The organism is Salegentibacter sp. UBA1130 (assembly GCF_002311535.1).
GTDB classification, from domain to species: domain Bacteria; phylum Bacteroidota; class Bacteroidia; order Flavobacteriales; family Flavobacteriaceae; genus Salegentibacter; species Salegentibacter agarivorans.
In genome coordinates this window covers 64,972-122,642 of sequence record NZ_DCAP01000027.1, presented here as the reverse complement: position 1 = coordinate 122,642, position 57,671 = coordinate 64,972, and the positions used below count along the sequence as shown (strand labels likewise).

Sequence of the window (57,671 nt, the reverse complement as noted above, 5' to 3'; positions counted from 1 at the left end):
CTTATTCTCTCCAGATCTCTAAAATTTCAAATTTCATCTTACCGCTGGGTACATCTATTTCCGCTGTATCCCCCACTTCTTTACCGAGTAATCCCTTTCCTATAGGAGAATCTACCGAGATCTTACCCGTTTTTAAATCGGCTTCACTCTGTGCTACCAGCTTATATTTTACTTCGGCCCCACTTGTTTGGTTTTTTATTTTCACGTGGGAATGTACCAACACTTTAGAAGTATCTAATTGAGATTCATCTATAACTCTTGCATTGGCCACCACTTCTTCTAATTTTGAGATCTTCATTTCTAAGAGACCCTGAGCCTCTTTGGCAGCATCATATTCTGCATTCTCACTTAAATCTCCTTTATCACGGGCTTCGGCAATAGCTTCTGAAGCTTTAGGCCGTTCTACATCACGTAGCTGATTAAGTTCATCCCTCAACTTTTTTAATCCCTCTTCAGTATAATAAGATACTTTGCTCATAACTTCATCGTTTATATAAATAGAAAAAATCCCATAGCACGACGGGATTTGTTTAACAAATATAATAAATTTACGCCTTGAAAACAATAATAATATTTAGCGAAAAAATTGCCGATATCATGAAAAAACCTCTTTTTTTCCTTCTATTTTCAGTAATTTTTAGCGCTTGCTCCACCAATGATGACAATGACTTTAATAACCCGAACCTAATAGATTTGAATTTTAGACTTCAACTAAACCTGGATTTTCCTGAATATAATGATCTTCAATTTCCTGGGAATAGCTTTACTACCTACAACGAAGGCATAAAGGGTGTGGTGGTTTATAATATAAATAATTCACAATACACTGCTTTTGAATTAAGCGACCCCAATCATCCGCCGAATAATTGTTCTGCAATGACGGTTGAAGGGATTATTGCTACCTGTAACTGTGAAGATGCAAATTCTTATAATATAATTACTGGTGAATTAATGGAAGGCGAAGGAGAATACTCTATGAAACCTTACCGAATTGAGCGCCGTAGTAATACTATTGAGGTTTATAATTAAAAACCTCCCCCCTCCTGGGAATAGGACGAGAGAGGCGACAAACAAATTAAAATTTCAAAGTAATTCCGGCTAAAAAGTTTGTGGTGGCCTGCGGATAATAGCCCGCACCATCTAAGGTTTGTAAACCTGTAGTAGTATCTGGATTTTCTACATTAAAAGTGTAATAGTAACCGTTGGATACATATTCTTCTCCCAAGATATTATTTACCAAACCTGTAAAAACAACTTCTTTAAAGAAAGGTGCATTTCGCCAGGTATACTGAATATTAAAATCGTTCACAAAATAAGCGTCCAGCTTAGAGTTTTCGGCTTCAATATTACTCATATATTGCTCTCCTACATATTTTGAAAGCATGCTCAATTCTAATCCTTCTGCGGGTAAGTAAGTAATTCGGTTTCCTCCTACTATAGAAGGAGAGAAGGAAATTTCTGTATTTCCAAAATCAACTAATTCTCCATTCCAGGTAGAAACAAAATCTATATTTTTATTTCGGCTTAAAGCCAGGTTGGGTCTAATAAATATTTTATCTGAAAGCCTAATAACGGCATCTATTTCCAAACCTAAACGATAACTATTTCCGCTATTTTCACGAATAAAAGCGCCAACATCATCAATACCACCAGTAAGTACTAATTGGTTTTGATAATCCATATAATAAAGGTTGGTGTTTAGTTGAACCGATGGTGTATTATGGCGCCACCCTAATTCAAAATCGTTTAATTCTTCGTGTTCAGGTTCGCCGTTTTCGTAGTCGCTGCGGCGTGGTTCCCTATTAGCACGGGCATAAGAAAAATAGAACTGATTTTGATCATTTAAAGCATAGGTTAATCCGGCTTTAGGATTAAAGAAGTTAAATGAATCATCTACCAGAAATTCAGTTCCTTCAGATAACATTCCTACGGTTTCATAATCTATCGTTCTTACCTGAAGGTCTAAATAAGCCGCCAGTTTTTCTGAAACTGCATAAGTTGCTTTTCCGTAGAGATTAAAATCGGTTTTAGTTCCTGTATTTTCGTAATAAGGCTCATAGGGATCGTTATTCCTGGCAAATCGCGTGTAAATCACATCTCCAAAATGATCTCCAATATATCGGTTCCAGCCACCTCCAACAATCACATCCCAATCCTGATCCTGATAATTCAAGCTGAAAACGCTTCCGTAGAAATGATTATCCAGCCATTTGGTTCCAACAAGATCTGAGGTGGTTACTTCTTCACCATCAGCCTGGAAATTCTCCAGCCCAAATTCATTTAAAGTAGCGTCTTCTTTATATTCTTCATAATAACCGCGCCCGTAAGTATAATGAAAAGCAAGGTTAGAAGACCAGTTCTTGTTATACTCCTGATTCCACAATAACTGATAATGATCCTGCTTGTAATTATCGGTTTGATTATCGTAAAATTTAGTATTTCCTTCATCATCGGTATAAACCCCGGCGGGATTGTATGTTCTATCATTTTCGAGAGTTTCAGCATCAATTCCGTACCAAGCCTGGTAAGTTCTTTCACTTCCGCCAAAAGTAATGGCTTTTACTAAGGTGTTTTCGTCTACATAAGTTCCTTGCAGAAAATAAGACTTTAAATCACTACTGGCGCGATCTATATAGCCGTCACTTTTTATTTGAGAAGCTCGACCTGCAAATTCCCAATGATCGTCTATAAGCCCTGTACTGAATTTCACGGTGTGCTTGTGCGTATTAAAAGAACCGTAACTATTGGCAATTTCTGCATTTGCTTCTTCGCTATAACCATCGGTTAAAATATTAAGGCTGGCACCAAAAGCTCCTGCGCCATTTGTAGAAGTACCTACACCACGTTGCAGTTGCAGATTTTCTACAGAAGAGGCAAAGTCTCCAAGGTTTACCCAAAAAGTTCCAAGACTTTCGGCATCATTATAGGGAATTCCATTTATAGTAACATTTGTACTGGTGGGGCCGCTACCTCTAACCCTAATCCCGGTATAACCAACGCCTGCTCCCGCATCACTAGTAGTAACCACGTTTGGCATATAATTCATTAACACCGGAATATCCTGACCCAGGTTTCTATCTTCAATTTCTTCGTTAGTAAGATTACTGTAGGTAATTGGCGATTTCGCACTTACCCGCACCGAAGAAAGAAAAACTTCGTCCAAAACTTCCTGTACATCGCTAAGATCTACATCCAGGGTTTTATCCTGATCCAGTTTTACTTTTAAGGTTTTTTGGTTTCCATAGGAAAATACCAGGTTATACTCACCTTCTTCAAGCTCAAGGCTGTACCTGCCATTCTCATCGGTAGTGGTGCCATCGCCTGGTTCTACGGCATAAACTGCGACTCCTTCAACCGGAGTTTCGCCACGGGTAACTGTTCCCTGTAAAGTGTGAGTTTGAGCAACGGCTTGCAATGAAATTAAGCAGAGGCCGGTAAAAAATAATAAAGATTTCATTCGTAATAAATTATTTACGAATAAAAGGGGCTATTATTCTTTGGTTAAAATTAGATAAAAAAAAATCCTGAAATTGCCCACCGGTGTTATGGCATTTTCAGGAGTAACATACGTTTGCGCTACTTGCGCGTATCCCTTGGCAGCATTACCTGCCCAGGTTCTTTGGGTATGATCTCAGCCACACTTAAGTGGCACCCCTTTGAGATTTGCGGCAAATGTATAAAGCTTTTATGGAATTCCCATAATTTTGGAGCCAATAATTCAGCCCTATAAACCATTAGCTTAGCAAAGGACTTCAAATTTAAACAGGTACGAAAATTATAAGATCCAGGATTATGCTATTTTCATTTCGTTTAAATGGTGTAATTTTGGTTGTAACAGTTCTATGCGAAACACAAAGCAGTCAATAACTTATAAAGTGATTGGCGGATATCTTTTGATAGCCGCACTGGCAGCCCTTGCCGTATGGTTTGTATGGAAACAGGTGGTTGCTTTTAGTGAAGTTTCAGAAAATAACAGCAACAATAATGAGCAATTATTTCTGCTAAGTGATATTACTACCAGTCTTTTTGAAACCGAAAATTTAAGCAGGCAGCTTATTCAAACCGGAAATGAAGCCGATTTGGAAAAGTATCAACTTCAAATAGACAGTATTCAACTTGATATCCAAAATTTAAAAAACAGCTATGCTGATAATTCTATGAAAAATGAATTAGACAGTATTGCTGAATTGCTTTCAGACAAAACCTCCAACCTCCAGGAACTTTACAAATTAAGGGAGCAGCAACGTAACCAAAATTATTATTCGCAGGTTTTAAATGAACTTAGAAAAGTAGACCCTTCTTTTAACGATTACAATTACAGGCAACGTTTCTCCAACCTGGAACCGCACCAACGCAGGTTATTAATTAGGTTGCTGGAATATTCCCGAGAAGATAACGCTGAACAACTCACCAACCGCACCGCCGATTCTATTATTGGTTCGGTTAGAAATGTACTAAGCCAACTGGAGATTGCCAATAGGAGGTTTCAAAACACGGTAGACGAAAAGGAACAGCAATTCCTTGAAAACGATATGATTATTAACCAGCAGCTAAGACGTTTGCTGGGAAAAATTGAGCAGGAAGAACGGGAAGCATCTATACAACGCGCCAAAATCTCTCAAAATATGATTGAAGAAAGTTCGCAAATCTTCCTTATAGCAGGAATTGTGAGTTTCTTAATTATTTTACTGTCACTTATTTTTATAATTCAGGATATTACTAAAAGTCAGCAATACCGAAGAGAATTAGAAGAAGCCAAAGATTTTGCTGAAAGTTTGCTAAAGAAACGTGAGCAATTTATGGCTGCAATTACCCACGATTTACGCTCTCCACTAAACACACTTATTGGCTACACAGATCTAATTGAAAAATCTTCGCTAAATAGCAAGCAGTCGCATTATATGGATCAGGTGAAGAAATCCTCTAATTTTATTCTGCATTTAGTAAACGATTTATTGGATCTTTCTAAGCTGGAAGCAGGTAAAATGACTGTGGAAAAACTTCCTTTTAACCCCGCAAAACTTATAAGAGACACCGTTTATAACTCTTTACCGGCCACAAAGAATGAAAAGGTGGAGGTGATTTTTGAAGCTTCAGAAGAAACCGATACACAGGTGCTTAGTGATCCCTTTAGAATAAAACAAATTATCGCCAACCTCATCACTAATGCCTGTAAATTTACCCACGAAGGAGAAATAAGAGTAGGTATTCATCTTAAAAAAGAAATTGAAGATAGCTATTGTCTGATTATTTCGGTAAAAGACACCGGGATAGGAATTTCCAAAGAAAAACAGGATGAGATTTTTGAAGAATTTTCACAGGAAAATACGAAAATTGAAAAAGCATATGGCGGTACCGGCCTGGGACTTACTATCACAAAAAGTCTTACCGAATTACTAAAAGGCGATCTAAAGCTTGAAAGTGAGCAGGGACAAGGTAGTGAATTTACAGTTTTTATTCCGGTTAGAAAACTTCCTGGCGAGGCAACAACAACCGCAGAAGTATCAACAATTGTAGAAATGCCAGACCTGAGCGGTAAAACTGCCCTTATTGTTGATGATGAACCATCGCAGCTTTCTTTAACGCGGGAATTGCTAAAATCTATGGGAATGCAATGCGACAGTGCCCTAAACGGAAATGACGCACTGAAAAAACTGGAAAATAAAAACTATTCTTTGGTTTTAACCGATATTCAAATGCCAGAAATGGATGGTTTTGATCTTATTAAAAATATCAGGAAAAAATATAAAGTAAGTGAATTACCGGTGATAGCTTTATCTGGCAGGACCGATATTGATGCTGAAACTTATAAACTTGCCGGATTTAATAAAAGCCTTTTAAAACCTTATAAACCCGGAAAATTACAACAAAGTATTGCCGAAATTTTTAAACTTAACCTGAAGCAAAAAGTAAATAATAACCTCCAGAATTCTACGAAAAATACTTATGATTTGCAGGATATTTATGATTTTTCGGCTGGAGATCAAAAAGCAGTACAAACCATTTTAGAAGCTTTCATAGAAAGTTCCAGATCGCAAATTGAACTTATTGCCATTGCCAGGAAGAAAAATGATGCTAAAGAGGTAGCGCGCCTGGCGCATAAAATGGTGCCTATGTTAAAACAAATAAATGCCAGGCAGCAGGCAGGGCAATTTGAAAGACTGGAACAACAAGAAGTTTTTTCTGATGAAGAATTTCTACAGCTAAAAGCTAACATTTTAAATTTAATGGAAGAACTGGAGCAGGAGATTAAAGTTTAATATCGTATTGCTTTAGCTTATTATAAAGGGTTTTACGATCTATAGAAAGCAATCTTGCCGCCTTACTTTTATTACCACCAGCTTTCTCCAAAGCGTCTAAAATAAGCTGTTCTTCGTTCTTATTTTTAAATAAACCGTATTCAGTTTCTGTATTAGATTGGGAAGCAGTGGCTATTTCATGAGGCAATACTTTAAGAGGAATCATATCATCTTGCGTTAGCAGTACCGCACGTTTTACCATATTCTTTAACTCCCTTAGGTTTCCCGGCCAGTTATAGTTTTTAAAAGCTTCAATAGCACTTTCGGTAAAACCAATCACATTTTTTTCCAATTCAGCATTTGCTTCTTCCAAAAAATATTCAGCAAAAAGCATTAAATCTTCTTTGCGCTCTTTTAAAGCAGGAACTTTAATAGAGAATTCATTAAGACGGTGATAAAGATCTTCCCTAAACTCCCCTTCTTTCACCGCTTGCGCAAGATCTTCGTTAGTGGCCGTGATTACCCTTATATCTACCTGAATTTCATTATTACTTCCTACCGGTTTTATTTTTCTTTCCTGTAAAGCTCGTAGTAATTGCACCTGGAGTTCATAACTTAGGTTTCCAATTTCATCAAGAAAAAGAGTACCACCGTTTGCCGCTTCAAAATGCCCGGTTTTATCGTTTATAGCACCGGTAAAAGATCCTTTTAAATGACCAAAAAATTCACTGGACGCCAGTTCTCTAGGAATAGCACCACAATCTACAGCGATAAAAGGAGCATCAGCACGTTTACTTTGTTTATGGATACTTTTTGCAACCTGTTCTTTTCCGGTTCCACTTTCTCCCATAATTAAAACCGACATATTGGTTGGAGCAACTAATTCTATATAATCACTTAGTTTTAAAGCAGCTTCACTAACACCTTTCACAAAACTCGTCCCTTGCAAAGAATCTGTTCTTTGTGTTTTCTCAGGTCTTTTTTCAACAGTGGGTTGTACTTCTGTATGGGTTAAAGCATTTTTAATTGTTTGTAAAATAGATTCTGGTCTAAATGGTTTGGAAACATAATCGAAAGCACCATTTTTCATAGCTTCTACAGCCATGCTAATTTCAGCATAACTGGTCATAATAATAACCTGCGTACCGGCATTTTCTAACTTTACCTGTTTTAAGATATCAAGACCACTAGTGTCTGGCAATCTTACATCTGAAAGGATAAGGTTAAAAAAATTAGCTTTAAGTTTCTTAAAAGCTTCTAAGCCAGAAAAAACCAATTCAACCTCATAGTCGCGCTTGATTAAAAATGTTTTCAACATAGTCCCAAAAGGAACATCATCTTCAACTATAAGGATTTTTGTCATTGATCTCAATTTAAATCGTCTTGCAAATTTAACAATCTAAAATTCATTGGGTTTAAAATAAGCATAAAAAAAGAGACCTCGTTAAAGGTCTCTATCAATGACAATCTAAATTTTTATTAAAAAGTGTCATTGGGTGGTATCCATTTTCCAGACTACATTAAGTAAATCGTCATAAATCTTTCAGCTTAACTTAAACGGCTAAAAGTGTTAGTTAGCAGGTCCCAATGGTCCTAAAACCGTTCAAGTTTACATTCTACCCTAAATATACAGAATTTTCTACTTACTTTATGTTATTTTCTGGTGCCGAAGGAGTTGGTTTCTCTTAAATTCCAGCTAAAATTTCTTAAAAAAATTTCCGTTGGAAGTTTGTAGGGTAAATATATCCAACGGAAATTTAAGGTTAGTTAGCAAGTAGTTAATCTATTTCTCTTCTTTTTCGATCCAATTTCCCTCAGCATCGATGTAAGCTTTTTTCTTTTCACCATCTACATTAAGTGATAGTTTATATACTTTCTTACCCTCTTTTTCTTTTACCCAGGCTTCTTCAGCTACGGCTCCATTCATATCGGTCATTACCGCATCTTTAATTGCTTGCGGAAGAGCCAATACATCAACTTCTTTATAATCGTCTTTTGTTTCCTGAGCTTCTTCTACGCTCTCAATTTGTTCCATTTCTTCTGGCTCTTCTACCTGCGCTTGTGCATTTTGACTGAATAAGAACATTCCGGCTGCAGCCATTAAAGTTAATACTAGCTTTTTCATAATAATAAGGTTTTAAGTTTGTGGTTTAAATATGATAGGTATAAAGGAAGAATTATACCAAAGTCTTATAATATTAACTAACTATCTAACAATAAGCTTTTTACAAAATACGCAATAAATTAATTGGGAATTTGTTATGTAGAAAGCTGGGGTTTTTAAGAGAACATTATGTAGAAATGTAGAATTACTAATTTTATGAAACAAAAAAAGAGACCCTAAGGCCTCTTTTTCTCCGAAAATCTAAATTATACAACAGTATCTTAAGCTGCTATATTTAATATTAATTTAGCAATAATTACATATAAAAAATTGTACCAGTAAAATCCTACAATTTTAATCTATTGAAAATTAACATTTTAAAATTTTATTGTTTTTAGGTTTTCACAAAACCAGGGATATTCTTGTAGATTTTTTCTACACTTATGTAGAAAAAGGCCTCACTTATTTTAAAGGATCGTTTCTTCTAGCTTTCTTTTCAGCATTAATCTTTTTCGCTTTTAGGCGTTTTAACTTTGCAGCTTTGCTGGGTTTAGTTTTCTTTCTTGGTTTTGGTTTTTTAATATTCTCCCGAAGTAATTCAAAGAATTTTGCAATTACCAGCTCTTTGTTTTTATGCTGACTTCTACTTTCTTCACTATTGAGAATTAAAAGGTTCTCTTTGGTTAATCGAGTAGCCAGTTTTTTAATTAATCGCGCTTTCTCTTCTTCTAAAAGTCCTTCTGAAGCTTCTAAATCAAAATAAAGTTCAACTTTAGAAGAAGTTTTATTAACGTGCTGCCCGCCGGCACCAGAACTGCGCACGGCTTTAAAACTAAGTTCCCGTATTATTTGTTGCTCGTCCAAAACAAATTATTTGGCCTGATGAGAGGGTTTTAAAAGATCGGCTACTGTTTTTACCGGGTTAAAGGTCTCTACCGGAACTTCTACAAAAACCGTATTCCAGTAAGCCATACCGCCATTCCATAAGCCAGGGCGCTCCAGGGCTTTTAGAGGTTTGCCATCTTTGGTTTTATCTGCAATAAAACTCATATTTTCATCTACATAATTATTAAGATCAAAACTTTCTCCTTTATGGTTTTTAAGGCTACACGCTATATCTACCGGATTAAAATGTGTAGAATTATTTAGAATCTCTAATTGCTCTGAATTATTTTTATCTATTTGCGCACCTTCAATAATTTGAAGCGAGATCTCTCCATCTTCATTTTTAACTAAGAAAGGTCCGCCGCCGGGTTCACCTTCGTTTTTCACCATTCCGCAAACTCTTAATGGACGGTCTAATTTTTTACACAAATATTGCGTTTTTTCTTCCCCCGTAAATTTGTTAAAAGATGAAGTTACCTTTACAAACAGTTCATTCTCCAAAAATTCAGCAATCTCGTCTAATTTAGCTTCAGAATTATTCCCACCGTCAAGGTTTTGCATATATTCAAAAACCTGGTTTTGCAGCGCTATTAATTTACCACCCAGCATTTTTTTCATTTCTACCACTTTTGGCAAATTGGTATTAACGACCACGTTATCTATATTTTTAACAAAAATAAGATCGGCTTCTTGTTTATTCAGATTTTCTATTAATGCACCATGCCCGCCGGGTCTAAAGAAAATCCTGTTATCTTCATCTCTAAAGGGATTATTTTCTTTATCCACCGCAATCGTATCCGTTTTTGGATCCTGGTTAGAATAAGAAATTTCAAATTTAGTGTGATTAGCCTCTTCTACTCTTTCTTTAATGTTTTCAAATTTTTCTTCAAACTTCTCTTTATCACCTTCAGCTACAGTAAAATGTAGTTTTGTCACGCCGTTTACTGAAAGATATTTCGCTGCACTATGCAAATGCTCTTCAAAAGCCGTAGCGGTATAATCGTTATATTGGTGGAAAGGAACCAAACCTTTTGGCAAGTCGCTTAACCCAAGTCCATTTTCATACAACATGGTTTTCACCAAAATCAGATGTCGTTTGTCATTAGATTTTTCTGAAAAATCTGGGTGATTTTCTTTGGCTTTTTTGGAAGCGACTTTATAAAATGGAAGTTTATCCATTTTCTCAAAAAACAACTGAAGGTTTTTATCATCTTTACTGTCTAAATAATCTCGTAAGCTTGTTTTTTCAGGATCAAATTCATCTGCAAAATTGTGAAATGCCTTAAACATTCGTGTTGCCGCACCAGAAGCGGGTACAAATTTTAAAAGGTCTAAATGCTCCTTTTTATCTTCAAATGTTTGAATATATTTTTTTTGATCTTCTACTGAATAGACAAAAATGCCATTTCCTACGGTCGCCGCCTGTTGAATATCTACTTTTATATTTCCTCTTTCAAATATCTGGATTTGTCTTTCAACCTCCTGGGTTGATAATCCTTTTTCCTCAATTTGCAAAATGTCTATTTCGCTAAACTCCACGTCTATTTATTTTTTAAAAGTTCGTCTATTTTCTTTACCGCAGTTTTAAAACGTTCCTCTAAATCTCCTTTTAGAATCACGTAAGGTTTTTTACTGTTTTTAAGAGCAGCTTCAAACCTTTTAAACATCCCAATACGGTCTTCTGGTTTATCCCGAAGGTCATCGGGCGTCCACGGTACGTCAATATACGTTAAAAAGTAGAGATCGTAAATGTTGTTTAACGCATGTTTAAGAAGTTGAGGATCGCAAAACCCTTCGTAATAGGCTTCAGAATAAACCTTTAGCTCTAAAAGATCGGTATCGCTAATTAGGAGTTTATTAGCCTTTTTAGTGAGTGTATTTTCACGATTCATTTGGCCTTCAGCAATGGGAATCATATCTTTTGGTTCGCAAACTCTTTGCTCATTATCCCATTTTTCCTGAAGATAATCCCGCATAAATTCTTCTACCCAAAGCGTGTTATAATGTTTTGCCAGCATCTCTGCCAGGGTGGTTTTTCCCGTAGATTCTGGTCCAAAAAGAACCACTTTTAAGACGGACGAAGGTCGTTGCGCAAGTTTTTCTGCCATGCTTTATAGCCGTATATAGCGATTATAGTAAAAACAAAATATTGAAGTGCCGTTAAAGTAAAACCTTTATAAAAATAGAGTGGTACAGAAATAACATCACCAATAATCCAGAAAATCCAGTTTTCAATCTTTCTATTGGCCATTTGCCACATTCCCACGAAAAAAATAGCGGTTGTAAACGTGTCTACATAGGCCGTCCAGTTGTTCCATTTATCAAAATACTCGTAAACAGCGAATACAAAAAGCAAGGTCGCAATAAAAATAAACAGACTTTGCCAATTCTCCTTTCTGGTAGTATTGGTTATGGGTGTATAATGTTCTTTATCTACTTTTCTTGTCCAAATATACCAACCATAAATGCTCATAGAAAAATAATAGGCGTTAATCATCATATCTCCCAGCAATTCCCATTGCCAGAGCAAATAAACAAATATCATGGTACTTATAATCCCAGTGGGATAAACCAGAATGTTATTTTGCTTGGAATAAATGACCGAAAGAAAGCCGAAAATTACCGCAATTACTTCCAGGATAATAAATAAAGTAGAATACCCGTAATACTGGTCAAAGAAAAAATCAAAAATCGGCTGCATAGTCGCTAAGATCAGATTTTACAATTTTTATATAGATAAGTCCGTTATCAATGGTTTCAAAAACATTTTTGATTTCTGAATTCAATAAATTCATCACCTCATCATACTCTCCATAAACCTGGGTACTTAATGGGTTTTCTTTTATTGCTAATCCTGAAGCCCTTAATTTTTTAATAAAAGCAATGATTTTTGGTTCAAAATCGTCCTGCAACGGACTTAAGGTTAATTCTACTGAAATTTTCATGATTGAAATTTTACCCACGAATATTTTACTGGACTTTCTGTGGAAGCCAAATTTAAAGATTTGAAATTAGTATTGTTGTGCCTTAAACTAACAATTTGTGAAGCTTTATTTTTTTGGACTACCACAAATTAGATTCTGAATAAATTCAGACTGACGTCTACTAATTTTCAAATTGTGTTCCCATAACGATCATATCAGCTCCAGCTTTATAGGCCTTTTTCTGTTGTTCTAAACTTCGAATTCCGCCACCTACTATCAAAGGAATATTTATTGCTTTATTTACTTCAGTAATAATTTCTTCGGAAACCGGAAAATCGGCACCACTTCCTGCTTCCAGGTAAATAAGATTTTTTCCTAGAAATTGACCGGCAAGTGCGGTATTTACAACTGAAGTAACTTCAGATTGCGGAATAGGCTTTGTACAGCTTACTCGCTGCACAGCGCATTCTTTCCCACCCTCAATTAGAATATAAGCCGTCGGAATAATTTCCAGTTTGCTATTCTTTAATTTTTCTACAGATTTTACCTGTTGCTCTATTAAGTACTCAGGGTTTCTTCCGGAAAGAAGGCTTAAAAAAAGCAATGCATCTGCTGTTTCTGTAATTTGTGAATAATCTCCTGGAAACAGAATAACCGGAAAATCGGTTTCAGCTTTAATCGCTTTTACGGTTTTTTCGGTTTTAAAATTTTCCACCGTACTACCGCCTACAAAAATATGTGTAGTTTGTTTTGGTAATTTTTCCAGGTATAATTTTGTTTCCGCTTCTATAAATTTATCGGGATCTATTAAAATGGCGAGTAGTTTTTTTCCATTAGTCGCAGCCTGGAAAATTTCAGCATAAAAATTCCGCATTAACTTTGGACTTTTTTCGAGCCTTCCCAACCATACACACAGGTAAAACCTTCAAATTCCAAAAAATTCATCTCGTAAAAAGACTCTTTTCCTTTAAAGTTCACTTTCGCGGTTGTTTCGGCGTCATCAAAATCAAAATCGGTCACATTTATGTGCTGTAAAAACCCTAGACCCGGTTCGGCATACATTTTATAAATAGATTCTTTAGCACCCCAAACAATAGTGAGTTTTCTTATTAAAGCCTCTTCGTTTGCAACGGTATGATATTCACTAAGCGGGGTGAATTTATTGGCAATTTTGAGAATTTTATCGCGGCGTTTTTCAATATCTATTCCCACCTTTTCATCACTTAAAATAATAGCCGTAAAATTAAAAGAATGGGTAATGGAGATATTCTTACCATTTTTTAAATGGGGTTTCCCTAAATCGTCATAAAATAAATCGTGATCTACATAGCCCGCTTCGGCCATTAAATGGCGAATACTCATAAAACCACGACGGTGAATTTCAGATTTCATTCCCTTTACGCGATTTTGGCAATGTTCGGTTAATTCTATCCCTTCGCTAAGTTCTTCAAAAGGTTCTTCTACCTTCCAAATGAAGACTTTAGTATGCGGGTTTACTGTTATTGTTTTGTAAAGTGGCATGTAGGTTTGTTATAGATTCCTTATTTTTGCGAGACAAAAAATTGCTAATATTCAAATATAATAATATGTCGACTAAAACAGTGCCGTATACCGCTTATAAAGTTAAGGATATTTCCCTGGCGGATTGGGGAAGAAAAGAGATAGAACTCGCCGAAGCTGAAATGCCGGGATTAATGTCCCTGCGTGAAGAATATAAAAATGAACAACCATTAAAGGGAGCCAGAATTGCCGGATGTCTTCACATGACCGTGCAAACTGCAGTACTTATTGAAACACTTATTTCTTTAGGGGCCGATGTAACCTGGAGCTCTTGTAATATTTTTTCTACACAAGATCACGCTGCAGCTGCAATTGCTGCCGCAGGAATTCCCGTTTACGCCTGGAAAGGAATGACCGAGGAAGAATTTAACTGGTGTATAGAACAAACCCTGTTTTTTGGTGAAGAGCGCGAGCCGTTGAATATGATCCTTGATGATGGTGGCGATCTTACCAATATGGTTTTTGATAAGTACCCGGAGCTTGCTGAGGGAATCCGCGGACTTTCAGAAGAAACCACTACAGGAGTTCACAGACTTTACGAAAGAATGAAAAACGGAACTTTGGTAATGCCGGCTATTAACGTGAACGATTCGGTTACCAAATCTAAGTTTGACAATAAATATGGATGTCGCGAAAGTGCTGTTGATGCTATTCGCCGGGCTACTGATGTAATGCTTGCCGGAAAACGCGTTGTAGTTTGTGGTTATGGAGATGTTGGTAAAGGTACTGCCGCTTCGTTTAAAGGTGCGGGATCCATTGTTACCGTTACGGAAATTGACCCAATTTGTGCGCTACAAGCTGCGATGGACGGGTTTGAAGTGAAAAAACTGGAAACTGTACTTCCTAAGGCTGATATTGTAATTACAACTACAGGAAATAAAGATATAGTTCGCGGAGAGCATTTTGAAGCGATGAAAGACAAAACCATCGTTTGTAACATCGGGCATTTTGATAATGAAATCGATGTTGCCTGGTTGAATAACAATCACGGGGATTCAAAAGACACTATAAAGCCTCAGGTAGATAAATATACTATCGCCGGGAAAGACATTATTCTTTTAGCGGAAGGGCGATTAGTGAATCTTGGTTGTGCTACAGGCCACCCAAGCTTTGTGATGAGTAACTCATTTACCAACCAAACTTTGGCACAAATTGAACTTTGGAAAAATTCTGATAAATACGAAAATGAAGTTTATATGCTACCTAAGCATTTAGACGAAAAGGTTGCCAAACTTCACCTTGAAAAAATTGGAGTAGAATTAACCGAACTTAAAGATTACCAGGCTAAATATATTGGCGTGGAAGTGCAAGGCCCATATAAGCCCGAGTATTATAGATATTAATTTAGTCATTTCCGCAAAGGCGGAAATCTATTTAAATTTATTTGAAAATTTTAGACCTCACAGATTTCCAAAATCTGTGAGGTCTTTTTATTTATTATACGTCATCCTGAACATGTTTCAGGATCTAAAAAATCATTTCTAATTACCACTCATAAACCATACAAAGAAAATAATAGCAATAAGCACCACAAGTGCAGCTAGCAAGACAAATACCCATTTCCCTACTTGAGGTTTTGTTCTTTTGGGTTTTGAAATATTATGAGACTGGCCCAAAAAACCACTTCTTTTAATGATTTCTGTAGCTTTTTCTCTATCGCTTTCCGCCACTTCAATTCTAAGTCCGTCGTTGCCAAGTGCACCAATATTGGTCGCATTATCGGTAGCTTCTCCGTAAGACCGGTAATCTAATTGTTCATCATCAAAAAGATTTTTAATAATAGAATGTTCATTTCGGTCAGAGGTGCGAAAAACGTCTATATATTTCATAACATATAACTTAAAGTCTAAATTAAAGATACAAAAAAACCCCTTCTGAATTTCAGAAGGGGTTTCGATATAATTCTAAGAATAAAATTCTTTATCTCCAATAAGAGTGTAAGACTTATGCTTCAAACGGTTCTATAGAAACGTAAGATTTATTATTCTTTGTTTTAGAAAACTTTACTACGCCGTCTACTTTAGCGTGTAATGTATGGTCTTTTCCTGCATATACATTCTCACCTGGATTATGTGCAGTACCTCTTTGTCTAACAATAATATTTCCGGCTACGGCTGCCTGACCGCCAAAAATTTTCACGCCTAAACGTTTCGATTCTGACTCTCTACCGTTCTTGGAACTACCGACTCCTTTTTTGTGTGCCATTTTACTTTAGTTTTAAGTAGATTAATATTTAACTTAAAGCTTCAATTAATTCAGCTTTCTTCATAGAAGAGTAGCCTTCAAGACCTTTCTCCTTCGCCATCTCTTTCAATTCAGCTACGGTGTATTGATTTAAATCTTCCGATTTACTATCAGTTTTGGCTTCTTTCTTAGGTGCTTCTTCTTTTTTAGTTGAAGCAGCTTTACTTCCACCTTTTACATCGATGCTTTCAATTACGATTTCGGTTAAAGATTGACGGTGACCGTTTTTCTTTTTGTAACCTTTACGTCTTTTCTTTTTGAAAACAATTACTTTGTCTCCTTTAAGGTGACGGGTGATTTTTGCTCCTACTAGAGCACCATCTATAGCCGGGGCGCCAAGGTTTATGCTGTCACCATCTCCGGTAAGAAGAACTTTGTCAAAAGAAACGCTGTCTCCTTCTTCTCCGCTTAGACGGTTAACAAACACCTTCTGGTCTTTTGCAACTTTAAATTGCTGCCCTGCTATCTCTACAATTGCATACATAGTGTTGTGATTAATTAATTTATGCTAAAAATTTACGCTTACTTTTTTCGCAAGCGGGTGCAAATATACTTCTAATTAATTAATTCACAAAGCCTAAAAAACTTTAATAAGTATGTTCCTGTCCTTCTTTAGTATTCCAGGAATCTTTAAATAACTGCATATAGGCTAAAGTAAGCACCAGGCTGGTTGCAAACCCCATAACCGCCACTACAAAAAGCACTATACCAATATCGGTTCCATAATCGGTGCGCCACATATTAATAAGGTTATTTAAAAAATCTGGGTTTAACTCTGTGGCATATAATGCAAAGAAGATAGTAAATAAAATAGTGGCATTAAAACCGGTAAGCAGGCTCGCCATAAAACCTTTTTGATATTTAAATTTTGAACCTTTGGAGCTTCTATATGCCTTTAAAGCCAGCCACATTCCGCCAGCCATAATTACCCCGTTAAATAAACTGAATAAAGGATAAATGTGTAAATTAAAGAGCGATAGGATTAAAAAATAGACAATAAGTCCTACTGCAATTATGAGACTGTATTTAATTGGAACACTAAAATTCTTCATAGCTTTTGGTTGGTGTTTTATTTATTAAACGAATTGCAGACCGGGGAACTTTTAACCCATTTACTAATTACAAGTTTGAAAAATGTTAGTCCCGGGCCCTGAAACCGCTTTACTTTAAAAGTAAATTTCTAAAAAAAGTGCCGGTTTTTAGCTTAATAGCTTGTTAATTTTGACACTATTCGCACAAATACATTAATTTCTTCATTATTCTGAAATTATGCTGTAACAAAATACGATATTCAAACACTAATACAATGCATTAATGAAAAATCTATTAAAAAATGATTAAAAACTTAAAGATGGCTGCCTTTGCATTAGTTTGTAGCGCAGCAGGAATTGCCCAGGAGGTAGAATTTACCGAGTACGACCTGGACAACGGATTACACGTAATTTTACATCAGGACAACACGGCTCCCGTGGCGACCGTTGGAGTAATGTACCACGTAGGTGCTAAGGACGAAGAAGAAGGCCGTTCTGGCTTTGCTCACTTTTTTGAACACCTTTTATTTGAAGGTACCGAGAATATTGAGCGTGGAAAATGGTTTGATATTGTAGCCGCAAATGGCGGTAGCAATAATGCCAACACCACGCAAGATCGTACTTATTATTACGAGACGTTCCCTTCTAACAACCTTGAATTAGGTTTATGGATGGAGTCTGAAAGAATGTTTCACCCGGTTATTAACGAGGTAGGCGTAGAAACTCAAAACGAGGTTGTAAAAGAAGAAAAGCGCTCTCGTATTGATAACGCTCCTTATGGAAAGATTATTTATTCCACAGGTATCAATAAATATGTTTTTGATAACCACCCTTACAAAAACTCGGTTATTGGCACCATGGAAGATCTTGACGCAGCCGAGCTAGACGAATTTAAAGCTTTCTTCGATAAATATTATGGGCCAAACAACGCTACTTTAGTTGTTGCCGGTGATATAGAAATTGATGAAACTAAAGAAATGATCGAGAAGTATTTTGCTGAAATTCCTGAAGGAAAGGAAGTAGAAAGAGTTTCTGTTAAAGAAGAACCAATTACTGAAACTATTACAGCAACAGAATACGATAGTAACATTCAAATTCCGGCCAAATTATTTGTTTACCGCACGCCTTCTATGAAAGAAAAAGATGCTTATATCCTTGATATGATCTCTTCAATTCTTACTGATGGGAGAAGCTCAAGAATGTACAAGAAAATGGTAGACGAAGAAAAAACCGCGCTACAGGTATTAGCATTCCCAAGATCTCAGGAAGATTACGGAACTTACGTTATGGGTGCTCTTGCTTTAGGAGAAACTCCACTAGATACTTTAGCTGCTTCTATGGATGAAGAAATCGATAAACTTCAAAACGAATTGATTTCAGAAAAAGAATATCAAAAACTTCAAAATAAATTTGAGAACCGTTTTGTAAATTCTAACAGTAGCATCCAGGGAATCGCTTCTTCATTGGCAACGTACAATGTACTTTATGGGGATACAGATCTTATTAACGAAGAGATTGAAATCTACAGAGACATCACCAGAGAAGATATTAAAAGAGTAGCTAACGAATATCTTAACGAAAACCAACGTTTAGAGTTAGATTACCTTCCAGAAAGCGAAAAGGAATAACATTAAAAAAATATAGAATGAAATTTAATATACTCACATTATTTATAGCTTGCTTTTTGACCACAGCGGCAATTGCGCAGGTAGACCGTTCTAAACAACCGGAACCGGGACCGGCCCCAAAGATTAACCTTGGGCAGCCAGATGAATTTACATTAGATAACGGATTAAAAGTTTTGGTAGTAGAAAACCACAAACTTCCAAGAGTTTCTGCGTCCTTAATTATAGACAATAAACCTCACGCCGAAGAAAAACCTGCTACTGCTGCTTTGGTTTCTTCTTTACTGGGTACGGGAACCGAGAATATGTCTAAAGACGATTTTAACGAAGAAATAGACTTTTTAGGAGCCAATGTTAATTTTGGATCAGAAAGCGTTTATGCTAGTTCGCTTTCTAAGTTTTTCCCAAGAGTTATGGAACTTATGGCTGAAGGAGCTTTAAAACCAAAATTCACCCCGGAAGAATTTGAAGCTGAAAAGAACAAACAAATTGAAAGCTTAAAATCTATTAATAAAGATGTAGGTTCTATCGCCAGCCGTGTAAGTGCTGCTTTAGCCTATGGAGCTAACCACCCTTACGGTGAGTTTGCCACGGTAGAAAACACTGAAAAAGTTTCTCTCGAAGACGTAAAAGGTTTTTACAATAATTACTTCAAACCTGCCAATGCTTACCTTGTTATAGTTGGTGATGTAAAGACTTCTGAAGTAAAAAAACTTGCCAAGAAAAATTTTGGAGACTGGAAAGCCGGTGCTCCAAAAGAGCAAGACTTACCTAAAGTAGCTAACGTGAATGAAACACAAATCAACTTGGTTGATATGCCAAACGCGGTACAGAGTGAGTTAAGACTTCAAAATACCATAGATTTAAAAATGGCAGATGAAGATTACTTCCCTGTATTGGTAGCAAACCAAATTCTTGGTGGTAGTTTTGGAAGTTACTTAAATATGAACCTTCGTGAAGACAAAGGTTATACTTACGGAGCCAGAACAAGCACAGGTGCAGACAAGTATGCTTCAAGATTTGTTGCACAGGCAAGCGTTAGAAACGCGGTAACCGATAGCGCTATTGTAGAATCTTTAAAAGAGATTAAAAGAATTAGAACCGAGCCTGTAGATGCTGAAATGTTGGAAAACGCTAAAAGCAAATTCGCCGGTGATTTCGTATTAAGATTAGAACAACCGTCTACCATCGCTAATTACGCGCTTAACATCAAGACAAACGATCTTTCAGATGATTTTTATGAAACTTTTCTTGAGAAAATAAATGCAGTTACTGCAGATGATATTCAACGTGTAGCTAACAAATATTATCAAACCGATAATATGAGAATTGTAGTTGCAGGTAAAGCTTCAGAAATTGCTGAAAACCTTGAAAAAGTTGAATTTAACGGAAAAACAATTCCGGTTAAATATTACAACAAACTTGGTGAGGAAGTTGAAAAACCACAAGCTAAAAAAGTTGACGCTTCAGTAACCGTAGAAAAAGTTTACGAAAATTATATTGAAGCTGTTGGCGGACGTGATGCTGTTGAAGAAGTAGAAAGTGTAGTTATGAAAGCTGAAGCTAGCGTACAGGGAATGGCGCTAAACCTAACCATGAAAAGAACTATGGATGGTAAATTAAACCAGGAAGTTTCTGTTGGCGGTAACGTTATGAGCAAACAGATTTTTGATGGTGAAGCTGGATTTGTAATGGCGCAAGGTCAAAAGATCCCTTACAACGAAGACCAAATTAAAACTGCTAAAATAGATGCTAATCCATTTCCGGAATTAAAGGTGGGTGACGCAACTTTAGAAGGAATTGAAACTGTTGAAGGTGTAGATGCTTATGTTGTTGCACTTAGCGACAATTACAAAGCTTACTACAACGTAGATAGTGGCTTAAAAATGCAAACTGTACAAACTGTATCTCAGGCTGGGCAAACAATGTCTATCCCTACAGGGTACAGCGATTATCAGGAAGTTGAAGGAGTTAAATTTCCTTTTAAAATGACTCAGGCTGCAGGCCCACAAACATTTGAATTTGATGTTACTGAGATCCTTGTTAACGAAGGTGTTTCAGCTGAAGATTTTGAAGAATAGTGATTTTTTATTAATGTTAGAGAGAACCGGCCAGCAATGGTCGGTTCTTTTATTTTAAAACCAAATCTATATTTTATGGAATTTGAAACCAACAAACATCTTTTACCATCTTATTTTAAGATTATCTCTTTTGTAATTGCCGGCTTAGCATTAATTTCTGCGATAATTAGTTTTAATGAAAACCTAGACCCCAACATATTGTTACCGCTTGGGAAATACTTGTTCCTGTTAGCGCTGGCATTTTTCTCATTTTCAAAAGAAAAAAATGAGAAAAAATCTTTTAATCAACTTAGGTTAAAATGTCTGATCCCGGCAATAATTTTCGCTAACATCTTCTTTCTTTTCGAAACTTTTATGGAGTTATTTAAATCGGTTGAGCATCGTGAATTTATGTCTGCCTTTGAGGTTTTATTGATCTTCCATGTCTATTATTTAGTTTCCTTTTACTATTACAAAAACAAGCAGAAGAAAGCACAAAAAACTGTTCAGGTTTAGATCAGGTAGCCTGTTTTCTATACTTAGAAAACACTTTTTTAGATCGGTTTACAATAAATACCCCTATTAAGATCACAAAAGCTGAAATTAACTGCCAGGTACTAAAAACCTCACCATCTAAAATTCCCCAACCTAAGGCTACTACTGGAATAGTATAGGTTACAGAAGTAGTAAAAACCGGGTCTGAGATCTGTACCAGCTTATTAAAAATTATCATGGCTACACCCGTCCCAATTATTCCTAAAATAGCAACATACCCTATAGATTCCTGAAGCACGATATTGGAAAGGTCTTTTTCAAAAAATCCTGAGAAATATAAAATTATCAGTGTTGGAATTAGCAGGACGGTAAAACTACCCGTCGCAATACCCAACGGACTAATACCGCTCATATGGGTTTTAAGAATATTTACATTCATTGCGTAACAGGAAGCCGCTATTATAACTAAAAGCGAATAAAGGTAATTCTGGTCTGGGTTAATACTGGCACCGCTTAAAATAAGTCCGGCAGTACCCAGGAGACCAATAGCCACCCCAATTATTTTATTTTGATTAAATACCGCTTTAAAAAACACTGCGCCAAAAATAAGCGTCATTAAAGGTGTTGTAGCATTCAGGATAGAAGCTACTGCGCTGTCAATTTCAGTTTCAGCGAAAGAAAAGAGATAAACCGGAAAGAAATTTCCCAGGAACCCCACCAGTAGTATCCATTTCCACTGGCTTTTTTTAATCTTCATTATAGATTTAAAACCAATAAGAATTAGAAAAACAGCGGCAAATATTATTCGGAAGGATCCAACTTCTATAGCCGATAATCCTACCAGCCCTTTTTTTATAAGAATAAAGGAACTTCCCCAAACAATAGATAACATAATGAGGTAGACCCATTTTAATTTCTCTAATGGCATACATTCTCGATTTTAAGCTGCAAAAATCGTTATTCCTTTAGAGTTGAAAAGAAAAGAAGGGATTAATTTTCGTAGATTTTTTTAACCTGCCTGTTGCGCAGTGATTACTCTTCCCAGCGAAAAGTTTCAATCATATGCTTCATATCTTTTTTAAGATAATCTGCAGCGGGAATAATAGAGTCGTAATTTGGCCTTGTTCTAAAGTAAGCGGAAGCGGTTACAAAATGATCCACACTATCGGTAAGGTAAAATTGTGCCTGGGAAGCCGCATCGCCTGAAACTTCATAGAACATCCCGTAAACCTCCTGAATCTCATTAGTATATACATCACCTTCAATAGCATCAGCTTTTATAGTATGTTGTAGCGGTAACTTTTGCGCATCTGCCAGCAGCGAATCCAGGTTATTATTAATTTGCTGGTAAGTGATAAAAATGGTTCCGTTTAAATCTTTATATTCCAAATCTATCCAACACGGAATATTATTTCTGGAAGCCTTAATTTCTGCCAGGGTATTAATTTCAAAATTATAGGGACAATTAAGGTTTGCGGTTTCGTATTTAGCTTCAGGATAATTAAGCGCAAGAAATGCACGAGGCTTGGGTGTAGTGTCTTCTTCCCCGCAGCTAATAAAAGTTAAAACCAAAACAATTATCAAAAAACTCTTCATACCACACTTTATCTTCAACTAACCGGAGAAATATTCACTTTAATTTGTTTAAGGCGTTTATTGTCTAAAACTTCTACCGTAAAGCTATAATTAAGAAAATAAATTACATCATTTTTCTTCGGAAAACCACCTGAAATTTCCAGTAAAAAGCCCGCCAGGGTATCTGCCTCGCCTTTCCGCTCTTCAAAAGCCACAGGATCTTCAATTTTTATAATTCTATAGAAATCTTTCAGCGGCGTTTTACCTTCAAAAACATAGGTGTTTTCATCAAGTTTGGAATAGACCAAATCTTCGTCATCGAATTCATCGCTAATATCACCAACTATCTCTTCAATAATATCTTCCAAAGAGATAAGTCCGCTGGTACCTCCATATTCGTCTACTACGATCGCCAAATGATTCTTTTTGGTTTTAAAATCGTTCAGCAAATCGTCCAGCTTTTTATTTTCGGGAACAAAATAAGGCTCGCGCAACAAACTGGTCCATTCAAAAGAATTTTTATCAATATAGGGCAATAAATCTTTTACGTATAAAATACCTATTACATTATCTATATTCTCGCGATAAACCGGAATCCTGGAATAACCCCTGTCTATAATTTCGGGGATAATTTCTTTATAAGTCTGGCTTTCATTTAAGGCAAAAATATCCATCCGGGGGCGCATCACCTGTTTGGTATCGGTATTTCCAAAAGACACAATTCCCTGCAGGATTTTTTGTTCTTCCTGCGTGGTATCTTCTTCACTGGTAAGCTCCAGAGCCTGCGATAATTGATCTATACTTATAAAAGATCGTTGCTTGCCGAGACGGCTATGCATAAAAATAGTTACCGCGCGCATTGGCCCGCTTAAAGGGGTGAAAATAGTATCAAGAAAACTTAAGGGGCGCGCCATAAAATTTGAAAACAACACGTTATTTCTACTTGCATAAACTTTAGGCAGAATTTCACCAAAGAGGAGAATAATAAAAGTTATTACTCCAACCTCAATTAGAAACTTGAAATTAATGCCGTAAAGTACTGTATTCATCTCGCCAAAAAGCCTGTCTGCAATACTATCAAACAACAATACAATGGCTATATTTATAAAATTATTGGCAACCAGGATAGTAGCCAGCAACTTTTTGGGTTTATCTAAAAGATTAACCACAATTTGTTGAGATTTGCTGCGCTTCCCGTCTTCGGTAATTACATCGGCGGGTGTTAAGGAAAAGAAAGCAACTTCGGCACCAGAAATTAAGGCAGAACAAAGTAAAAGCAGCAATAAAACTACATAGCTAATTAGCTGCGTAAAATCAAAAGTGGCCCAAAACAAAAGTAAACTGGGAGGTTCTGAATCCAAATGACAGGGTTTTAATTAAACTTAAAAAGGCAAATCGTCTTCCTCTTCTTCTTTCGCCATAGATTGATTGGCAAAATTATCATTTTTAGGCGTGTTTTGTTGATTTTGAGACGGGGAATTTTGCTGTTGCATATTTCCGCCTCCTTCGCTCTCTCCCTTTGGAGTTAAAAAGGTAAATTCTGTACACTGTATTTCGGTAGTGTAACGGTCATTTCCCTGGTCGTCCTGCCATTTACGGGTTTTAATTCTACCTTCAATAAAAACTTTATCGCCTTTTTTAAGGTATTTCTCACAAATTTCGGCTGCTTTATTACGCACCACAATGTTGTGCCATTCGGTACTAGTAACGCGCTCGTTGGTTGTGCGGTTGGTATAAGTCTCGTTGGTAGCCAGCGGAAATCGCCCTATAGCGCCACCGCCTTCAAAATAATGCATTTTCACGTCGTCCCCCGTATGCCCAATTAGCATTACTTTGTTTAATGTACCTGTCATCTCTATTAATTATTTTTTGAGCCCAAAAAGGCTATTAATTTACACCCTAAAATACTGAAAAATTTATTGCTAAATAAAGCTAAACTCTATAAAACTTTAAACAATTTATAAGGAATAGGTTTCCAGTGCCGTTTCTTCAAGGAAATTAGCAATTAAAACCGGCACCGGATAATCTTTTACATTTTTTACAGGAATTCCCTCTTTCCCAACTTTTTCAGCCTTAACCCACCAAAAATGAGTATAAATATGTTGATGGGAAAGTTTATGAACCACCGGTTTTTTGTTGTGAAGTTCTAGTGATAATTTTTGTTCCCCAAGAATGTCTTGAATACTTTCCTCGGAAGGAAAATCGCCTTCGCTTACCGGTTCTTCAGTTTCTATTAAAGGAAATTCATACAAACCATTCCAAATTCCCTTTCCTGTTCTTTGCTGAAGTAGCGTTTTATTTTCTTCAGAAAAAACTACTAAATAATTAAAGTAGCGCTTCTTTACTTTGGCTTTTTTCAGTTTAACCGGTAATTCCTGAATTTTATTTTTCTGCACCGCCAAACAACCCGAAATTAAAGGACATGTTTCACAAAGCGGGTTTCTTGGTTTACATTGAAGCGCCCCGAATTCCATTAAAGCCTGGTTAAAACTGGAAGGATTTTTTTCATCTAACAATTCAGAAGCCAGGGCTTTAAATTCCTTAATTCCTGCCGAGGAATTTATAGGAGTTTCAATATCAAAAAAACGAGCTAAAACCCTGTAAACATTGCCATCTACCACCGCAACCGGTTCATTATAACAAATTGAAGCAATGGCAGCGGCGGTATAGTCACCTACACCCTTTAGTTTTTTGAGATCTTTATAAGAATCGGGAAACACACCATTTAGTTCTTCAGCAACATATTTAGCGGTTTCGTGAAGATTCCTTGCCCGGGAATAATATCCCAAACCTTGCCAGAGTTTCAGTACTTTTTCTTGCGGCGCTGCAGCAAGATCCAAAACACTGGGAAACGCGCTTTTAAAACGCTTATAATATGGTAAACCCTGCTCTATTCGCGTTTGTTGTAACATAATTTCACTGAGCCAAATATGATACGGATCGCTAGTTTTGCGCCAGGGCAATTCGCGCTTGTTTTTTAAATACCAATCAATCAACACTTTAGAAAATACCATATATAAAATAGACTTGGTGCAATATTAAAAGTTTATTCCGTTATTATTTAATGAATTAGGCTTGAAATATTGTAGATTTAATTCTTATATTTGCGCCCTTGAAAAAACAGAAATCCCAATTTATAATATTAAATAGCACGAAAATGACGAAAGCAGATATTGTAGCGAACATCTCAGAAAAATTAGGAATGGAAAAAGGTGATGTTCAGGCTACTATTGAAACCTTCATGGATGAGGTTAAAACTTCATTAGAAAGTGGAGACAACGTATATTTAAGAGGCTTTGGAAGCTTTGTTGTAAAAACAAGAGCCGAAAAAACCGGAAGAAATATCTCTAAAAACACTACTATTAAGATTCCCGCCCACAACATCCCGGCTTTTAAACCTGCCAAGATTTTTGTTGAAGGAGTTAAAACTAACGTTGAAGTTAAGTAATTTGAAACTGAAGCCCAGTTTCTTTATAAAATAAATTATTAATTAAAAAGTAACACTATGCCAAGTGGTAAAAAAAGAAAAAGACATAAGGTAGCTACGCACAAGCGTAAAAAAAGAAACAGAGCTAACCGCCACAAGAAAAAGTAGTTTTCATACTACTTTTTTTGTTTAAAACGTTCATTGAAATTGAAACCCTGCTTATTACCTAACGAGTTTTAGGGTTTCTTCAGGATTAAAAAACCTGTGATAAAATAATGTTTAATCCATCCCGACTTATTCGGGACAAAAATCTAATAGAGTGGACAAAGAATTAATTATACGGTCCGGAACCTCTGCTGTAGATTTTGCCTTACAAAAAGATGGAAAACTTATTGAACTCAACAAGGAAGAAGACAGCAACAAATTTAATGTTGGTGATATTTTTATTGCCAAAATTAGAAAAGCTGTACCAGGGTTAAATGCCGCATTTGTAAATGTTGGTTACGAGAAAGATGGATTTTTACACTATCACGATCTTGGTCCCCAGGTATCTTCCATGCTTAAGTTCATAAAACGTGTAAGCACAGGTAAATTAAAAGATTATTCCTTAAAGAATTTTACATTCGAAAAGGATATTGACAAAGACGGCGTTATTACAGACGTCTTAAAGTCAAATCAGTCGCTACTGGTTCAGGTTGTAAAAGAACCTATTTCTACCAAAGGCCCCAGAATAAGCTCAGAGCTTTCTATTGCGGGTCGTTATATTGTACTGGTCCCATTTTCTAATCGTATTTCAGTTTCACAAAAAATTGAAAGTAAAGAAGAAAAAGACCGGTTAAAAAGATTGGTAAAAAGCATTAAACCCAAAGGTTTTGGAATAATTGTAAGAACCGTAGCCGAAGGCAAAAAAGTAGCAGAACTGGATAGGGACCTTCAAAATTTGATGGATCGCTGGACAGGAATGTGCAAAAAGATGTATAAGCCACATCATCCCTCTAAAGTACTGGGAGAATTAAACAGGGCATCTTCCCTGTTAAGAGACATTTTTAATGACTCTTTTACTTCTATTACTGTAGACGACGAGACGCTTTACACACAAATTAAAGACTATGTGGGCGAAATCGCCCCAAGTAAAGAATCGATTGTTAAGTTATATCAATCTAATGTTCCAATTTTTGAAAAATACGGTATCGAAAGACAAATAAAAACTTCATTTGGGCGCACCGTCTCTATGAGCAAAGGCGCCTACCTGGTAATAGAACACACAGAAGCTATGCACGTTATAGACGTAAATAGTGGTAACCGTTCTAACAAATCCAGAAACCAGGAAGATACTGCATTAGAGGTGAACATGATTAGCGCCACAGAAATAGCCCGGCAATTAAGATTGCGTGATATGGGTGGCATAATCGTGGTAGACTTCATAGACATGGGAAAAGCCGAAAACCGCAAAACCCTGTTTGATCACCTTAGGAACGAAATGAGTGACGACCGTGCAAAACATAAAATTTTGCCACCGAGTAAATTCGGGTTGATACAAATTACAAGACAACGCGTAAGGCCGGAAATGAATATTAAAACCCGCGAGGAAAACCCTAACGGAACTGGTGAAATTGAAGCACCAATACTTTTAATAAACAAAATAAAAACTGACCTGGAAAAACTCATTAAGAAAGATCATAAAAAGATCACTTTGAGTGCGCATCCATTTATTGCAGCCTTTTTAACAAAAGGCTTTCCATCTCCCCGCTCGCAATGGTTTTTAGACCATAAGCGATGGGTGAAAATTTTACCAAGAGACGCTTACACGTATATGGAATATCATTTTCACGATAAAGAAGGAAATGAAATCCTTTAAAAAAAACGCCTTTCGTTAATTCGGAAGGCGTTTTTTTATGCCCAATCCTGAAATTTACATTTTGATATTTCCTACCTGAAAAAGTTTTAATTTTGAATCTTAATTCCCGAATTTTTAACTCTTGAAAGAATCTCAACAATTTTATACCGTAAAAGAAGCAACTATAAAACTGATGCAGTTCTGCGCATACCGAGACCGTTGCCATAAAGAAGTAGAAGAAAAACTGAGAGAAATGAATATGATTCCCGCCGCACAGGAGCAGATCATTATGGAATTAATGCAGGAAAACTTCTTAAATGAAGAAAGATTCGCCAGAAGTTTTGTGCGAGGGAAATTCAGGATAAAAAAATGGGGAAAAATAAAGATCAAACAAGAATTGAAGTTCAGGGAAATTTCTGCCCCAATAATTAAAATAGCACTTACCGAAATAGATGAGCAGAAATATATCGCTACGATTTACGAAGTGGCCGAAAAGAAATTAAAACTACTTAAAGAACCCGATAAATTTAAAAAGAAGCGCAAATTAGCCGATTTCCTGCTTCGAAAAGGCTACGAAAGTAATTTGGCCTATGAAGTGGTAAATGAGCACTTAGAATAGTTCTTATAGACCTCACTGGTGTTGAAAACCTGTGAGGTCTCAACTTACTTAAACCTTATTCTTCTTATGCGTGCGCTCAACTGCCTGTACATTTTTATAATCTATCCACTTTTGGCCTTTTAGCTTACGCATATAGTTATCAAAATTACGCATCACCACCAGGTTATAAACGGCTTTAGAAAAATTGGTAAGCGTTCTTGGCGTAGCCCTTAAACTCATAGAAAAACCTGGAGTTAAGTAGGTCATTTGGTGCCAGTAGCCTTCAGGCATATATAATGCTTCCCCATGTTTTAATTCGGTTACATAACCTTTCGCCTTTTTTAATACCGGGAATTTTTCAAAATCGGGATTATTAAAATCAATATCTTCACGGGAAATAAGAGCGTGAGGCACTTTATATAGATATTTGGTCTGGGAAGGTGGATAAATTATACAACGTTTTTTTCCGTGGAAATGAAAATGAAGGATATTAGCAAAATCAATATCGTAATGCATAAAGACTTTAGAATTCTCTCCTCCAAAAAATAAAGTTGGCAACTGTTTTATAAATCTAAGCCCCAGATCTGGAAACCTGAAATCTTTGTGTAAAACCGGCACCTCCTTTAATAAATGATAAAGAAAAATACGGTAATTTGTAGGTTTTGATTTTAGCAGCTCTATATAATCTGCCATTTTCATTTCGGTATGTGGCTCGTTAAATTTTTGCTCAGACGTTATAGGACGATCGTCGTAAAGCGGAACCACTTTTTCACCAGCAACCTCGCTAATATAATCTAAATTCCATTTTTGGGTAGCCGGCCAATCGTCTACCAAATGTTCTATAACCACAGGTTTTTGTGGCCGTACATAATTTTCTAAAAATTCCTTTTTAGAAATAGTCTTAAGCCTTGGTATGGGTTCTAAATGTAAGCTTTCTTCTTTCTCCATCATTCAATTCCAGCACTTCTGTGCGTATTTTCAATCGCTTTTCTATTCTTATAATCTATCCAATCCTGGCCCTTAATCTTACGCATTAAATTATCGTAATTTCGGGTAATAATCAAATTTTTGAGTACTTCGGCAATTCGCCCCGGTTTTTGCGGCAAAGACCTTAACGTCATTGATAAGCTGGCAGTCTCATACTTTATAAAATGCCACCATTTACTGGGAATATATAAAGCCTCCCCGTGCTTTAGGGTTGTTTCAAAACCTTTTGCTTTGGCCAGTGCCGGATATTTCTCAAAATCTGGATTAGCCATATTTATTATCTCCATACTCACTATGGAGTGTGGTACATGATACAAAAATTTAGTTTCTGAAGGCGGATAAAGAATCACTCTTTTTTCGCCTACAAAATTGAAATGAAAATTATTAGCAAGATCCATATCATAATGCATCACCACACTACTGCCCTCACCCCCAACAAATAAAACTGGTAACTTTTTAAAGAATTTTACACCAAGATTGGGATACTTAAAATCATCTATTAACTCCGGACAATTTTGCAGTAGGTTAAAGAAAAACATCCTGAGGTCTGTAGGTCCTTTTTCAAGAATATCTATGTATTCCCGCATAGGAATTTTCTTTGCCGGGCCGTGAGAATTTTGTCTTCCTTTTGCCGGTTTCCCATCATAAAGCGGCACTACAACATCCCCGGCTTTTTCCCTAAAATAATCAAAATCCCATTTTTTTGTGGCTGGCCAGTCGGCAGAAAGCTCTTCAAAAACAACCGGTTTTTCGGGTATAAAATAGTCCTTCAAAAATTCTTCTTTTGAAAGCTTTTTAACCCGCGGTATGTCTTGCAGATTCAATTTCAAATCGAATTCTTTTTTAAGCCTTGGCTTTCGATTTTTGTTGCGCTTCTAAATTACGCTCAATCTTATGCCCAGGTCTAGACCATTTTGGTTTTTCACCTAAATTCTGATATTGAGATTCTTCAGCTGAAACACTTTTAGGCTGCTCCTTTTTCTCAAATGCTTTTTGCGGATTCAAACCTAAAGATCTAAATAATTCCATATCCTCATTTACATCAGGATTTGGTGTAGTAAGTAGTTTATCCCCGGCAAAGATCGAGTTTGCACCGGCAAAGAAACACATCGCCTGCCCTTCTCTACTCATTTGAGTTCTTCCGGCAGAAAGTCTTACCTGGGTTTCAGGCATTACAATTCTGGCGGTTGCGACCATTCTTACCATTTCCCAGATAGAAACCGGCTCCTGCTCTTCCATCGGCGTTCCTTCAACAGGCACCAAAGCATTAATTGGTACAGATTCCGGCTGCGGACTTAATGTAGATAAAGCTACAAGCATTCCTGCTCTGTCATCTACACTTTCTCCCATTCCTATAATTCCGCCGCTACAAACCGTAACATTGGTTTTTCTCACGTTACCGATGGTATCCAGTCTATCCTGGTAACCGCGGGTAGAAATTACCTCTTTATAATATTCTTCTGATGAATCTAAATTATGGTTATAAGCATACAAACCTGCTTCTGCAAGTCGCTGCGCCTGGTTTTCGGTAATCATTCCCAGGGTGCAACATACTTCCATATCAAGTTTATTAATGGTTCTCACCATTTCTAAAACCGAATCGAACTCTTTACCGTCTTTTACGTTTCTCCAGGCTGCACCCATACAAACCCGCGAACTTCCCGACTCTTTAGCACGTAGCGCCTGGGCTTTCACTTGGTTCACGCTCATAAGGTCGTTTCCTTCAACATTAGTATGATATCTTGCTGCCTGTGGGCAATAGCCGCAATCTTCAGGGCAACCGCCGGTTTTAATAGAAAGTAAAGTTGAAACCTGAACGGTGTTAGGATCGTGATTTTTCCTATGCACAGTGGCCGCTTCGTAAAGCAACTCCATTAAAGGTTTATTATATATCTCGAGAATTTCTTCTTTTGTCCAGTTATGTCTTGTGGCCATAAAAAATAGATTTGAAATCAAAAATAAATAAAACTGCGCTTTAATAAGCCTTCAGCGAAGAAAGTTTTCAAAGCTTTCTTTAAAGTTATGATTTCCGACTTATTAATACAGAAACTGCGTTCCCGCCAAAGCCTACAGCATTTACCAGTATATTTTCAAATTTTGAAGGCGATCTACTGATTTCTGAAAAAGGAACCTCAATAAATTCCTGATGCTGAAGCATTAAAATCGCCAGTTCTAAATTTAAAATTCCCGAAGCTGCAAACGTATGTCCCAGTTTCCATTTATTACTAGTCATTGCGGGAGCATTTTTACCAAAAAGTGTTTTTATTGCGTTTACTTCAGAAAGATCTCCTTTTAGGGTTCCGGGCGCGTGCATCACTACCGCGTCAATTTCTGAAAGCTCTTTCTCTCCAATTGCCATTCTCATCGCTTTCTGCAAAGATTCCCCTTTTTCCGAAATTGAAACACTGTGTTTTAAAGTTTCAGTAGCATAGCCAATTCCCGTAATTTTAGCAATTACTTTTTCTGAATCTTCCTTCTGAAGCGCCAATATCCCAGAAGCTTCACCTAAAATCATTGAATTTCTTTTTTTATCCATATCCAAAGCGCGACACGGAAAATCAAGATTTTCTGAAGCATAGATTTTCATAGCTTTCATCTGGGCGATTGTAAAAGGCGTTAATGCGGCTTCACTTCCACCGGCGAGAAATTTATCGGCAAAGCCGGCCTGCATCCAGGCAATCGCATTTACCACAGCGTGTAATCCGGTGGAGCAGGTTACACTATGAGAAAATTCCGGTCCTTCTGTTTGAAGATCTTGCGAAACCCAGGAAGAAATATTCCCTAAAGTGGTAGAAGGCGAAGCCTGTGTAGCGGCTTTCCCCGTTTCTATAAATTCTTTATGGTATTTTTCAAATAACCCGGTAGCGCCACGGGAGCTACCAATATTGATTCCGATATTTTTTTCGCTTTTCCAGCCAGCTTCATTTATAGCTTTTCTGGCTGAAAAAATTGCAAATAAAACCGAATCATCCAATTTTCTATAATTGGTGTTTTCCTCGCGCAGTGACTCTATAGCAGCCCGAACTTCCACTGGCAAAAAAGCCGCAAAAGCTTCGATTTCATCAAACTGATGTTTGGAAATAAAATGTTTCGGATTTTTATAATTTTTCCATATTTCCGCAGGAGATTGACCAAGCGCAGAAACAGAACCAAGTGAAGATATAAATACCGGTGATTTCAAAAGCGATTAATTTTTCCGCAAAAATACGGTCTGCTGAATCAACCGCTAAATATTTTCAATAAAAAAGAAATGAAGATAATGAATCAGAAATCCTGCAAGGTTTGAACAACCTTGTAGGTATATTATTATTTTTCAAACCTACGAGGTATAAAAAAACCTCGCAGGAAGGATAGTGGGATAAACAAGTTTAACGCTGGTAATAAAGATTTAAAATAGAATCCATTTCTTTTTCACCTAATAGGATCTTTTGCAATTCTAATTGAATTCCTTCAGAAACAAGATCTATAAGTGGTTGATAAACTTTTTCGAATTTCTGAATAGATTTTTGCAAAATCCCGTCCCACTCCTGGTGATAATTCATCAAATCATCGGGATAAACTTTTGTTCTGGAACTGTTCTCTGGGTGAGCTTCAAAAGCTTCATCTAGATTGAGATATCCATAATCGTCGGTTAGCTCTTCGCCAACTTGAATATCTCTAACCGCAATTTCAAATCCGTAGGCTGTAGAAAAGCAGTTAGAATTAAAACTATGGTTTACATATTTCGCCAAATCCCAGCAAAGCACCAAATCGCCAAACCGATTGCGAAAAGCATATTTTTCGAGCATTTTCGCACTTTTAGGATGCAATTTTTCTACCTGGGAATTATAAAAAACGTGATCTAAATCGTCCTGAACCCAGGTAATGGTGCCCTCTGGAATTTTTTTGGTAGCCACCACGCCATATCCCACCTGCTCATTTATAAAGCGCAGCTCTGTATCTGGATGCATCATAATCGCAAAATTTTAATTCTAATGTAAACAATTAAAGCTTTGCTTTTAAGACACTTATAAAAGTTTATTTCTAAAACTTTTCCAGAAGATCTTCGATAACAGAATAGATTTTATCCAATTCTAATTGAGTAATTGTAAACGGCGCCAAAATATAAATAGTATTTCCAAGCGGTCTTAGAAATACGCCATTATCCATAAAATGTTTAAAAAGCTGATTTCTAAGATTACCGTAGCGCTCCATTTTCACATTAAGATCAAAAGCATAAATAACGCCCAACTGCCGGCGATTGGTAACTTTTGGATGATCTTTTATCTTTTCATCAAAAGCCTGGTGAGATTTTATTACCGCCCGTATTTTCTGCTGAATTCCCTCGGAAACCAATAATTCTATTCCGGCAATGGCCGCAACACAAGCCGGTGGATTCGCAGAATAGGTATGCCCGTGAAATAGTCCTTTAGATATATCTTCGTCATAAAAGGCATCGTAAATTTTTTGCGAACAGGTAGTTAAACCCATAGGTAACAAACCGGCAGTTAAGGCTTTAGAAAGGCACATCACATCTGGTTTGTTTTCCATATAATCTGAAGCAAAATATTTCCCGGTTTTCCCAAATCCGGTCATTACTTCATCGGCCACGCAAATAATGTCATTTTCTTTGCAAACCTTTAGAATTTCATTCAAGCCAGTAGCATCGTGCATTTTCATTGCCGCCGCACCCTGCACTAAGGGCTCATATATAAATCCTGCAATATTATTTTCGGAAATTAGTTCTTTCAACCTCGAAATAACTTCTTCATTATTTTCTCCTAACGGAACCGGGATTCGTAAAACTTCAATAAAATGTTCTTCAAAAGCGCCATTATAAACTGAAAGCCCCGAAACCGACATCGCGCCGAAAGTATCGCCGTGAAAACCTTCGTCAAAAGCTAACATCACATTACGATTATTGCACTGGTTGTGATGATACTGTAAAGCCATTTTTATCCCGATCTCAGTAGCCGTGGAACCATTATCGTTAAAAAACAGTTTCTGCTGATTTCCCGGTAAAATCTTTATTAGTTCTTCAGAAAGTTTTACCGCAGGTTCGTGAGTAAATCCACTAAACACTACCTGATCCAGGTTTTGCATCTGGGCCGCAACTTTTCCGGTGATATATTCATTGCAATGCCCATACATTGCCGTGTACCAGGAAGCAATGCCGTCTATATATTCACTGCCATCTTCGGCGTAAAGAATACTGCCTTTTGCTTTTACAATCGGCAAAGCTTCCGGAGAAATTTTATGCTGGGTTAAAGGGTGCCAAAGGTGTTTTTGATCTCGGGTAACTAAGTTCAAGCCCCTCCCCTCGGTCCCCTCCCCAAAAGGGAGGGGAAGGGAATCTTTATCTTTTTTAAAATCTGACATGTTATAATAGTAAAACCTCACAGATTTTAAAAACCTATGAGGTTTAATTTATTTCAATTTTTCTCTAAATAATTCAGCGTATTCTTTAATCACATTTTGATCAAAGTAAGGTTCCTGTTCTATTCTTCCCAGAACCTTTATACCGCCCATTTTCTCAATTATCGATTCAGTAGATTTATTTTCTTCGCCCGAAAAAATTATTCCGAAGCAATTTAAGTCGCGAGATTCTAAAGCTTCTATAGTTAATAAAGTATGATTGATACTTCCAAGATAATGACGAGAAACCAGGATAATGCGATCTTCCGGCTGCATTAAATCGGCTATAGTTTCTTTATCGCTAATTGGGACTAATAAACCTCCGGCGCCTTCAATAACCAAACTATTTTCGCCCTTTGGACGTTTTATTTTTTTTGAAGTAATTTTTACTTGATCAATTTCAGCCGCTGCATGCGGACTAATGGGTGTTTTTAGCGCAAAGCGATTTTTATGAAAAACAGTTTTATCGTTAGAAATTAGTCTTTCTACTTTATGGCTATCAGAATTATCAAGATCGCCGGCCTGGATAGGTTTCCAATAATCGGCTTCTAAGGCTTCTGTTAAGATTGCTGAAGCTACTGTTTTTCCAACTTCGGTTCCAATACCGGTAACAAAATAAGTATGTTTCATTTATTTATAAATTCTTCAATGCTGGTCATTTTAAAGTAAATTTCTCTTCACAATTTTCACAATGATAATCGTATTTGTAGTGAATTGGCAGGGCGAAGGTGAGAAATGAAAACAAAAAAGCAAAGAAAGAACGCACATCTTTAATATGCGTGTAAACTTTTACGCGAGTGCTGTCACAGTTGGGACAAACTACTCTTTCACCTTTGTCATCAAGGGAATAATCGTGAATTTCACTTAAAATCGCCCGGGCTCGTTCCTCATCGTCAGCATACACGTATAATTTTATACCGCCAATTGCCTGGCTTACCAAAGGATCGGTATCAATAAGAACCTGGTCTGCCAGGAATACCTCTAGACCTTCAGATTGTAATTTCCCTTTTACAATTTGAGCTTCAGAAGAATACTGAAACCTGGCTATGTTTACAAAAGTGCTCATATGTTTATATATTTTATCCCAAACCGGAGATTAATCACTGGCTTACCTAATCCTACTACAGCCAATTTCTGGGTTCAGCATCACGCTGGCTTCATGGCAGTAATTTAGCGAGTTTTTTTAAAACCTCCCTGATTTCATTTTCAGAATTAAAGGAATGTAAACAAAACCGGAGGCGTTCACTGCCTTTTGGCACCGTGGGCGATAAAATGGGTTTTACTTCAAAACCTTCTTGTTTCAAAATTTCTGCTATGCTTTTCACTTTTTCATTCCCCGGAATTATACAACTTTGAATTGCTGAATTACTCGGAATAAAGTGTTCTTTAACCTCTAATTCCTCAATTTGATTCCTGAAAAAATGAATATTATTTTTTAGTTGCTGAATTTCTGAAATTCCGTTTGTGAATTCCTGGTAAACCGAAAGAATTGTAGCAACCGAATGAGGCGGCAAAGCCGTTGTATAAATTAGGCTTCGGGAAAAATTTACCAGGTAATTTTTTAAACCTTTACTTCCTAAAATAACCGCGCCGTGACATCCCGGGGCTTTTCCAAAAGTATTTAACCGGGCGAAAACTTTATCCTGAATTCCTTCTTCCTGAACCAAACCTTCTCCATTTTCACCAAAAATACCCGTAGCGTGGGCTTCATCTACCACCAAAAAGGCTTTAAAATCTTCTGAAATTGTTGCTAATTCTTGTAGCGGCGCCACATCTCCATCCATTGAAAAAACAGATTCGGTTACGATATAAATTTCTGAATTTTCAGGTTGTGAAAGTTTTTTCAGCCTGGTTTTGAGATCTTCAATATTATTATGGCGGAATTTATATGCTTTAGCTTTACTCATTGAAATTCCATCTCTTATAGAAGCGTGAACAAGTTCATCATAAATAATAAAATCTCCGCGTTTAGGCACTGAACTGAAAAATCCAATATTAGCATCGTAGCCGGAATTAAAAATTAAAGCTGCTTCAGTTTTATGAAATTCGGCAAGGAAATTTTCGGTTAAATCATAAATTTTATGATTCCCAGAAAGCAACCTGGAACCGGTGGCTCCATTTCTTAAAAGATTATTCTGCTCTAAAATCTGATGTGCCTGATTATAGATTTTTGCAGAAGAAGCCAATCCTAAATAATCGTTTGAGGAAAAATCTATTAATTGAGCGTTCTTCTTTAAAGACCGTAGAGCATTTTCGTTCTTTCTCTTCTCTAAACTTTTCGCTAATTTTAAAGGTAATTGCATAGTTCAAAATTACAACTTTAACGAACTAAAAAATATGGAACTGGCAGAATTTAGTCTTAGTATTGGTTTGGCAGCTGTGGCCGGACTTTTTATAGGTATAGAAAGGGAGTTTACCGGCAAAAGCGCCGGTTTAAAAACTAATGCTCTTGTGGCCCTGGGTGCTTGTGTTTTTATTTTACTTTCTCTACAATTTCAGGGAGAAGAATTTGTAGATATTACCAGGGTTATTGGCCAGGTGGTCACCGGTATTGGATTTATTGGTGCTGGAACCATTCTTCAGCACGGGAAAAATGTAAAGGGTTTAACTACTGCTGCTACTATTTGGTGTAGTGCCGCCGCTGGTGGGCTCGCTGCTTTACAAATGTATGCCGAGCTACTTATAATTTGTATAACAATTGTTGTTATAAATCTAGTTTTTGGGTTGCTGGAAAAGAAACTTATAAGGGGAAAAAGAAAACATGATAATACTGAATACTAAACTACTTTACAATATCATCTTCGTTTCTTGTGTGATCTATGTTATTTTGCGGAGTATCGTCAATTTCACTTTTTAATACGTGAGAATTTCTCTGATATTTTCCTCTAAGATCGTCCATAACGGAGCCTTTCCAGAGTTTTACTCCCATAAAATAGGATGCCCTTCCAATTAAATGTGCACTTACGGGGGCAGTTAGAAATACAAAAAGAATAATTACAAGTGCACGGGAAGTGGTAGAAAGATCGTTAAAGAAAACGGCCGTTCCCACTAAAATAAGACCAACACCAAGCGTGGCCGCTTTGGTATTTACCGAAATCCTCATATACGTATCGGGCATTCTTACAAGTCCTATTGCAGAAAGCAGTACGAACAAGGTTCCTAAAGTGATTAATATTACTATAATTATTGAACTCATTTCTTTCGGTTTCTTTTTTCCAGGTAATATGAGAAAGCCACAGTACTTAAAAAAGCAATTAAAGCCAGGATCATTGCAGTATCTAAAAATGTAGACCTTCCGTGAATAATACTGTAAACTCCAATAATTCCAATACCGGTAGTGATAAGCACATCCAGGGCAATAATTTTATCGGCAATACTGGGACCTTTAATAAATCGGTAAACTATTAGTAGTACCGAAAAGGCCAGGACTGGCAGAATAATATAATATAAATAATCTGTTAGCGTCATCTCAATATTTCCAAAATACGTTTTTCAAATCCGTTTTTAATACTATCGATAAATTCCTCTTTATCGGTTACATACATAGCATGTACATAAAGCACTTTTTTATCGTTAGAGACATCCAGGCTAAGGGTTCCCGGAGTAAGCGAGATCATATTCGCCAAAAATGTAATCCCCAGGTTGCTTTGTATGGTAAGCGGTACTTTTACAATTCCCGGTTTCATTCCATATTTTGGGGTCACAACTTCGTAAGCTACCTGTAGGTTTGCTTTAAATAATTCCCACAGGAAGAAGAAAAAGAAGGCTATCAATTTAGGAATAATAGTAAAATACCGGGCATCACTATTCCCTCTTGTTATCACCCACAGAATAAAAAAATTAAGCACAAAGCCAAAGATGTAGTTCTGGAAAGTAAAATCTCCGGTTAGGGCTACCCATACAAAAGTGAGTAATAAATTAGATACAAACCTGCTCTTCATTATTCGGGTGTTTGTGTATTAAGTACTGCGTCTATATATTGCTGATTATCCATTAATTCTGATGCAATTCTAGCTGAAAGCGTTTGAATATGTTCTGCTCCAAAACCTACATATAAGGATACCAGACTTAAAAAAACTATAGGTACTATTATCTGAACTCTCTTTATATTTTTAATTGCATGAAAATACCTGAATTTTGGTCTAACAGGAATTTCCTGTGCATCTTTCCAAAAAACTTCAGCCCAAAGTTTCGCGATTACAACCAAGGTAATAAAACTTGCAAAGATAATTGCGGCCAGGCTCCAATAACTTCCAGATTCAAAACTGGCAGTAATTAAAGATATTTTAGGCCAAAACCCCGATAAAGGCGGAATCCCAACCAATGAAAATAACGGGATAAACATCAATAAACTCAACTTGGGATAATTAGCATAAAAGCCTCCTAAAGCCCGCATACTATTAGAACCTTTTATTCGGTATATAAGACCACTAATCATAAAAAGATTCGTTTTCACCACAATATCATGCACCAGGTAAAAAATTGCACCTGCAATAGCAACTTCGGTAAACATTCCCAAACCAATAATCATATAACCAATATGACAAATAATTAAATAAGAGAATACCTTCCTTATATTATTTTGAACCAGGGCGCCCAATGCCCCACTAAACAGGGTGAAAATAGCAAGCACCAATAGAATTTGATCCAGGAAAACATCATCTACAAAAATTAAAGTAAACACCCTAATTAAAGCATACACCCCAACTTTAGTAAGCAAGCCTCCAAAAATAGCTGAAACCGCTGAGGGTGGCGTATGATAAGAAGCCGGTAACCAAAAATATAAAGGAAAAATAGCCGATTTAATTCCGAAGCCAATTAGAAATAAAATAGCAGTTATTTCTACAAGAGCCCGGTTTTCTACTGCAGCCACTTTATTGGCAAGATCGGCCATGTTTAAGCTTCCGGTTAAACCGTATAGCACCGCAATTGCCGTTAAAAAGATCATAGAAGCGAGGAAATTCAGCGTAAAATATTTTACCGCACCCTCTAATTGAGCTTTTTCCCCACCAATAGTAATTAGAACAAAAGAGCTTATAATAATAATTTCAAACCAAACATAAAGGTTAAAGATATCACCGGTTAAAAAAGCGCCGGTAAGTCCTAAAAGTAAGAAATGGAAAATGGGAAAGTACCCAAATCTCAATCTATCACCAATAACTGAACCCGACGAAAATATAGATACAGCCAAACCTGCAATGGAGGTAAGTAGCACCATAGTGGCCGAGAAAGTATCTGCAATAAAGGTAATTCCAAAAGGAGCTTCCCAACTCCCGGCCTGTACTGTTTGGGTGCCATTATTCCAGATATACGCAAAAACAGTAATACTAACAGCAAGGTGCACAAGGCTTCCAAACATACTAATTATTCGCTGTGCATTTATCTTCCTCCAGAAAAACATGAGGATGATAGCCAATAGCATTTGCAGCAGTAAAGGATATAATATTATTTGTTGTGTCATGAATCTTCGTCTGTTGCGTTCATTTCGTCCAGATCATCGGTTTTCACTACTTTGTGTGCTCTTTTTACAAGAATAATTGCAAAAGATTGTAAACCGAAACTAATTACGATAGCGGTTAATATTAATGCCTGCGGAACAGGATCTGCATAAGCTTCTAAAAAAACCTTGGAGTCTTCTGGAATAATTGGTGGTGCACCTTCTGTAATTCTTCCCAGCAGGAAAATTAGCAGGTTTGCCCCATTTCCTAACAAAATAATTCCGATAATGAGTTTCACCAAACTCCGGCGCAGAATCATATAAATACCTGCGGCATACAGAACCCCTATAATTATAGCTAAAAGAATTTCCATAAATTAAGCTGATTCTGAAATTGTAAATATTATTGTGAGGGTGACTCCAATTACTACCAGGTAAACTCCTATATCAAAAAATAAAGCTGAACCTACGTTCCCAATAACCGGGAAGGGCTCTGGGAACCAAAGTCCCGTCATAAAAGGATCGTCTAAACCAATTACCGGTGCCAAACCGCTTAAAAAAGCAAGACCCAAACCAACAGGCATTAAAAACCCGGGATGAAATCTTAAAAGACCTTTTGTATTATCAAGCCCGTTGGCAAAAGCGTGCAACACAAAAGCAATCGCAGCTATAAGTCCGCCCACAAAACCACCGCCAGGCAAATAATGCCCACGTAATAAGATAAAAACAGAGAACACCAGCAGTAATGGCAAAAGATAATCGGAAGCTGTTCTTAATATTAAGGTTTTCATTTATATATTTTTTAGAAAAAGACGGATTTTACCCCGACTCTAATGTTCTTTTATTGCGACCTGTCTGTACTTTTCAATCTCAATTTTAGTAATCCAAATACTCCAATAGCTGAGATAGACAATACCGCAATTTCCATAAGCGTATCTGTTCCCCTAAAATCTACCAGGATAACATTTACTACGTTCTTACCGTGAGCCAGGATATAGGCATTTTTCGCATAGAAATCACCAACTTCAGTATTTGTAGGTTCAGCAAGTACTTGCAACGCAAGTAAACATATTACCGTTCCTAGAGCCAGGGAGAGGATTCCATCCCTAATTCGCATTTTATAATCTGAAAGTGTAAGGTATTTTGGCAATCTGTAAAGTACCAGCACAAACAATATAACTGTTAAGGTATCAATAGAAAATTGCGTCATCGCCAAATCTGGTGCACTGTAGAAAACAAAAATCAAACAAATAGCCAAACCAACAACTCCCATTGCGGCAACTGCAGCAAGTCTGGATTTTGTAAAAACGGTATAGAAAACTCCGGCAATTAATATAATTACCACCGCCAACTCGTAAGCGGTAACTTTAGAAAGCTGGGTATGATCTATCATTACCCTTGGGTTTCCAAACATAACGTAGCCTACTAAAACTACAAGAAACAACACAATGGTCGTTACATAATTTCTTAAATATCCATTTTGAAAAACATTAGTCCAGAATGCTGAAAATACACTGAAATAATGAGTTCCTTTTTCCATGATGCTTTTAGGAGAAATAAATTCATATTTTCCAATTCTGGTTTCCAGTTTTGCTGAAGGTTTCAGGAAGAAATATAGCAAAACCCCAACAGCAATAGTAATTGCACTTAATAGCAAAACAGTATTAAAACCGTGCCATAGCGCAAGGTGATATTCTGAAGCATCTGCCCCTAAAGATGAAACTACCGGTTTTACAAGGGCCGATTCAATAAGCATAGGGAATATCCCAAAAACAATTCCAAGCACAGCAAGAATAATTGCCGGTGCCCACATTAGGAAATCAGGCGCTTTTACATCTTTATGTGCCTCGGTGAGTTTACCTACAAAAGGTTTAATTCCGGCCACAAAACCCGCCCAAAGCAATAGTATTTTTGTTAGAACAATTGCAATTACAATTATTATTGTAAAAGTTTCAGCATGGGTACTGGCTTCGTAAGTAAGTTCTTTTCCGAGGAAACCTACCGATGGCGGAATACCTGCACTGGAAATTGCTGCCAGAATACCGGCAATCGCTACCGGCATCATAATTTTTCGTAATCCGCTTAATTTAGTAACATCCCGTGTACCGGTTTGGTGGTCTATAATACCTGTAACCAGGAATAATGTAGCTTTATAAAGCGCGTGAACAATAATAAATACAGCAGCAGCAAGGAAAGCCGATTTTGTTCCCAAACCGATTAAAAATACCAAAATCCCCAGGGCTGAAATAGTAGAATACGCCAAAACACCTTTAAGATCGGTTCTAAAAAGCGCGTGAATTGCAGAGTAAACCATCGTAATTCCACCAACAATAATCAATGTAGTATTCCAGAATTCTGAATCTCCCAAAACCGGTGTAAAACGCATAAGAAGGTAAATCCCCGCTTTTACCATCGTGGCAGAGTGTAAATAAGTAGAAACCGGAGTTGGTGCTTTCATCGCACCGGGCAACCAGAAATGAAAAGGAAATTGCGCCGACTTGGTAAATGCAGCCACAAAAATAAAGATCACCGCCAGGATGTAATATTCACTGCCAGCAATAGCTTCTTTCATACTTAGCATTTCAGAAATGCTGTAAGTGCCGGTAATACTACCCAACAACAAAGCTCCTGCTAATAAGAAAAACCCTCCAAAACCGGTAATTCCTAAAGCGGTTAAAGCCGATTTTCGGGAAGCCGGGTTGGTATTATTAAACCCGATTAAGAAGAATGAACTTATACTGGTTAATTCCCAAAAAACAAAAAGTGAGATAAGATTGTCTGAAAGCACCAAACCAAGCATGGCTGCCATAAACAAGCTCAGATATCCGTAGAAACGGTCAAGATACTTATGCCCTCTAAGGTACGATGCGGTATATGCAAAAACCAGGAAACCAATCCCGGTGATCATCAATGAAAAAAGAAGGGAAAGCCCGTCTAACTTAAAACTAAGGTCTACTCCAAAAGCAGGAACCCATTGGTAAGTTTTAGAAATTATTTCTCCAGAACTTATCTGCGGAATAAAACTTGCAAAATATGCAAAAAGCCCACCCGGAATAAGTGCGGAAAGAACGGCTAATTTCCCCCTGAAGAACTTTCCTGCGAAAACCAGGAATATTGCGAATAAAAAACCTAATAGTATTGCTGTTAGCATATATTTCCTCTCAAAAAGTCCGTTCCCCGCAAATATAAGAGTTATTATTTAAGTTTTACAGTCAAAGCGGCGTTTAACCTCCATAAGGATTCCGATTTAATAGCTTCTTATTTTAAATCATTATAAAAACCCTGTTTCTCAGCAAATTTCTTAAAATGCTGAAATTAATTTATCATTTTTAATTTATAAAATTATTGTTTTTCGATAATTTAATGTAGGTTTGTTATTGTTAAACGATAATTGTAGAGGAATGGAATCTTCAGAATGGCTTAAAAACATTTTTAGTGTTGCTTATTATTTATTGATTAATTGATTATAGGTTGGATACTTTTATTCGGCTTTTTACTTTATGCAATCTTTATTAGTCCAGGCGATATCCTGGAAATATTACACGATGCTGAAGAATTTAAAATCAAATCTAAAAATGCACTATACTCCTCTTTAACATATGAATTATTATCAAGTGCAGTTTGGATCTATATTCTGTATTTATTCAAGAATTTAATGAAAGATCTAATTTCTGGGCCGTTATTCACGAAGCTTCAAATTGCAAGTTTTAAATTAATTGGTCAATTAATCATTTTAATAACTATTGTTGACGCAATATCCATATTTGTTTTCAAAGTAATATTTAATGGTCGTTTGGAGTTAAATTTTGATCTTTTCGATTTCTGGTTTGTGATAGGTATAGGCTTATTTCTAATATTTCTATCCCAAATTTTTAATCAAGCCAGGGTTATGAAAGAAGAAAACGAGTTAACCGTTTAGTTATGCCTATTATTATAAACCTGGATAAAATCCTGGAAGAACGCGGTATGAAAAGCAATGAACTTGCTGAAAAAATAGGGATTACCACAGCTAATCTATCTATTTTAAAAACAGGGAAGGCAAAAGCGGTTCGATTTTCTACTTTAGATGCTATTTGTGAGGTTTTAGAATGCCAGCCGGGAGATATTTTAGAATACACCAAAAACTAAAAAAGCCGGGCAATTGCCCGGCTCTTCTTATTTTAAATTTCCTGAAATTAATCAGCCAGTATAATGGCTTTATTGTCTTTCATTTCTAACACACCACCTTTAATGGTATAATAAAGAATGTTGCTGTTTGCAGAGTCTTTTCTAAAATCTTCAGAAAGCTCATCGTCTAATTCTTTATTAGAGGCCGCAAGTTGAATTTTAACTTCCCCTTCAACCAATGTAGAAACTATAGGCGCGTGATTGTTAAGCATTTGAAATTCCCCGTCGTGACCGGGAACCTTTAACGCATCAACATCAGCTTTAAAAACTACAGCTTCAGGAGTTACTATTTCTAAGTACATATTTTTTAGTTTGTGTTTACAACATTCAGCAAAAAATATTTACTGAATACTGCTCACTGACCATTGTTTACTTTTTAATTAGTCTTCTTCAGCCAACATTTTCTCACCGGCCTCGATCGCTTCTTCAATGGTTCCTTTAAGGTTAAAGGCAGATTCCGGAAGGTGATCTAATTCTCCATCCATAATCATATTAAATCCTTTAATAGTTTCTTTAATATCAACCAAAACTCCTTTTAAACCGGTAAATTGTTCGGCCACGTGGAAAGGTTGAGAAAGGAAACGTTGTACACGTCTTGCACGAGATACGGCAAGCTTATCTTCTTCAGAAAGCTCTTCCATACCAAGAATAGCAATAATATCCTGCAATTCTTTATAACGCTGTAAAAGCTCTTTTACACGTTGTGCACATTTATAATGATCGTCACCTAAAATATCAGCAGTAAGAATTCTTGAAGTAGATTCTAAAGGATCTACCGCAGGATAAATACCAAGCTCGGCAATTTTACGTGAAAGTACCGTTGTTGCATCCAGGTGGGCAAAGGTTGTTGCCGGCGCCGGGTCAGTAAGGTCATCCGCAGGTACGTAAACCGCCTGTACAGAAGTAATAGATCCGTTTTTAGTTGAAGTAATACGCTCTTGCATCGCACCCATCTCTGTCGCCAAAGTTGGTTGATAACCTACCGCAGATGGCATACGCCCAAGAAGTGCAGACACCTCTGAACCAGCTTGTGTAAAACGGAAAATGTTATCTACGAAGAAAAGAACGTCTTTCCCCTGGCCTTCTCCGGCTCCATCACGGAAATATTCCGCAATTGTAAGTCCAGAAAGTGCTACACGAGCACGTGCTCCAGGTGGTTCGTTCATCTGTCCGAATACGAAAGTTGCCTTAGAATCTAACATAGCAGTTTTATCTACTTTTTTAAGATCCCAACCGCCTTCTTCCATAGATTCAGAAAAAGCGTCACCATATTTTATAATACCAGATTCAAGCATTTCTCGAAGAAGGTCATTCCCTTCACGAGTACGCTCTCCTACTCCGGCAAATACCGAAAGACCACCGTGGCCTTTGGCGATATTATTAATTAATTCCTGTATAAGTACTGTTTTACCTACACCGGCACCACCAAAAAGACCAATTTTACCACCTTTTGCATAAGGCTCAATAAGGTCAATTACTTTAATCCCGGTAAATAAAACTTCTGTAGAAACAGATAAGTCTTCAAATTTTGGCGCTTCCCTGTGGATAGACATTCCATCATTTCCGGCCTTTGGCAAATTCCCAAGCCCGTCAATAGCATCACCTACCACGTTAAACAAACGGCCATAAACTTCTTTACCAACCGGCATTTGAATAGGCGCTCCAGTTGCTACTACTTCAACTCCTCGGCTTAAACCATCGGTAGAATCCATAGATACTGTTCTCACTGTTTCTTCACCAATGTGAGATTGCACTTCTAAAATTAGAAGGGAACCATCTTTTCTGGTGATTTCCAAAGAATCGTAGATTTTTGGCAATTCAGCATTCTCTGAGTCGAACACAACATCAACTACAGGGCCAATAATTTGGGCAACTTTACCTGTTACTTTAGACATTATTTAATTCTTTAATGTTTTCGTATTTAAAATATCTGGAAATACTCAATGCAATAATTCACAATGTGTTAAAATAGCACAAGGGTATTTTCAGGCTGCAAAGATAGTTTTTTCTTAATAAAATCATACCTCTCTTAAAATAACTTTTTTGAAGCTTATTAAAGCCGGCAAAAATTCCTCTAAAAGTATTATTTTAAAAGAAAATCCCTTCTGAAAAATGTCTCCAAAAGGGATTTTTATACTCTTATAATTTATTCTGAAAGTTTACTCAACTGTAACAGATTTGGCCAGGTTTCTTGGCTGATCTACATTCCTTCCAAGCAATACCGCAATATGGTATGACAATAACTGAAGTGGAATAGTTGTTAGAAGCGGTGTTAACGGCTCTAAAGTTTCTGGCACTTCGATCACGTGATCGGCAAGATCTCTCACCTCTTCGTCACCTTCAGTAACAATCGCGATAATTTTACCGCTTCTGGATTTAATTTCCTGGATATTGCTTACTACTTTTTCGTAATGTCCTTTTTTAGTTGCAATAACCACTACCGGCATTTCTTCATCTATAAGTGCAATTGGGCCGTGTTTCATTTCGGCAGCAGGATAACCTTCAGCGTGTATATAAGAAATCTCTTTTAATTTAAGAGCACCTTCTAAAGCTACCGGGAAATTAAATCCTCTACCTAAATAAAGGCAGTTCCTGGCATCTTTATAAATATCGGCGATCATTTTTATATGCTCATCACCTTCCAGTGCTTTTTCAATTTTTGCAGGAATACGTTCCATTTCCTGCAAATAGGTCATGAAATCTGTATTAGAGATCGTACCATTATGTTTTGCAAGTTTTAGCGCCATTAAGGTAAGCACCGTAATTTGCGTAGTAAAAGCTTTTGTCGAAGCTACCCCAATTTCAGGACCGGCATGAGTGTAAGCACCCGCGTGAGTTTCCCTGGAAATAGAAGAACCTACCACGTTACAAACTCCAAAAGCGAATGCACCCTTTTCCTTGGCAAGCTTAATAGCCGCCATAGTATCGGCAGTTTCCCCACTTTGGGAGATTGCTATAATTACATCTTTTTCTGAAATAATAGGATTACGATACCTGAATTCTGAAGCATATTCAACTTCTACAGGAATTCTCGCAAGCTCTTCAAAAATATATTCGGCTACCAAACCGGCGTGCCAGCTGGTCCCGCAGGCAACGATAAGAATTCGTTTTGCATTAGCAATACGCTCAAGGTTATCATCTACCCCGGCCATTCTTATTAAACCTTTATCGGGTAACATTCTACCACGATAAGTATCTTTAATTGCCGTAGGTTGCTCGTGAATTTCTTTAAGCATAAAGTGCTCGTAACCACCTTTTTCAATTTGCTCAAGATTTAATTGAAGCTCCTGAACATAGGGATCTACCAAAGTATCATCCTTAATCTTTCTAACCTTAACTTCTTTTCCTCTTCTTACCACAGCCATTTCCCCGTCTTCCAGGTAAATTGCATTATTGGTATATTCAATAAATGGAGAGGCATCTGAAGCGATAAAAAATTCATCTTCTCCAACTCCAATTGCAAGCGGACTCCCTAAACGAGCTACTACAATCTCGTCTGGCTTTGTTTTATTGTAAACCGCGATTGCATAGGCTCCAACAGTTTGGTTCAATGCAATTTGCACTGCTTTACCAAGCTTAACGCCTTCATTAATAATTACGTCTTCTATAAGATTAACCAAAACCTCGGTATCAGTATCACTTTTAAAAGTATAACCACGAGTTTTTAACTCCTTTTTAAGCGCATCGTAATTTTCTATAATTCCGTTATGAATAATTACAATATCTCCAGAATTTGAGTAATGCGGGTGAGAATTCACATCGTTTGGAACGCCGTGAGTTGCCCAACGTGTATGCCCAATGGCTACATTTCCATTGGTAGTAATCGTGTTTTCAAGTTTTTCTTTTAAATCGGCAACTTTTCCTTTGGTTTTACAAAGTTTAAGTTCCTTTCCATCATAAAGGGCAATCCCTGCACTATCGTACCCACGATATTCCAGTCTTTGGAGTCCTTTTAAGACAACGGGATAAGCATCCCTATGCCCAATATATCCTACAATTCCGCACATAGTATATTGGTGTTATTTAATTATTAATTTCAGTATAGTAAATTCTTAGTTTTAATCTTTTTTCTTCGTCGTTAGAAAGGTTACCGTGTAGTACAGTGCCCTTTGGGCTAATAATCCCCATTGCAGGATAGAATTTCACCGCTTCAGTATCCCTAACCGCCGCGTTATTGGTAATATTAATATTTTGAGTAATAGCAAGGCCTAATCTTACATTATCTGCATCGCCTTCAATAATATTAGTTACGTGCTGAGTAAGATTGAGTTTATAACGTACTCCGTTTTCATCTTCATCAATTTCCAAGGGTGTAGAAAAAGAAGTAAGCGAAGTAGATGGATTATTTTCATTACCGTCTTGCACAAAGTTCATGGCAAAACTGTAATCGGCTATAATTCTATTATTATCCAAATCGTATAGATACAAACGAGATGGTTCATCAATACCGGCCACAAAATCCTTATCAACATAGAACGTAAGATTCGCTTCGTTAATTAACCATTCGTTTTCTCTAAATGCTGCTATTTGTTCTTCACTTTCAAAAAGCTCAATTACTGCCATGGTTCCTTCCCCTCCATTAAGAAAGAGTTTTTCGGCTCCAGAATCTTCATTACTTTCTTCTATAGCCTGCAAAACATCTCCAGGATATTCGCCTTGAAAAGTATTTACAATGGTGCTTCCAAAACTAAGTTTATAACTTCTTGGATCTCTTAGCGTTTCAGTATCACCGTCATCATTAGTAGTTTCTACTTCAGTAGTATAGAAAAGCTCAATTCCAGCATCACCAGCCTTAAGATTAAATAACATCATAGTCCCATCTTCAGCAGTTGCCTCGGCTTTAATGAACATTCCGCGTAAATAATTCTTGAAATTATTATTATTGCTAAGCACACTGGAACCTTCTTTATCAATTATTTTCTCTTTAAAATATTCTACCGGCAGTTTTATTCTTAAAGCGGGACCAGAAGTAATGGTATCCTGTTCCCCTTCGTCGTTTTCTTCATAAGAAACGATTGCTTGTGAAGAAGGCACAAAATTGTCATTTTCATAGATAACATCACCAATTAGGTTCTCCTCAAATAATTCCTGCTGATCTGAATAATACTTTTGGCTATCCTGGAAATCGGATTCGGGATCTAAAGTATTCAGAAAATAATTAGATTCCTGAAGTGAAATTTTTATGGGTGCATTTCCGTAAACGGAATCTAAAGCGTATTGAATATTCCCATCTTCGTCTAGATCTCCTTCGGTACTAAAATAAGGAATGGTTAAAACCACGCTATCAAGCTCTGGTTCTACCCCAAAAGTTGGGTTATTGGTAGGTAAAGAAAGCTGGCTGAGGATACTGGCCGTAGTTTGCCCGTAGATAGGGTGATTATAAACGCCAAGTAAATGGTTGCTCAGGTTATTGGTTTGTACAGAATTTAGTTTTTTGCTGTAAGCGGTTACTTCCACTTCTTCCAGCTCAAGGTTACTCGGGTTTTCTATAATTTCACCACCAACGGTGCTATATTCATCATCACAGCCCACAAAAGCAAAAACAACAAAAAATAAAGTTGCTGTTTTGTACATCATTCTCATTAAATTCATTCGATAAAAATTTCTATTCAGATAAAACTTCGTTAGTGTAAAAATCCTGATAAGCCTGGCTAAATTCTTCCCTGTTTTTATATGGAAGTATTGGCTTATTAAGCCTGCCAATATATTTTGAAAGATCTTCAGGAAGGTCTTCGCCTGCAGTGATTAGAGCATCTGAATGATCTGCCGCAAGCTTCATTAAATTAACGTAGTTTGGGGTTTTTAAATGTTTTATATCTTCTTTTTCCATCCCGTCATACAAAACTTTCTCCTGCATATCTTCATCTAACGTTCCTTCGAAGTCTTGATTGTATATAGAGGTAACTATTTTTGCTCCACTAAATAATGGCTCATTTCCATAATAGCGTCTAAGGTATAGCGGCAGCAAAGATGCCAGCCAGCCATGAACGTGAATAATATCGGGAGACCAGTTTAATTTCTTAACGGTTTCTATTACTCCTTTGGCAAAAAAGATGGCTCGTTCGTCATTATCGTCAAACATATTGCCTTCTTCATCGGTAAGAGTAGCTTTTCTTTTAAAATAATCTTCGTTATCTATAAAGTAAACCTGCATTCTTTCCTTTGGGATCGAAGCCACTTTAATTATTAACGGCATATCCAGGTCATTAATCACCAAATTCATCCCCGAGAGCCTTATCACTTCGTGTAGCTGGTGGCGACGTTCGTTGATGTTACCAAACCGGGGCATAAAAATTCTAATTTGCCCTCCAATATTATTTACCATTTTTGCGGCTTCAAAAGACGTGGATGATATTTCGGTTTCAGGCAGGTAAGGAATAACTTCAGATGATACGTACAATATCCTCTTATCTTTCATAAATTGATTGCTTTAATTGCGATTGCGAACAAAAAACACGCAAAATTACAAAAATTTATGCAGATTGCTGGTAATATATTAAGTTTGCACGCTGTTAATTTTATAATAAAATGCAGGTTTTCAAAGAAAAAACCCCTTTAAAAGCGGCCATTAATGCCGAAAAATCCAAAGCCAAAATCATTGGTTTAGTCCCTACAATGGGTGCTTTGCACCACGGGCATTTATCTTTAGTGAAACAGGCTTTACAAAGTTGTGACCGGGTGATTATCAGCATCTTTGTTAACCCCACTCAATTTGACAATCCTGCAGATCTTGAGAAATATCCGCGCACTTTAGACGAAGACATTAAGCTTCTTGAAGAGGCCAGTGACCACCTCTGGATTTTTGCTCCCCCCGCTAACGAATTATATGGCGAAAATATAAGTTCTGAACAGTTTAATTTTGACGGTTTGGAGCAGGTAATGGAGGGAAAATACCGAAACGGACATTTTGACGGGGTAGGAACAATTGTAAAAAGACTATTTACAATAGTAGAGCCGCACAAAGCTTTTTTTGGGGAAAAAGACTTTCAGCAATTGCAAATTGTTAGAAAGTTAACCGAAAAAGCAGAGCTTCCGGTAGAAATTATTGGCTGTCCCATTTTACGCGAAGATAACGGTTTAGCAAGAAGTTCACGTAATGAAAGATTAGATAAAGAGCAACGGGAAGAAGCTTCGTTTATTTACCAGACCCTTCTTAAAACCAGGGAACTATTTGGCACAAAAAGTGCAGATTATATACATAACTGGGTAAAAGAACAATTTAAAAATCATCCCGTTCTGAAATTGGAATATTTTGAAATTGCAAATACCCAAACTTTAAAAAAAATTAACCGAAAAAGAAAAGGTCATAATTACCGCGCATTTATAGCGGCTTATGCCGGCGACATTAGACTTATAGATAATATCGCTTTAAACAACGAAGAATAATCTATGCAAGTTCACGTAGTAAAATCAAAAATTCATAGAGTAAAAGTTACAGGCGCCGATTTAAATTATATTGGAAGCATCACTATAGATGAAGATCTTATGGAAGCTGCAAATATTATTGAAGGCGAAAAAGTTCAAATTGTAAATAATAACAATGGTGAACGTTTAGAAACTTACGTAATTCCCGGGCCAAGAAATTCTGGCGAAATTACCTTAAACGGTGCTGCAGCAAGGAAAGTGGCTAAAGGCGATATTTTAATTCTTATCGCGTATGCCATTATGGATTTTGAAGAAGCGAAAGCTTTTAAACCCTCCCTGGTTTTCCCAAACGAAGAAACCAATCTCTTGAGTTAATCAGGTGAAAAAAAAGATAATTAAAATACTTAAAATCGTACTCCCATTATTATTGGGAGTTTTTTTAATCTGGTATTCTCTTAAAAGTGCCACCCCACAGGAACGGCAGGAATTATGGGAAAATATTTCAACGGCCAATCCCTGGTTTTTACTACTCTCTATGCTTTTTGGAGGCCTTTCTCACCTGTCCAGGGCATATAGGTGGAAATTCATGCTGGAACCCCTGGGCTACAAACCCAAATTAGCCAATAGTTTTATGGCGGTAATGGCCGGCTACCTGGCTAACTTTGGAATTCCAAGATCTGGTGAGGTGCTTAGAGCCGCCAGCCTTTCTTCTTATGAGAAAGTTCCTTTTGAAAAAGCTTTCGGGACCATTATTTCTGAAAGAATAGCCGATGTTATCGTGATGCTTAGCATTACAGCCATCACTTTATTTCTCCAAACCGAACACCTTCTCGCTTATTTTAAAGCCAACGAAATCAATCCGCTATTTAGCGTGGGAATTCTTTTAGCCCTGGTATTTTTAGGTGTTTTAGGACTTCAAATTATTAAAAGATCTCAACTTCCGTTCCTGGTGCGCATTAAGAAAATGGCTTATGGGCTTTTAGAAGGAATGCGCAGTATTCTAAAAATGAAACAAAAATGGGCTTTCATCTTTCATACCCTTTTCATTTGGTTCATGTATATTTTAATGTTTTATGTTATTGTATTTTCAATACCAGGATTAGGAAATACTGAATTTTCAATAATCATGGCTGCTTTTGTAGTAGGTTCTTTTGCCGTTTCTGCAACAAATGGCGGAATTGGCGTTTATCCTGTAGCTATTGGCGCAATTTTGATGCTTTTTGGCATTTCCAAACAAAGTGGTGAAGCATTTGGCTGGCTCACCTGGGGCACGCAGACCTTAATGGTGCTCATCTTAGGCGGATTATCCTTTATATTTCTTCCTATTTTCAACCGTCAAAAATAATATATATCTTGTGTAGGTTAAACAAAACCTAACACCTATGGTAAAAAAATTACTCATTTTTGTGCTGCTAGTGGCGCCGCTACTAAGCTCAGCACAAACTCTTTACGAAACGATTTCTTCCGAAAAGCTCGGTGAAACAAGAGAAATCAAGATTCAACTCCCACGAAACTACGAGGAAAATACCGAAAAAACATATCCGGTAATTCTTGTGTTAGATGGTGACTACCTGTTTGAGCCTATAGCAGGTAATGTAGATTATGCTTCCTACTGGGAAGATGCGCCCGAAATGATTGTGGTTGGCGTTAACCAAAGCAAAACCCGTATGGACGATGCTTATTATGACGAGCGAAATTTTCTTCCGGCAGATAAAGGCGCAGCCTTTTTTGAATTCCTTGGGATGGAGCTTATGCAGCACCTGGATAATAAATATCGAACTGCAGATTTCAGGGTGATTGCCGGTCACGATTATACCGCAAATTTTATCAATTATTATTTACTAAAACCCGATCCTATTTTTGATGGCTATATTAATCTTAGTCCAGATTTAGCGCCTCCAATGGCAGATCGCATCAGCAGTAATTTAGCTAAATCTGAAACTAAAAAATGGATTTACCTGGCTACGGGAACATCAGATATTCCACAATTAAAAAAAGGGATTGAAGATCTAAACTCCCAGCTTGCGGCAATAGAAAACGATTTGGTAACCTACAAGTTTGATAATTTTGATAACGCCACGCACTATTCACTGGTAGGAAAAGCAATACCCTCTGCCTTAGAAAGCATGTTTAGCGTTTACCGGCCTATTAGCCAAAAAGATTATAACGAACTTTTATTGCAAACTTCGGTATCTTCTGTTGAGTTTTTAACTGATAAATATGAGAGCATTAATGAGCTTTTTAATATTCAGAAGAAAATACGATTAGAAGATTTTATGGCTGTTCATAACGCGATAGAAAAAACCCGTAGATGGGATGATTATAAAGAATTAAGCAAATTGGCTTACGATAATTATCCGGGCACTATGCTGGGAACTTTTTTTGAAGCCCGTTATGAAGAAGAAACCGGCAATCCTAAAAAAGCAATGCGCACCTATCAAAATGCTTACGGACAGGAAAAAATCGCATTCTTAGATACCGATTTTATGCTTGCAAAAGCTGATGCAATTAAAAAAGATTTCGGTTATTAGCGGGAAAAATCAAAGCTAAATGGCCAAGGTTAAATCAACGTTTTATTGCCAGAATTGTGGCAGCCAATATGCAAAGTGGCAGGGCAAATGCAGCGCTTGCGGAGAATGGAATACTATTGCTGAAGAAATTGTAGCAAAACCCGATGCAAAAGATTGGAAATCTCCCAGCGAACGCGAAGCTAAGCGTACCGCCAAACCTTTAAAAATAGCTGAAATTGAAAATAGCCCTCAAAACCGATGGCACACCGGCAATAATGAGCTGGACCGGGTTTTAGGCGGCGGACTTGTTCCGGGATCGCTCACCCTACTGGGCGGTGAACCGGGCATAGGAAAAAGTACACTTCTCCTTCAAATTTCACTTCAATTAAACTACAAAGTTTTATACGTTTCTGGCGAAGAAAGTCAGCAGCAAATAAAAATGCGTGCAGAACGTATTAATCCTGTAGCTGCTAATTGCTACATTTTAACCGAAACCAAAACTCAAAATATCTTTAGGCAAATTGAAGCTATTGAGCCCGAAGTAATTATTATAGACTCCATACAAACCCTGCACAGCGATTATATTGAAAGTGCGCCGGGGAGTATTTCCCAAATTAGGGAATGTACCGCAGAACTTATAAAATTCGCCAAAGAAACCAACACCCCGGTTATTTTAATTGGTCATATTACTAAAGAAGGAAGCATTGCCGGTCCAAAAGTGCTGGAGCATATGGTTGATACCGTTTTGCAGTTTGAAGGCGACAGAAACCACGTATATCGAATTTTAAGAGCCCATAAAAACCGTTTTGGTTCTACTCACGAACTGGGAATTTATGAAATGCAAGGCAGCGGACTACGGGAAGTAAGCAATCCTTCTGAAATTTTAATTTCAAAAAATGACGAAGACCTTAGCGGAACAGCAATTTCAGCCACCCTGGAAGGAATGCGCCCGCTTATGATAGAAATCCAGGCGCTGGTTAGCACTGCTGTGTATGGAACGCCGCAACGTTCTGCCACCGGTTATAATGTAAAAAGACTAAATATGCTTTTGGCGGTTTTAGAAAAACGAGCCGGTTTTAGATTGGGCGCCAAAGATGTTTTTCTAAATATTACCGGCGGAATTAGTGTAGACGATCCCGCAATAGACCTTGCGGTAATCGCTGCGATCTTATCTTCTAATGAAGACATCTCTATTCCAAAAGATATTTGTTTTGCGGCAGAAGTTGGCCTTGCCGGTGAAATTAGACCTGTGACCCGCGTAGAACAGCGCATTATTGAAGCCGAAAAACTTGGTTTTGCTTCCATCCTGGTTTCTAAACAAAGTAAAATCCCTAAAAATAACTTCAATATTAACGTAGTGAAAGTAGCGAAAATTGAGGATGTGGTAAGCCATTTGTTTGGGTAGACTCTGCAGTATTTCTAAAATTGCAAAGCTAAAATAGTGAGGGAGATATCATATCAATCTGGCATAATTACTGCTTTAAATTGCACGCAAACACAAGACTATGAAGCAGATAAAAATTTTAAGCTTATTTCTTATTTTAATTACTTCGGGATGTTCGCAAATCAATAAAGCCTCCGATTTTATTACCAATCCAACCGCAAAAGAACAGTATAAACGAGATTTTATTGTTTCAGATGAATTGTTCTCCATTTGGGAAAATTCAGTCGAAACCGCTTTTAAGGATAGTGTAAGTGTAAACCTTCCTTACGCCGAAACCGGTAAATTCTTTCCTAAAAGTTTTTCAGTGTATTCTTATGAAATCCAACTCCAACCCGGTGAAGTTCTTAATTTAGCAGTAGAAACCGATTCTACAAAACAATTGGTTTTTATAGAACTTTTTGAGAAAACCACCGATTCTACAAACCTATTTGAAAAAGTCAAATCTTCAGATTTTCGAAAGAAAAACTTAAGCTTTGAAGCTGAAAAAACAGCTACCTACAAGGTGATGATCCAGCCGGAGATTGAAGCCACTGCTCCATTTGCATTTAAAATGCAGAAAAGTCCTGCTTATTTATTCCCGGTGGCTTCTGGAGTCAATACCAATGTACAAAGTTATTGGGGGGACAATCGCGATGGTGGTGCAAGAAGCCACGAAGGCATTGATATTTTCGCAAAAAGACGAACACCTGTGGTAGCGGCTACAAACGGCAGTATTGGTTATACCGGTGAAAAAGGCCTTGGCGGCAAACAGGTTTGGCTACGAGACCGTAAACGCAATCAGTCGCTTTATTATGCGCATTTAGATAGTATTGCAAATATTCCCGGAAGTGTAAAAAGGGGAGATACTTTGGGTTTTGTGGGCAATACAGGAAATGCCAGAACCACGCCTCCACACCTTCATTTTGGTATTTATAAAAGTTACCGTGGCGCGATAAATCCGCTGTATTTTGTTTACCAGGCCAGTTCACTGCAAACCGAACCCGAGAAATTAGATAGTATTCCGCTCAAATTGATCGTACAGAGTAACAGAGCCAATCTTAGAAATAAGCCAACAACATCAAATTCCAGGGTTCTAAGTACTTTGAAAGCTCAGGATACGCTTCAGTTCTTAGGAAAAACCAGGGAGTGGTTTCACGTAAGAACCTCTGCGAATAAAGCCTCTTTTGTCCATCAAAGTCTGGTTACACCAATATAAATTACGTCAAGCTGAACTTGTTTCAGCTTCTAATATGTTTTAGTTTTCAACGGTTTAGATCCTGAAACAAGTTCAGGAAGACGTTCAAAAATGAAATCAATCTAAGGTGCAGGATTAGGGTAAGTTTTGTGAACTTTATTGATCTCTTCTAAAACTTCTTCTGAAAGCTTTACCTCTATACTATCAATATTTTCTTCTAATTGTTTAATGGAAGTTGCACCAATAATATTACTGGTTACAAACGGACGCGTATTTACAAAAGCCAGGGACATTTGCGCGAAATTCAAATTATACTTTTTAGCAATTTCAGCATAAGCTTTGGTGGCCTTTACCGCCTGCTCATTTGAATATCTTTTATACTGTGGAAACAAACCTAATCTCGAGTTTTCCTGAATTCCGTCCAAATGTTTTCCACTTAAAGTTCCCATTCCTAAAGGGGAATAAGGAAATAAACCCACATTTTCACGATGAAGAATTTCAGTTAAGCCAATTTCATCTTTTCTATTCAATAAATTATACGGGTTTTGTACCGTGATCATTTTTGGAAGATCGTGCTTTCTGCTTTCTT

Annotated in this window: 60 protein-coding genes (1 of these 60 running past the window's edge); 18 read left to right on the top strand and 42 right to left on the bottom strand. The window is 37.0% G+C overall.

What is annotated here, in order from left to right; translation table 11 throughout:
- Position 1: 1 nt before the first annotated feature.
- Positions 2–478, bottom strand: a complete 477-nt coding sequence (gene greA / locus B4F31_RS10720; RefSeq protein ID WP_075325620.1) for a transcription elongation factor GreA — start codon at positions 476–478, stop codon at positions 2–4.
- Positions 479–597: 119 nt separating this feature from the next.
- Between greA and B4F31_RS10715 the strand changes: the two genes are divergently transcribed.
- Complete coding sequence (locus tag B4F31_RS10715) at positions 598–1,029, top strand: hypothetical protein (RefSeq protein WP_075327891.1); 432 nt, start codon at positions 598–600, stop codon at positions 1,027–1,029.
- A gap of 46 nt (positions 1,030–1,075) precedes the next feature.
- Here the strand turns inward: B4F31_RS10715 and B4F31_RS10710 are convergent, their stop codons facing one another.
- A complete protein-coding gene (locus B4F31_RS10710) occupies positions 1,076–3,457 on the bottom strand; it encodes a TonB-dependent receptor (protein WP_075325619.1) in 2,382 nt (793 codons plus the stop codon).
- A 385-nt stretch (positions 3,458–3,842) separates the two neighbouring features.
- On the opposite strand from B4F31_RS10710, the gene B4F31_RS10705 reads away from it, so the two are divergent.
- Complete coding sequence (locus B4F31_RS10705) at positions 3,843–6,260, top strand: hybrid sensor histidine kinase/response regulator (protein ID WP_075325618.1); 2,418 nt, start codon at positions 3,843–3,845, stop codon at positions 6,258–6,260.
- On the opposite strand, the gene B4F31_RS10700 is transcribed toward B4F31_RS10705, so the two are convergent.
- The 9 genes from B4F31_RS10700 to B4F31_RS10660 all read right to left on the bottom strand — a co-directional run bounded on the left by B4F31_RS10700 (position 6,250) and on the right by B4F31_RS10660 (position 13,673).
- Positions 6,250–7,602 (bottom strand): sigma-54-dependent transcriptional regulator, encoded by a 1,353-nt coding sequence (locus B4F31_RS10700; RefSeq protein WP_075325617.1) that lies wholly within the window; start codon positions 7,600–7,602, stop codon positions 6,250–6,252. The two genes, B4F31_RS10705 and B4F31_RS10700, sit on opposite strands and share 11 nt — an antisense overlap.
- A 420-nt stretch (positions 7,603–8,022) precedes the next feature.
- A complete protein-coding gene (locus tag B4F31_RS10695; RefSeq protein WP_286761299.1) occupies positions 8,023–8,364 on the bottom strand; it encodes a hypothetical protein in 342 nt (113 codons plus the stop codon).
- Positions 8,365–8,805: 441 nt separating this feature from the next.
- Complete coding sequence (gene arfB, locus B4F31_RS10690) at positions 8,806–9,207, bottom strand: alternative ribosome rescue aminoacyl-tRNA hydrolase ArfB (protein WP_075325615.1); 402 nt, start codon at positions 9,205–9,207, stop codon at positions 8,806–8,808.
- 6 nt (positions 9,208–9,213) lie between these two features.
- Positions 9,214–10,767, bottom strand: coding sequence for a DUF4301 family protein (locus B4F31_RS10685; protein WP_286761298.1), 1,554 nt, complete (start codon positions 10,765–10,767; stop codon positions 9,214–9,216).
- 2 nt (positions 10,768–10,769) lie between these two features.
- Entirely contained in the window at positions 10,770–11,336 is a 567-nt protein-coding gene (locus B4F31_RS10680; RefSeq protein WP_075325613.1) for an AAA family ATPase, read from the bottom strand.
- Positions 11,297–11,929 (bottom strand): nicotinamide riboside transporter PnuC, encoded by a 633-nt coding sequence (gene pnuC, locus B4F31_RS10675; protein WP_075325612.1) that lies wholly within the window; start codon positions 11,927–11,929, stop codon positions 11,297–11,299. Before pnuC ends, B4F31_RS10680 begins: the two co-directional genes overlap by 40 nt.
- Positions 11,913–12,173, bottom strand: a complete 261-nt coding sequence (locus B4F31_RS10670; protein ID WP_075325611.1) for a thiamine-binding protein — start codon at positions 12,171–12,173, stop codon at positions 11,913–11,915. Before B4F31_RS10670 ends, pnuC begins: the two co-directional genes overlap by 17 nt.
- A gap of 160 nt (positions 12,174–12,333) precedes the next feature.
- Positions 12,334–13,026 (bottom strand): geranylgeranylglyceryl/heptaprenylglyceryl phosphate synthase, encoded by a 693-nt coding sequence (locus B4F31_RS10665; RefSeq protein WP_075327890.1) that lies wholly within the window; start codon positions 13,024–13,026, stop codon positions 12,334–12,336.
- Positions 13,026–13,673, bottom strand: a complete 648-nt coding sequence (locus B4F31_RS10660) for a 4'-phosphopantetheinyl transferase family protein (RefSeq protein ID WP_075325610.1) — start codon at positions 13,671–13,673, stop codon at positions 13,026–13,028. The genes B4F31_RS10665 and B4F31_RS10660 overlap by 1 nt, the downstream gene beginning before the upstream one ends.
- Positions 13,674–13,738: 65 nt before the next feature.
- On the opposite strand from B4F31_RS10660, the gene ahcY reads away from it, so the two are divergent.
- Entirely contained in the window at positions 13,739–15,055 is a 1,317-nt protein-coding gene (gene ahcY, locus B4F31_RS10655) for an adenosylhomocysteinase (RefSeq protein ID WP_075325609.1), read from the top strand.
- Between the two features lie 138 nt (positions 15,056–15,193).
- Here ahcY and B4F31_RS10650 read toward each other — a convergent pair whose 3' ends face one another.
- The 4 genes from B4F31_RS10650 to B4F31_RS10635 form a co-directional block, all read right to left on the bottom strand.
- A complete protein-coding gene (locus tag B4F31_RS10650; RefSeq protein WP_093305844.1) occupies positions 15,194–15,541 on the bottom strand; it encodes a DUF2007 domain-containing protein in 348 nt (115 codons plus the stop codon).
- A 115-nt stretch (positions 15,542–15,656) separates the two neighbouring features.
- Positions 15,657–15,917, bottom strand: coding sequence for a 50S ribosomal protein L27 (gene rpmA, locus B4F31_RS10645; protein ID WP_075325607.1), 261 nt, complete (start codon positions 15,915–15,917; stop codon positions 15,657–15,659).
- Between the two features lie 28 nt (positions 15,918–15,945).
- Positions 15,946–16,440 carry a 50S ribosomal protein L21 gene (rplU, locus tag B4F31_RS10640; protein WP_075325606.1) on the bottom strand — a complete coding sequence of 165 codons (495 nt, stop codon included), beginning with the start codon at positions 16,438–16,440 and terminating at the stop codon, positions 15,946–15,948.
- 103 nt (positions 16,441–16,543) lie between these two features.
- Positions 16,544–17,008: a DUF4199 domain-containing protein gene (locus B4F31_RS10635; protein WP_075325605.1), complete on the bottom strand. Its 465-nt coding sequence runs from the start codon at positions 17,006–17,008 to the stop codon at positions 16,544–16,546.
- A 281-nt stretch (positions 17,009–17,289) separates the two neighbouring features.
- Here B4F31_RS10635 and B4F31_RS10630 point away from each other — a divergent pair, with 281 nt between their 5' ends.
- From B4F31_RS10630 to B4F31_RS10620, 3 genes are all read left to right on the top strand, one after another.
- The gene (locus tag B4F31_RS10630; protein ID WP_286761297.1) at positions 17,290–18,615 is read left to right on the top strand and encodes a M16 family metallopeptidase; all 1,326 of its coding nucleotides are present in this window, start codon (positions 17,290–17,292) and stop codon (positions 18,613–18,615) included.
- Between the two features lie 17 nt (positions 18,616–18,632).
- Positions 18,633–20,693, top strand: coding sequence for a M16 family metallopeptidase (locus tag B4F31_RS10625; protein ID WP_075325604.1), 2,061 nt, complete (start codon positions 18,633–18,635; stop codon positions 20,691–20,693).
- A 75-nt stretch (positions 20,694–20,768) separates the two neighbouring features.
- Complete coding sequence (locus B4F31_RS10620) at positions 20,769–21,188, top strand: hypothetical protein (protein WP_143083672.1); 420 nt, start codon at positions 20,769–20,771, stop codon at positions 21,186–21,188.
- A gap of 1 nt (position 21,189) precedes the next feature.
- Here the strand turns inward: B4F31_RS10620 and B4F31_RS10615 are convergent, their stop codons facing one another.
- The 5 genes from B4F31_RS10615 to mutY all read right to left on the bottom strand — a co-directional run bounded on the left by B4F31_RS10615 (position 21,190) and on the right by mutY (position 25,756).
- Positions 21,190–22,095, bottom strand: coding sequence for a DMT family transporter (locus B4F31_RS10615; protein ID WP_093305842.1), 906 nt, complete (start codon positions 22,093–22,095; stop codon positions 21,190–21,192).
- 104 nt (positions 22,096–22,199) lie between these two features.
- On the bottom strand, positions 22,200–22,763 hold the full coding sequence (gene gldD, locus B4F31_RS10610) for a gliding motility lipoprotein GldD (RefSeq protein ID WP_093305840.1): 564 nt from the start codon (positions 22,761–22,763) through the stop codon (positions 22,200–22,202).
- 14 nt (positions 22,764–22,777) lie between these two features.
- Positions 22,778–24,103 carry a gliding motility-associated protein GldE gene (locus tag B4F31_RS10605; protein ID WP_075325600.1) on the bottom strand — a complete coding sequence of 442 codons (1,326 nt, stop codon included), beginning with the start codon at positions 24,101–24,103 and terminating at the stop codon, positions 22,778–22,780.
- Positions 24,104–24,124: 21 nt separating this feature from the next.
- Positions 24,125–24,595: a single-stranded DNA-binding protein gene (locus B4F31_RS10600; RefSeq protein WP_075325599.1), complete on the bottom strand. Its 471-nt coding sequence runs from the start codon at positions 24,593–24,595 to the stop codon at positions 24,125–24,127.
- A 105-nt stretch (positions 24,596–24,700) separates the two neighbouring features.
- On the bottom strand, positions 24,701–25,756 hold the full coding sequence (gene mutY, locus B4F31_RS10595) for an A/G-specific adenine glycosylase (protein ID WP_286761296.1): 1,056 nt from the start codon (positions 25,754–25,756) through the stop codon (positions 24,701–24,703).
- Positions 25,757–25,881: 125 nt separating this feature from the next.
- On the opposite strand from mutY, the gene B4F31_RS10590 reads away from it, so the two are divergent.
- The 3 genes from B4F31_RS10590 (at position 25,882) to B4F31_RS10580 (ending at position 28,625) form a co-directional block, all read left to right on the top strand.
- Positions 25,882–26,190 (top strand): HU family DNA-binding protein, encoded by a 309-nt coding sequence (locus B4F31_RS10590; protein ID WP_255351554.1) that lies wholly within the window; start codon positions 25,882–25,884, stop codon positions 26,188–26,190.
- A 298-nt stretch (positions 26,191–26,488) separates the two neighbouring features.
- Positions 26,489–28,027 (top strand): Rne/Rng family ribonuclease, encoded by a 1,539-nt coding sequence (locus B4F31_RS10585; RefSeq protein WP_075325597.1) that lies wholly within the window; start codon positions 26,489–26,491, stop codon positions 28,025–28,027.
- Between the two features lie 172 nt (positions 28,028–28,199).
- Entirely contained in the window at positions 28,200–28,625 is a 426-nt protein-coding gene (locus tag B4F31_RS10580; RefSeq protein ID WP_075327888.1) for a regulatory protein RecX, read from the top strand.
- Between the two features lie 48 nt (positions 28,626–28,673).
- Here the strand turns inward: B4F31_RS10580 and B4F31_RS10575 are convergent, their stop codons facing one another.
- The 9 genes from B4F31_RS10575 to B4F31_RS10535 all read right to left on the bottom strand — a co-directional run bounded on the left by B4F31_RS10575 (position 28,674) and on the right by B4F31_RS10535 (position 37,288).
- Positions 28,674–29,555 (bottom strand): cupin-like domain-containing protein, encoded by an 882-nt coding sequence (locus B4F31_RS10575; RefSeq protein ID WP_286761294.1) that lies wholly within the window; start codon positions 29,553–29,555, stop codon positions 28,674–28,676.
- Entirely contained in the window at positions 29,552–30,421 is an 870-nt protein-coding gene (locus tag B4F31_RS10570; RefSeq protein WP_075325595.1) for a cupin-like domain-containing protein, read from the bottom strand. Before B4F31_RS10570 ends, B4F31_RS10575 begins: the two co-directional genes overlap by 4 nt.
- A 13-nt stretch (positions 30,422–30,434) precedes the next feature.
- A complete protein-coding gene (gene bioB, locus B4F31_RS10565) occupies positions 30,435–31,526 on the bottom strand; it encodes a biotin synthase BioB (protein ID WP_075325594.1) in 1,092 nt (363 codons plus the stop codon).
- Between the two features lie 85 nt (positions 31,527–31,611).
- Positions 31,612–32,772, bottom strand: coding sequence for a beta-ketoacyl synthase N-terminal-like domain-containing protein (locus B4F31_RS10560; protein WP_286761293.1), 1,161 nt, complete (start codon positions 32,770–32,772; stop codon positions 31,612–31,614).
- Positions 32,773–32,959: 187 nt separating this feature from the next.
- The gene (locus B4F31_RS10555; protein ID WP_286761292.1) at positions 32,960–33,544 is read right to left on the bottom strand and encodes an SET domain-containing protein; all 585 of its coding nucleotides are present in this window, start codon (positions 33,542–33,544) and stop codon (positions 32,960–32,962) included.
- Between the two features lie 70 nt (positions 33,545–33,614).
- A complete protein-coding gene (gene bioA / locus B4F31_RS10550) occupies positions 33,615–34,880 on the bottom strand; it encodes an adenosylmethionine--8-amino-7-oxononanoate transaminase (protein WP_286761343.1) in 1,266 nt (421 codons plus the stop codon).
- A 117-nt stretch (positions 34,881–34,997) separates the two neighbouring features.
- Positions 34,998–35,615, bottom strand: a complete 618-nt coding sequence (gene bioD, locus B4F31_RS10545) for a dethiobiotin synthase (protein WP_286761291.1) — start codon at positions 35,613–35,615, stop codon at positions 34,998–35,000.
- 25 nt (positions 35,616–35,640) lie between these two features.
- On the bottom strand, positions 35,641–36,051 hold the full coding sequence (locus tag B4F31_RS10540) for a DUF2007 domain-containing protein (protein ID WP_286761290.1): 411 nt from the start codon (positions 36,049–36,051) through the stop codon (positions 35,641–35,643).
- A 91-nt stretch (positions 36,052–36,142) separates the two neighbouring features.
- Positions 36,143–37,288: an aminotransferase class I/II-fold pyridoxal phosphate-dependent enzyme gene (locus B4F31_RS10535; RefSeq protein WP_286761289.1), complete on the bottom strand. Its 1,146-nt coding sequence runs from the start codon at positions 37,286–37,288 to the stop codon at positions 36,143–36,145.
- A gap of 34 nt (positions 37,289–37,322) precedes the next feature.
- Here B4F31_RS10535 and B4F31_RS10530 point away from each other — a divergent pair, with 34 nt between their 5' ends.
- On the top strand, positions 37,323–37,766 hold the full coding sequence (locus B4F31_RS10530) for an MgtC/SapB family protein (RefSeq protein ID WP_286761288.1): 444 nt from the start codon (positions 37,323–37,325) through the stop codon (positions 37,764–37,766).
- 1 nt (position 37,767) lies between these two features.
- Here B4F31_RS10530 and mnhG read toward each other — a convergent pair whose 3' ends face one another.
- The 7 genes from mnhG to B4F31_RS10495 are packed head-to-tail and all read right to left on the bottom strand — an operon-like array spanning position 37,768 to position 43,573.
- Positions 37,768–38,181, bottom strand: a complete 414-nt coding sequence (mnhG, locus tag B4F31_RS10525; protein ID WP_075325588.1) for a monovalent cation/H(+) antiporter subunit G — start codon at positions 38,179–38,181, stop codon at positions 37,768–37,770.
- On the bottom strand, positions 38,178–38,453 hold the full coding sequence (locus B4F31_RS10520; RefSeq protein WP_079719901.1) for a cation:proton antiporter: 276 nt from the start codon (positions 38,451–38,453) through the stop codon (positions 38,178–38,180). Before B4F31_RS10520 ends, mnhG begins: the two co-directional genes overlap by 4 nt.
- Positions 38,450–38,926 carry a Na+/H+ antiporter subunit E gene (locus B4F31_RS10515; RefSeq protein ID WP_075325586.1) on the bottom strand — a complete coding sequence of 159 codons (477 nt, stop codon included), beginning with the start codon at positions 38,924–38,926 and terminating at the stop codon, positions 38,450–38,452. Before B4F31_RS10515 ends, B4F31_RS10520 begins: the two co-directional genes overlap by 4 nt.
- Complete coding sequence (locus B4F31_RS10510) at positions 38,926–40,446, bottom strand: proton-conducting transporter membrane subunit (protein ID WP_286761287.1); 1,521 nt, start codon at positions 40,444–40,446, stop codon at positions 38,926–38,928. Before B4F31_RS10510 ends, B4F31_RS10515 begins: the two co-directional genes overlap by 1 nt.
- The gene (locus B4F31_RS10505; RefSeq protein ID WP_075325584.1) at positions 40,443–40,796 is read right to left on the bottom strand and encodes a Na+/H+ antiporter subunit C; all 354 of its coding nucleotides are present in this window, start codon (positions 40,794–40,796) and stop codon (positions 40,443–40,445) included. The genes B4F31_RS10510 and B4F31_RS10505 overlap by 4 nt, the downstream gene beginning before the upstream one ends.
- A gap of 3 nt (positions 40,797–40,799) precedes the next feature.
- Positions 40,800–41,213 carry a Na+/H+ antiporter subunit B gene (locus B4F31_RS10500; RefSeq protein ID WP_075325583.1) on the bottom strand — a complete coding sequence of 138 codons (414 nt, stop codon included), beginning with the start codon at positions 41,211–41,213 and terminating at the stop codon, positions 40,800–40,802.
- Positions 41,214–41,263: 50 nt separating this feature from the next.
- The gene (locus B4F31_RS10495; protein ID WP_286761286.1) at positions 41,264–43,573 is read right to left on the bottom strand and encodes a putative monovalent cation/H+ antiporter subunit A; all 2,310 of its coding nucleotides are present in this window, start codon (positions 43,571–43,573) and stop codon (positions 41,264–41,266) included.
- A gap of 309 nt (positions 43,574–43,882) precedes the next feature.
- Between B4F31_RS10495 and B4F31_RS18155 the strand changes: the two genes are divergently transcribed.
- Positions 43,883–44,341, top strand: coding sequence for a DUF2975 domain-containing protein (locus tag B4F31_RS18155; RefSeq protein ID WP_414706136.1), 459 nt, complete (start codon positions 43,883–43,885; stop codon positions 44,339–44,341).
- Positions 44,342–44,343: 2 nt separating this feature from the next.
- Positions 44,344–44,550 (top strand): helix-turn-helix domain-containing protein, encoded by a 207-nt coding sequence (locus B4F31_RS10490; RefSeq protein WP_037317695.1) that lies wholly within the window; start codon positions 44,344–44,346, stop codon positions 44,548–44,550.
- Positions 44,551–44,597: 47 nt separating this feature from the next.
- Here the strand turns inward: B4F31_RS10490 and B4F31_RS10485 are convergent, their stop codons facing one another.
- From B4F31_RS10485 to B4F31_RS10465, 5 genes are all read right to left on the bottom strand, one after another.
- On the bottom strand, positions 44,598–44,891 hold the full coding sequence (locus tag B4F31_RS10485; RefSeq protein WP_037317698.1) for a F0F1 ATP synthase subunit epsilon: 294 nt from the start codon (positions 44,889–44,891) through the stop codon (positions 44,598–44,600).
- Between the two features lie 78 nt (positions 44,892–44,969).
- A complete protein-coding gene (atpD, locus tag B4F31_RS10480; protein WP_037317700.1) occupies positions 44,970–46,484 on the bottom strand; it encodes a F0F1 ATP synthase subunit beta in 1,515 nt (504 codons plus the stop codon).
- A gap of 264 nt (positions 46,485–46,748) precedes the next feature.
- Positions 46,749–48,596 (bottom strand): glutamine--fructose-6-phosphate transaminase (isomerizing), encoded by a 1,848-nt coding sequence (gene glmS / locus B4F31_RS10475; protein WP_286761285.1) that lies wholly within the window; start codon positions 48,594–48,596, stop codon positions 46,749–46,751.
- A 16-nt stretch (positions 48,597–48,612) separates the two neighbouring features.
- Entirely contained in the window at positions 48,613–50,181 is a 1,569-nt protein-coding gene (locus B4F31_RS10470) for a DUF4270 domain-containing protein (protein WP_286761284.1), read from the bottom strand.
- Positions 50,182–50,194: 13 nt separating this feature from the next.
- The gene (locus tag B4F31_RS10465) at positions 50,195–51,007 is read right to left on the bottom strand and encodes a glycogen/starch synthase (RefSeq protein WP_286761283.1); all 813 of its coding nucleotides are present in this window, start codon (positions 51,005–51,007) and stop codon (positions 50,195–50,197) included.
- Between the two features lie 110 nt (positions 51,008–51,117).
- Here B4F31_RS10465 and panC point away from each other — a divergent pair, with 110 nt between their 5' ends.
- The 6 genes from panC to B4F31_RS10435 all read left to right on the top strand — a co-directional run bounded on the left by panC (position 51,118) and on the right by B4F31_RS10435 (position 57,103).
- Positions 51,118–51,975: a pantoate--beta-alanine ligase gene (panC, locus tag B4F31_RS10460; RefSeq protein WP_286761282.1), complete on the top strand. Its 858-nt coding sequence runs from the start codon at positions 51,118–51,120 to the stop codon at positions 51,973–51,975.
- 3 nt (positions 51,976–51,978) lie between these two features.
- A complete protein-coding gene (gene panD, locus B4F31_RS10455) occupies positions 51,979–52,329 on the top strand; it encodes an aspartate 1-decarboxylase (RefSeq protein ID WP_075325574.1) in 351 nt (116 codons plus the stop codon).
- Between the two features lie 4 nt (positions 52,330–52,333).
- Positions 52,334–53,299 (top strand): lysylphosphatidylglycerol synthase transmembrane domain-containing protein, encoded by a 966-nt coding sequence (locus B4F31_RS10450; RefSeq protein ID WP_286761281.1) that lies wholly within the window; start codon positions 52,334–52,336, stop codon positions 53,297–53,299.
- A 37-nt stretch (positions 53,300–53,336) separates the two neighbouring features.
- Positions 53,337–54,485, top strand: coding sequence for an alpha/beta hydrolase (locus B4F31_RS10445; RefSeq protein WP_286761280.1), 1,149 nt, complete (start codon positions 53,337–53,339; stop codon positions 54,483–54,485).
- 19 nt (positions 54,486–54,504) lie between these two features.
- Positions 54,505–55,869 (top strand): DNA repair protein RadA, encoded by a 1,365-nt coding sequence (gene radA, locus B4F31_RS10440; RefSeq protein ID WP_286761279.1) that lies wholly within the window; start codon positions 54,505–54,507, stop codon positions 55,867–55,869.
- A gap of 100 nt (positions 55,870–55,969) precedes the next feature.
- Positions 55,970–57,103, top strand: coding sequence for a peptidoglycan DD-metalloendopeptidase family protein (locus tag B4F31_RS10435; protein WP_286761278.1), 1,134 nt, complete (start codon positions 55,970–55,972; stop codon positions 57,101–57,103).
- 101 nt (positions 57,104–57,204) lie between these two features.
- Here B4F31_RS10435 and B4F31_RS10430 read toward each other — a convergent pair whose 3' ends face one another.
- Positions 57,205–57,671: the 3' portion of an NADP(H)-dependent aldo-keto reductase gene (locus B4F31_RS10430; RefSeq protein ID WP_286761277.1), read on the bottom strand. The gene runs 571 nt beyond the window's last position; only the last 467 of its 1,038 coding nucleotides appear in the window; the start codon falls outside the window, past its right edge; its stop codon occupies positions 57,205–57,207.

What these genes read in the sequence shown, in the direction of transcription:
- B4F31_RS10635 (WP_075325605.1), bottom strand. Translation starts at nt 17,008, where the DNA reads ATGAAGAATTTTAGTGTTCCAATTAAATACAGTCTCATAATTGCAGTA.
- B4F31_RS10485 (WP_037317698.1), bottom strand. Translation starts at nt 44,891, where the DNA reads ATGTACTTAGAAATAGTAACTCCTGAAGCTGTAGTTTTTAAAGCTGAT.
- B4F31_RS10670 (WP_075325611.1), bottom strand. Translation starts at nt 12,173, where the DNA reads ATGAAAATTTCAGTAGAATTAACCTTAAGTCCGTTGCAGGACGATTTT.
- pnuC (WP_075325612.1), bottom strand. Translation starts at nt 11,929, where the DNA reads ATGCAGCCGATTTTTGATTTTTTCTTTGACCAGTATTACGGGTATTCT.
- B4F31_RS10680 (WP_075325613.1), bottom strand. Translation starts at nt 11,336, where the DNA reads ATGGCAGAAAAACTTGCGCAACGACCTTCGTCCGTCTTAAAAGTGGTT.
- radA (WP_286761279.1), top strand. Translation starts at nt 54,505, where the DNA reads ATGGCCAAGGTTAAATCAACGTTTTATTGCCAGAATTGTGGCAGCCAA.
- B4F31_RS10705 (WP_075325618.1), top strand. Translation starts at nt 3,843, where the DNA reads ATGCGAAACACAAAGCAGTCAATAACTTATAAAGTGATTGGCGGATAT.
- bioB (WP_075325594.1), bottom strand. Translation starts at nt 31,526, where the DNA reads ATGGCCACAAGACATAACTGGACAAAAGAAGAAATTCTCGAGATATAT.
- B4F31_RS10540 (WP_286761290.1), bottom strand. Translation starts at nt 36,051, where the DNA reads ATGAGCACTTTTGTAAACATAGCCAGGTTTCAGTATTCTTCTGAAGCT.
- B4F31_RS10710 (WP_075325619.1), bottom strand. Translation starts at nt 3,457, where the DNA reads ATGAAATCTTTATTATTTTTTACCGGCCTCTGCTTAATTTCATTGCAA.
- B4F31_RS10600 (WP_075325599.1), bottom strand. Translation starts at nt 24,595, where the DNA reads ATGACAGGTACATTAAACAAAGTAATGCTAATTGGGCATACGGGGGAC.
- B4F31_RS10490 (WP_037317695.1), top strand. Translation starts at nt 44,344, where the DNA reads ATGCCTATTATTATAAACCTGGATAAAATCCTGGAAGAACGCGGTATG.
- B4F31_RS10555 (WP_286761292.1), bottom strand. Translation starts at nt 33,544, where the DNA reads ATGATGCATCCAGATACAGAGCTGCGCTTTATAAATGAGCAGGTGGGA.
- atpD (WP_037317700.1), bottom strand. Translation starts at nt 46,484, where the DNA reads ATGTCTAAAGTAACAGGTAAAGTTGCCCAAATTATTGGCCCTGTAGTT.
- mutY (WP_286761296.1), bottom strand. Translation starts at nt 25,756, where the DNA reads ATGGTATTTTCTAAAGTGTTGATTGATTGGTATTTAAAAAACAAGCGC.
- B4F31_RS10630 (WP_286761297.1), top strand. Translation starts at nt 17,290, where the DNA reads ATGATTAAAAACTTAAAGATGGCTGCCTTTGCATTAGTTTGTAGCGCA.
- ahcY (WP_075325609.1), top strand. Translation starts at nt 13,739, where the DNA reads ATGTCGACTAAAACAGTGCCGTATACCGCTTATAAAGTTAAGGATATT.
- B4F31_RS10520 (WP_079719901.1), bottom strand. Translation starts at nt 38,453, where the DNA reads ATGACGCTAACAGATTATTTATATTATATTATTCTGCCAGTCCTGGCC.
- B4F31_RS10660 (WP_075325610.1), bottom strand. Translation starts at nt 13,673, where the DNA reads ATGCCACTTTACAAAACAATAACAGTAAACCCGCATACTAAAGTCTTC.
- mnhG (WP_075325588.1), bottom strand. Translation starts at nt 38,181, where the DNA reads ATGAGTTCAATAATTATAGTAATATTAATCACTTTAGGAACCTTGTTC.
- B4F31_RS10470 (WP_286761284.1), bottom strand. Translation starts at nt 50,181, where the DNA reads ATGAATTTAATGAGAATGATGTACAAAACAGCAACTTTATTTTTTGTT.
- rpmA (WP_075325607.1), bottom strand. Translation starts at nt 15,917, where the DNA reads ATGGCACACAAAAAAGGAGTCGGTAGTTCCAAGAACGGTAGAGAGTCA.
- B4F31_RS10495 (WP_286761286.1), bottom strand. Translation starts at nt 43,573, where the DNA reads ATGCTAACAGCAATACTATTAGGTTTTTTATTCGCAATATTCCTGGTT.
- B4F31_RS10650 (WP_093305844.1), bottom strand. Translation starts at nt 15,541, where the DNA reads ATGAAATATATAGACGTTTTTCGCACCTCTGACCGAAATGAACATTCT.
- B4F31_RS10530 (WP_286761288.1), top strand. Translation starts at nt 37,323, where the DNA reads ATGGAACTGGCAGAATTTAGTCTTAGTATTGGTTTGGCAGCTGTGGCC.
- B4F31_RS10615 (WP_093305842.1), bottom strand. Translation starts at nt 22,095, where the DNA reads ATGCCATTAGAGAAATTAAAATGGGTCTACCTCATTATGTTATCTATT.
- B4F31_RS10620 (WP_143083672.1), top strand. Translation starts at nt 20,769, where the DNA reads ATGGAATTTGAAACCAACAAACATCTTTTACCATCTTATTTTAAGATT.
- greA (WP_075325620.1), bottom strand. Translation starts at nt 478, where the DNA reads ATGAGCAAAGTATCTTATTATACTGAAGAGGGATTAAAAAAGTTGAGG.
- B4F31_RS10465 (WP_286761283.1), bottom strand. Translation starts at nt 51,007, where the DNA reads ATGAAAGATAAGAGGATATTGTACGTATCATCTGAAGTTATTCCTTAC.
- B4F31_RS10695 (WP_286761299.1), bottom strand. Translation starts at nt 8,364, where the DNA reads ATGAAAAAGCTAGTATTAACTTTAATGGCTGCAGCCGGAATGTTCTTA.
- B4F31_RS10700 (WP_075325617.1), bottom strand. Translation starts at nt 7,602, where the DNA reads ATGACAAAAATCCTTATAGTTGAAGATGATGTTCCTTTTGGGACTATG.
- B4F31_RS10625 (WP_075325604.1), top strand. Translation starts at nt 18,633, where the DNA reads ATGAAATTTAATATACTCACATTATTTATAGCTTGCTTTTTGACCACA.
- B4F31_RS10505 (WP_075325584.1), bottom strand. Translation starts at nt 40,796, where the DNA reads ATGGAAATTCTTTTAGCTATAATTATAGGGGTTCTGTATGCCGCAGGT.
- B4F31_RS10435 (WP_286761278.1), top strand. Translation starts at nt 55,970, where the DNA reads ATGAAGCAGATAAAAATTTTAAGCTTATTTCTTATTTTAATTACTTCG.
- bioD (WP_286761291.1), bottom strand. Translation starts at nt 35,615, where the DNA reads ATGAAACATACTTATTTTGTTACCGGTATTGGAACCGAAGTTGGAAAA.
- B4F31_RS10445 (WP_286761280.1), top strand. Translation starts at nt 53,337, where the DNA reads ATGGTAAAAAAATTACTCATTTTTGTGCTGCTAGTGGCGCCGCTACTA.
- panD (WP_075325574.1), top strand. Translation starts at nt 51,979, where the DNA reads ATGCAAGTTCACGTAGTAAAATCAAAAATTCATAGAGTAAAAGTTACA.
- gldD (WP_093305840.1), bottom strand. Translation starts at nt 22,763, where the DNA reads ATGAAGAGTTTTTTGATAATTGTTTTGGTTTTAACTTTTATTAGCTGC.
- B4F31_RS10715 (WP_075327891.1), top strand. Translation starts at nt 598, where the DNA reads ATGAAAAAACCTCTTTTTTTCCTTCTATTTTCAGTAATTTTTAGCGCT.
- B4F31_RS10500 (WP_075325583.1), bottom strand. Translation starts at nt 41,213, where the DNA reads ATGAAAACCTTAATATTAAGAACAGCTTCCGATTATCTTTTGCCATTA.
- panC (WP_286761282.1), top strand. Translation starts at nt 51,118, where the DNA reads ATGCAGGTTTTCAAAGAAAAAACCCCTTTAAAAGCGGCCATTAATGCC.
- B4F31_RS10515 (WP_075325586.1), bottom strand. Translation starts at nt 38,926, where the DNA reads ATGAAGAGCAGGTTTGTATCTAATTTATTACTCACTTTTGTATGGGTA.
- B4F31_RS10575 (WP_286761294.1), bottom strand. Translation starts at nt 29,555, where the DNA reads ATGATGGAGAAAGAAGAAAGCTTACATTTAGAACCCATACCAAGGCTT.
- B4F31_RS10535 (WP_286761289.1), bottom strand. Translation starts at nt 37,288, where the DNA reads ATGCAATTACCTTTAAAATTAGCGAAAAGTTTAGAGAAGAGAAAGAAC.
- B4F31_RS10510 (WP_286761287.1), bottom strand. Translation starts at nt 40,446, where the DNA reads ATGACACAACAAATAATATTATATCCTTTACTGCTGCAAATGCTATTG.
- B4F31_RS10580 (WP_075327888.1), top strand. Translation starts at nt 28,200, where the DNA reads ATGCAGTTCTGCGCATACCGAGACCGTTGCCATAAAGAAGTAGAAGAA.
- B4F31_RS10665 (WP_075327890.1), bottom strand. Translation starts at nt 13,026, where the DNA reads ATGCGGAATTTTTATGCTGAAATTTTCCAGGCTGCGACTAATGGAAAA.
- glmS (WP_286761285.1), bottom strand. Translation starts at nt 48,596, where the DNA reads ATGTGCGGAATTGTAGGATATATTGGGCATAGGGATGCTTATCCCGTT.
- rplU (WP_075325606.1), bottom strand. Translation starts at nt 16,440, where the DNA reads ATGTATGCAATTGTAGAGATAGCAGGGCAGCAATTTAAAGTTGCAAAA.